This window comes from Acinetobacter legionensis (assembly GCF_048552295.1).
Lineage (GTDB): Bacteria > Pseudomonadota > Gammaproteobacteria > Pseudomonadales > Moraxellaceae > Acinetobacter.
Window position 1 is genome coordinate 57,672 of record NZ_JBIMCW010000005.1, and the last position, 57,671, is coordinate 115,342.

Annotated in this window: 44 protein-coding genes, 1 tRNA gene, 2 pseudogenes and 1 CRISPR repeat array (2 of these 48 cut by a window edge); of the genes and pseudogenes, 14 read left to right on the forward strand and 33 right to left on the reverse strand. The window is 36.3% G+C overall.

From position 1 onward, the window contains the following. Positions 1–572, forward strand: the end of a protein-coding gene (locus ACG916_RS05645) for an aspartate kinase (protein ID WP_336953142.1). Its footprint begins 709 nt before the window's first position; only the last 572 of its 1,281 coding nucleotides appear in the window; the start codon falls outside the window, past its left edge; it ends in the stop codon at positions 570–572. Positions 573–814: 242 nt separating this feature from the next. Further along, the gene (gene csrA / locus ACG916_RS05650; protein ID WP_004721174.1) at positions 815–1,066 is read left to right on the forward strand and encodes a carbon storage regulator CsrA; all 252 of its coding nucleotides are present in this window, start codon (positions 815–817) and stop codon (positions 1,064–1,066) included. A 79-nt stretch (positions 1,067–1,145) separates the two neighbouring features. On the opposite strand, the gene rnhB is transcribed toward csrA, so the two are convergent. Both rnhB and ACG916_RS05660 read right to left on the reverse strand, forming a co-directional pair. Then, positions 1,146–1,715: a ribonuclease HII gene (rnhB, locus tag ACG916_RS05655; protein ID WP_419327381.1), complete on the reverse strand. Its 570-nt coding sequence runs from the start codon at positions 1,713–1,715 to the stop codon at positions 1,146–1,148. A 247-nt stretch (positions 1,716–1,962) separates the two neighbouring features. After that, entirely contained in the window at positions 1,963–2,340 is a 378-nt protein-coding gene (locus ACG916_RS05660; protein ID WP_419327380.1) for a hypothetical protein, read from the reverse strand. Between the two features lie 224 nt (positions 2,341–2,564). Between ACG916_RS05660 and ACG916_RS05665 the strand changes: the two genes are divergently transcribed. Further along, on the forward strand, positions 2,565–3,116 hold the full coding sequence (locus ACG916_RS05665; protein WP_419330206.1) for a cytochrome b: 552 nt from the start codon (positions 2,565–2,567) through the stop codon (positions 3,114–3,116). 72 nt (positions 3,117–3,188) lie between these two features. Here the strand turns inward: ACG916_RS05665 and ACG916_RS05670 are convergent, their stop codons facing one another. The 7 genes and pseudogenes from ACG916_RS05670 to ACG916_RS05700 form a co-directional block, all read right to left on the reverse strand. Further along, positions 3,189–3,545, reverse strand: a complete 357-nt coding sequence (locus ACG916_RS05670; RefSeq protein ID WP_419327378.1) for a hypothetical protein — start codon at positions 3,543–3,545, stop codon at positions 3,189–3,191. 69 nt (positions 3,546–3,614) lie between these two features. Continuing rightward, a complete protein-coding gene (locus tag ACG916_RS05675) occupies positions 3,615–4,616 on the reverse strand; it encodes an adenosine deaminase (protein ID WP_336953147.1) in 1,002 nt (333 codons plus the stop codon). Positions 4,617–4,737: 121 nt separating this feature from the next. After that, on the reverse strand, positions 4,738–6,057 hold the full coding sequence (locus tag ACG916_RS05680) for an NCS2 family permease (RefSeq protein ID WP_004721188.1): 1,320 nt from the start codon (positions 6,055–6,057) through the stop codon (positions 4,738–4,740). A gap of 980 nt (positions 6,058–7,037) precedes the next feature. Beyond that, on the reverse strand, positions 7,038–8,435 hold the full coding sequence (locus tag ACG916_RS05685) for an efflux transporter outer membrane subunit (RefSeq protein WP_419327376.1): 1,398 nt from the start codon (positions 8,433–8,435) through the stop codon (positions 7,038–7,040). Positions 8,436–8,453: 18 nt separating this feature from the next. After that, positions 8,454–11,549, reverse strand: a pseudogene (locus ACG916_RS05690) (efflux RND transporter permease subunit). Then, entirely contained in the window at positions 11,546–14,659 is a 3,114-nt protein-coding gene (locus tag ACG916_RS05695; RefSeq protein WP_419327374.1) for a multidrug efflux RND transporter permease subunit, read from the reverse strand. Before ACG916_RS05695 ends, ACG916_RS05690 begins: the two are co-directional and overlap by 4 nt. 3 nt (positions 14,660–14,662) lie before the next feature. Then, positions 14,663–15,871: an efflux RND transporter periplasmic adaptor subunit gene (locus ACG916_RS05700; RefSeq protein WP_419327373.1), complete on the reverse strand. Its 1,209-nt coding sequence runs from the start codon at positions 15,869–15,871 to the stop codon at positions 14,663–14,665. Positions 15,872–16,128: 257 nt separating this feature from the next. Here ACG916_RS05700 and ACG916_RS05705 point away from each other — a divergent pair, with 257 nt between their 5' ends. Beyond that, on the forward strand, positions 16,129–16,647 hold the full coding sequence (locus ACG916_RS05705) for an RNA polymerase sigma factor (protein WP_419327372.1): 519 nt from the start codon (positions 16,129–16,131) through the stop codon (positions 16,645–16,647). A 278-nt stretch (positions 16,648–16,925) separates the two neighbouring features. Then, positions 16,926–19,163: a TonB-dependent siderophore receptor gene (locus ACG916_RS05710; RefSeq protein ID WP_419327371.1), complete on the forward strand. Its 2,238-nt coding sequence runs from the start codon at positions 16,926–16,928 to the stop codon at positions 19,161–19,163. A gap of 182 nt (positions 19,164–19,345) precedes the next feature. Continuing rightward, positions 19,346–21,294: direct repeats of the CRISPR family, unit length 28 nt; unit sequence TTTCTAAGCTGCCTATATGGCAGTGAAC. Positions 21,295–21,534: 240 nt separating this feature from the next. Here ACG916_RS05710 and ACG916_RS05715 read toward each other — a convergent pair. The 3 genes from ACG916_RS05715 to ACG916_RS05725 form a co-directional block, all read right to left on the reverse strand. Continuing rightward, a complete protein-coding gene (locus tag ACG916_RS05715; protein WP_419327370.1) occupies positions 21,535–23,592 on the reverse strand; it encodes a TonB-dependent receptor domain-containing protein in 2,058 nt (685 codons plus the stop codon). A gap of 510 nt (positions 23,593–24,102) precedes the next feature. Next, positions 24,103–24,282 (reverse strand): ribbon-helix-helix protein, encoded by a 180-nt coding sequence (locus tag ACG916_RS05720; protein ID WP_336953158.1) that lies wholly within the window; start codon positions 24,280–24,282, stop codon positions 24,103–24,105. 261 nt (positions 24,283–24,543) lie between these two features. Beyond that, positions 24,544–24,900: a roadblock/LC7 domain-containing protein gene (locus ACG916_RS05725; RefSeq protein WP_336953159.1), complete on the reverse strand. Its 357-nt coding sequence runs from the start codon at positions 24,898–24,900 to the stop codon at positions 24,544–24,546. A gap of 1,144 nt (positions 24,901–26,044) precedes the next feature. On the opposite strand from ACG916_RS05725, the gene ACG916_RS05730 reads away from it, so the two are divergent. Next, positions 26,045–26,596: a DUF2799 domain-containing protein gene (locus tag ACG916_RS05730; protein WP_419327369.1), complete on the forward strand. Its 552-nt coding sequence runs from the start codon at positions 26,045–26,047 to the stop codon at positions 26,594–26,596. A 233-nt stretch (positions 26,597–26,829) separates the two neighbouring features. On the opposite strand, the gene ACG916_RS05735 is transcribed toward ACG916_RS05730, so the two are convergent. The 5 genes and pseudogenes from ACG916_RS05735 to ACG916_RS05755 all read right to left on the reverse strand — a co-directional run bounded on the left by ACG916_RS05735 (position 26,830) and on the right by ACG916_RS05755 (position 31,187). Next, entirely contained in the window at positions 26,830–27,237 is a 408-nt protein-coding gene (locus ACG916_RS05735) for a hypothetical protein (RefSeq protein WP_336953162.1), read from the reverse strand. 81 nt (positions 27,238–27,318) lie between these two features. After that, positions 27,319–27,522 carry a hypothetical protein gene (locus ACG916_RS05740; protein ID WP_419327368.1) on the reverse strand — a complete coding sequence of 68 codons (204 nt, stop codon included), beginning with the start codon at positions 27,520–27,522 and terminating at the stop codon, positions 27,319–27,321. A 341-nt stretch (positions 27,523–27,863) separates the two neighbouring features. Next, positions 27,864–28,124, reverse strand: coding sequence for a hypothetical protein (locus ACG916_RS05745; RefSeq protein WP_336953166.1), 261 nt, complete (start codon positions 28,122–28,124; stop codon positions 27,864–27,866). 552 nt (positions 28,125–28,676) lie between these two features. Continuing rightward, positions 28,677–29,624, reverse strand: a pseudogene (locus ACG916_RS05750) (IS5 family transposase). A gap of 1,305 nt (positions 29,625–30,929) precedes the next feature. Beyond that, on the reverse strand, positions 30,930–31,187 hold the full coding sequence (locus ACG916_RS05755; RefSeq protein ID WP_336953168.1) for a hypothetical protein: 258 nt from the start codon (positions 31,185–31,187) through the stop codon (positions 30,930–30,932). Between the two features lie 551 nt (positions 31,188–31,738). On the opposite strand from ACG916_RS05755, the gene ACG916_RS05760 reads away from it, so the two are divergent. Together ACG916_RS05760 and ACG916_RS05765 are read left to right on the forward strand one after the other, a co-directional pair. Further along, positions 31,739–31,963, forward strand: coding sequence for a hypothetical protein (locus tag ACG916_RS05760; protein WP_419327367.1), 225 nt, complete (start codon positions 31,739–31,741; stop codon positions 31,961–31,963). Further along, positions 31,957–32,262 carry a glucosaminidase domain-containing protein gene (locus ACG916_RS05765; protein ID WP_419327542.1) on the forward strand — a complete coding sequence of 102 codons (306 nt, stop codon included), beginning with the start codon at positions 31,957–31,959 and terminating at the stop codon, positions 32,260–32,262. Before ACG916_RS05760 ends, ACG916_RS05765 begins: the two co-directional genes overlap by 7 nt. Positions 32,263–32,590: 328 nt before the next feature. Here the strand turns inward: ACG916_RS05765 and ACG916_RS05770 are convergent, their stop codons facing one another. Genes ACG916_RS05770 through ACG916_RS05780 form a run of 3 tightly spaced genes read right to left on the reverse strand, consistent with a single transcriptional unit; the run spans position 32,591 to position 33,854 of the window. After that, entirely contained in the window at positions 32,591–33,076 is a 486-nt protein-coding gene (locus ACG916_RS05770; protein WP_419327366.1) for a hypothetical protein, read from the reverse strand. Positions 33,077–33,108: 32 nt separating this feature from the next. Continuing rightward, positions 33,109–33,465, reverse strand: a complete 357-nt coding sequence (locus ACG916_RS05775) for a hypothetical protein (RefSeq protein ID WP_336953174.1) — start codon at positions 33,463–33,465, stop codon at positions 33,109–33,111. Between the two features lie 32 nt (positions 33,466–33,497). Next, entirely contained in the window at positions 33,498–33,854 is a 357-nt protein-coding gene (locus ACG916_RS05780; protein ID WP_336953176.1) for a hypothetical protein, read from the reverse strand. A gap of 260 nt (positions 33,855–34,114) precedes the next feature. On the opposite strand from ACG916_RS05780, the gene ACG916_RS05785 reads away from it, so the two are divergent. Then, positions 34,115–34,207 (forward strand): lysozyme inhibitor LprI family protein, encoded by a 93-nt coding sequence (locus ACG916_RS05785; protein WP_419327541.1) that lies wholly within the window; start codon positions 34,115–34,117, stop codon positions 34,205–34,207. 161 nt (positions 34,208–34,368) lie between these two features. Here the strand turns inward: ACG916_RS05785 and ACG916_RS05790 are convergent. The 8 genes from ACG916_RS05790 to efp all read right to left on the reverse strand — a co-directional run bounded on the left by ACG916_RS05790 (position 34,369) and on the right by efp (position 43,157). Beyond that, a tRNA-Val gene (locus ACG916_RS05790) sits at positions 34,369–34,445 on the reverse strand. A gap of 44 nt (positions 34,446–34,489) precedes the next feature. Further along, positions 34,490–36,505: a transglutaminase TgpA family protein gene (locus ACG916_RS05795; RefSeq protein WP_419328300.1), complete on the reverse strand. Its 2,016-nt coding sequence runs from the start codon at positions 36,503–36,505 to the stop codon at positions 34,490–34,492. Positions 36,506–36,514: 9 nt separating this feature from the next. Next, a complete protein-coding gene (locus ACG916_RS05800; protein ID WP_419330207.1) occupies positions 36,515–37,423 on the reverse strand; it encodes a DUF58 domain-containing protein in 909 nt (302 codons plus the stop codon). 12 nt (positions 37,424–37,435) lie between these two features. Next, positions 37,436–38,395, reverse strand: a complete 960-nt coding sequence (locus ACG916_RS05805; RefSeq protein WP_419328298.1) for an AAA family ATPase — start codon at positions 38,393–38,395, stop codon at positions 37,436–37,438. A 137-nt stretch (positions 38,396–38,532) separates the two neighbouring features. Continuing rightward, positions 38,533–39,558 (reverse strand): 2-dehydropantoate 2-reductase, encoded by a 1,026-nt coding sequence (locus ACG916_RS05810; RefSeq protein WP_419330209.1) that lies wholly within the window; start codon positions 39,556–39,558, stop codon positions 38,533–38,535. Between the two features lie 197 nt (positions 39,559–39,755). Continuing rightward, positions 39,756–40,058 carry a YbdD/YjiX family protein gene (locus tag ACG916_RS05815; RefSeq protein ID WP_004721243.1) on the reverse strand — a complete coding sequence of 101 codons (303 nt, stop codon included), beginning with the start codon at positions 40,056–40,058 and terminating at the stop codon, positions 39,756–39,758. A 32-nt stretch (positions 40,059–40,090) separates the two neighbouring features. After that, entirely contained in the window at positions 40,091–42,190 is a 2,100-nt protein-coding gene (locus ACG916_RS05820; RefSeq protein ID WP_336953186.1) for a carbon starvation CstA family protein, read from the reverse strand. Between the two features lie 397 nt (positions 42,191–42,587). Further along, entirely contained in the window at positions 42,588–43,157 is a 570-nt protein-coding gene (efp, locus tag ACG916_RS05825; protein ID WP_004721246.1) for an elongation factor P, read from the reverse strand. 339 nt (positions 43,158–43,496) lie between these two features. Here efp and epmB point away from each other — a divergent pair, with 339 nt between their 5' ends. The 3 genes from epmB to ACG916_RS05840 are packed head-to-tail and all read left to right on the forward strand — an operon-like array spanning position 43,497 to position 48,495. Next, on the forward strand, positions 43,497–44,513 hold the full coding sequence (epmB, locus tag ACG916_RS05830; RefSeq protein ID WP_419328295.1) for an EF-P beta-lysylation protein EpmB: 1,017 nt from the start codon (positions 43,497–43,499) through the stop codon (positions 44,511–44,513). 14 nt (positions 44,514–44,527) lie between these two features. Next, on the forward strand, positions 44,528–46,279 hold the full coding sequence (locus ACG916_RS05835) for a cyclic-di-GMP receptor FimW-related protein (protein WP_336953190.1): 1,752 nt from the start codon (positions 44,528–44,530) through the stop codon (positions 46,277–46,279). After that, positions 46,261–48,495: an EAL domain-containing protein gene (locus ACG916_RS05840; protein ID WP_419328294.1), complete on the forward strand. Its 2,235-nt coding sequence runs from the start codon at positions 46,261–46,263 to the stop codon at positions 48,493–48,495. Before ACG916_RS05835 ends, ACG916_RS05840 begins: the two co-directional genes overlap by 19 nt. A 131-nt stretch (positions 48,496–48,626) precedes the next feature. Here ACG916_RS05840 and rpmE read toward each other — a convergent pair whose 3' ends face one another. The 4 genes from rpmE to ACG916_RS05860 form a co-directional block, all read right to left on the reverse strand. Next, the gene (gene rpmE, locus ACG916_RS05845; protein WP_004721254.1) at positions 48,627–48,851 is read right to left on the reverse strand and encodes a 50S ribosomal protein L31; all 225 of its coding nucleotides are present in this window, start codon (positions 48,849–48,851) and stop codon (positions 48,627–48,629) included. Positions 48,852–49,088: 237 nt separating this feature from the next. Continuing rightward, positions 49,089–50,069, reverse strand: coding sequence for a bile acid:sodium symporter family protein (locus ACG916_RS05850; RefSeq protein ID WP_419328293.1), 981 nt, complete (start codon positions 50,067–50,069; stop codon positions 49,089–49,091). Between the two features lie 539 nt (positions 50,070–50,608). Next, positions 50,609–51,010, reverse strand: coding sequence for a lactoylglutathione lyase (gene gloA / locus ACG916_RS05855; RefSeq protein ID WP_419328292.1), 402 nt, complete (start codon positions 51,008–51,010; stop codon positions 50,609–50,611). 290 nt (positions 51,011–51,300) lie between these two features. Further along, entirely contained in the window at positions 51,301–53,496 is a 2,196-nt protein-coding gene (locus ACG916_RS05860; protein WP_419328291.1) for an AmpG family muropeptide MFS transporter, read from the reverse strand. A 181-nt stretch (positions 53,497–53,677) separates the two neighbouring features. On the opposite strand from ACG916_RS05860, the gene ACG916_RS05865 reads away from it, so the two are divergent. After that, positions 53,678–56,317, forward strand: coding sequence for a Lon protease family protein (locus tag ACG916_RS05865; protein ID WP_419330211.1), 2,640 nt, complete (start codon positions 53,678–53,680; stop codon positions 56,315–56,317). A gap of 243 nt (positions 56,318–56,560) precedes the next feature. On the opposite strand, the gene grxD is transcribed toward ACG916_RS05865, so the two are convergent. Continuing rightward, positions 56,561–56,902 carry a Grx4 family monothiol glutaredoxin gene (gene grxD / locus ACG916_RS05870; protein WP_336953200.1) on the reverse strand — a complete coding sequence of 114 codons (342 nt, stop codon included), beginning with the start codon at positions 56,900–56,902 and terminating at the stop codon, positions 56,561–56,563. A 165-nt stretch (positions 56,903–57,067) separates the two neighbouring features. Between grxD and ACG916_RS05875 the strand changes: the two genes are divergently transcribed. Then, positions 57,068–57,671 carry the 5' portion of an aspartate aminotransferase family protein gene (locus ACG916_RS05875; RefSeq protein WP_419328289.1) on the forward strand. Its footprint extends 608 nt past the window's final position, so 604 of the gene's 1,212 nt are visible here — the first part of the coding sequence; it begins with the start codon at positions 57,068–57,070; its stop codon lies beyond the right edge, outside the window.

Sequence of the window (57,671 nt, forward strand, 5' to 3'; positions counted from 1 at the left end):
ATGGCGCATTCGACGAAGATTTCAAAAACAATGTCGGAACACTAATCACTACTGAAGCGGAAGACAATATGGAACAGCCAATTATTTCTGGTATCGCATTTAACCGTGACGAAGCTAAATTAACAATTTTAGGTGTACCTGATGAACCAGGTATTGCGTCTAAAATCTTATCACCTATTGGTTCTGCAAACGTTGAAGTGGATATGATCATCCAAAACGTTGAAGAAGATGGTACTACTGACTTTACCTTTACAGTAAATCGTAGTGAGCTTAAAAAAGCCAAAGCAATCTTAGAAGAAACTGCTACAGCGATTGGTGCACGTGAAGTTGCTACACGTGATGATATTGTCAAAGTTTCGATTGTCGGTGTAGGTATGCGTTCTCATGCAGGTGTTGCAAGTAAAATGTTTACTGCACTTGCAGATGAAGGTATCAATATCTTAATGATCTCAACTTCGGAAATTAAAATTTCTGTGATTATTGAAGAAAATTACTTAGAACTTGCTGTTCGTTCACTACACACAGCTTTCGGTTTAGATCGTGAACATGGCGAATCGAGTGCGCGTGCGTAATTTTTGATCAAATATAGCAAGTTATTCGCTGTTTTGACCAAGAAAAAATCAGAGCCACTATAGTGTTTTCTATAGTGGCTCTGTTATATTAGTTTTGAGGTTTTAGAGAAATTTCAATAGAGCTATGTGAAAATGAAAAACTTGTCACATTATTCTGTTAAAATTATCGGTGCTATTTAAAGTTGTGTTTTCTATTTTTTAGAAATTCATCGCAGGTTTAGCGTTTAAGCAAGGAGATAAACATGCTGATTCTGACCCGCCGTGTCGGAGAAACTTTGATGATTGGGGATCAAGTCAGTGTTACTGTGCTTGGTGTTAAAGGCAACCAAGTTCGTATTGGTGTAAATGCCCCAAAAGAAGTTTCTGTACATCGCGAAGAAATTTATCAACGTATTCAACATGAGCGTGCTATGCACGAGCATTTGCAACATATTGATCAAGATTATCAACCTTCTTTTGAAGATGATAATTCGCAAAACACCTATAATCGTTAAGATTATAGTGGTTTTGGAAACTAAAGCGGCTTTTAAGCCGCTTTAAATTTTTATTGATCAGTAAAAAACATCATCCGTTTTATTCAAGACCCAGTGCTTTTTTGACTGGCGAATAGCTACGGCGATGCTGATCAATCACCCCATGCTCAGCAATGGCTTCAAAGTGTGCTTTGGTTGGATAGCCTTTATGTTTTGCAAAACCAAATTGTGGATATTGCTTGTCTAACTCAACCATTTCATGATCACGTGTTACTTTGGCTAAAATACTTGCCGCACTGATCTCAGCATGTAGAGCATCCCCTCCTACGACCGCATCACAGCTCATGCTTAAGCCTTTAGGAACTTTATTTCCATCCACAAGCACATGTTCAGGTATGGTTTTAAGGGTCTCTACTGCACGTCTCATTGCCAATAATGAAGCTTGCAAGATATTCAGCTCATCAATTTCTTGATGTGTTGCTTCAGCAATTGCCCAAGCAATCGCTTTTTCTTGAATTTCAACAAACAACTTTTCACGTTTTTTTTCAGTTAATTTTTTAGAGTCATTTAACCCTTGAATTGGATTGTTTGGATCTAAAATAACAGCAGCTGCAACCACAGAGCCAACCAAAGGACCTCGTCCTGCTTCATCTACACCAGCAACTAACATTTTCTTTCCTATCATAAAAGAAGCTCAATAGATTTTATCTGAGTTCTTACATCATCACCTTGAGATGATGACAGATTTTAGACCTTTTTCTTTCTACATAAATTCAATGGACTGAGCAAAATTTAAAATACTTTGCTTAGAGTGAATGACTTAATTTTAAGAAAAGAGCATCAACCCTAAGACCATGAATTTATTAAAATACAAAAATCTATATCAATAAATTCATATATCTTTGGTTTTAATGCAATTATTTCATTGCTTCAGCAATACATGCATTGATTGTTTTTGTCACAACGTTTGAAACAATCGTTGCACGTGCTTGAGGGTCTAAAGCAGCCGTTGCCAAATCTACAGTACTGACACTTTGTGGTGCTTTTTCACTGACACAACCACAAATTTCACTTTGTACATTGTTTTTCTGATCTGTAGTCATGACTTTTGTTGCAGTCTTCCAAGCAGGTAAATTATTCAGTTCAGTTGTACATTTCGCATTTATCGCGATTTTAAGCGCAACACCCCCTAACTGCTGAGTTGTTGACGCTGCTACAGCACCTGTTGGGTCATTGGTCGCGCAAGCCGTTAGACCTAAAGCGATTAAAGCAAGCAAGACAACACGATTTTTCACAATTTTTTCCTTTTTATGAGATAAAGCTAGGGTATTTTGCCTAAACTTATACTTGTATTAAACTAATTATTTCAATAATCAACTCATTAGATGCTAAATGGATAAATATTTCACAATTATTGCTTTAAGCGTTGCAAATTTAAAACAATACGTTGAGTTTTTAGAAATGATTTCTTTAAATAAAATCCATATCATAAGCACTAAATTAAACTGGAATCTGTGTCATGCAACAAAAATCACAATACTATACAAGGACAGCACAATGGTTGCATTGGATTATGGCAATCATCTTTATTACCGCTTGGGTCATTGGTTTTTATAGTGGCAATTTTTTAAGCTATGATGTCGATGGGCCGTTTAAAGGTGATGTCATCACCTTACATAAAAATATTGCATCGGTAATTATCTTTTTAGTCATTATCCGTATCTTTTGGCGATATACCCACCCTGTGCCTGAACTACCTGAAACAATGTCACCATTAATGAAAACTTTGGCTCATTTAGGACATTTAGGTTTATATTTCATGTTATTGGCATTGCCAATCACTGGATGTTTATTTAGCTGGAGTGCTGGTCATCCCGTGCCTGTACTGTACTTATTTGAGATTCCAAGACTTGTACAAGATAATCCCGATTTAACAGCGATTGTGAAACCTTTACATATTTATATTTCATGGGCTGCTGGTCTACTTCTTGTCGGACATGTTCTCGCTGCGCTCAAACATCACTTTATTGATAAAGACAATGTGTTGAAAAGTATGACACGACAAGGCTAGTCAAATACAAATTAAAAGCACATCAAACGGTGTGCTTTTTTATATTTTTATTATGTTTTAAATTCTAGATCTTTACTTTAATGCTTCTTTTGCACAACCTTTTAAACTATTTATCACCGCCTGTTGAATCAACTTATTTTTTGTAGCTTCATTAAAAGTTGCCATAACCAGCTGTTTAGCAGGGATATCATTCAAAGCATTCTCACTGACACAGCCACAAACTTTTTGCTGTGCATGTTGCTGCTGTGTAGCAGTCCATAAAAATGAAGATGCTTGCCAAATTTTTGAAGCTTTCAATTCACTGGCGCACTGCTGTTCGATTAATGGTTTTAACATTTTATGCGTAATCGTTTCTGTACTTGAGTCTGCACATGCAACAGTCACAGGTAAAATAATGAATAAGGTTAAACTTGTTGTTAAAAATTTCATTCAATTTTCCTTATGAAAAAAAGCAGTGTTCACACACTGCTTTTATAGGCTTAAAGAATATAGCTTGATTTAAGCCAATTGATCAATTTGATTGTTCCATTTTTGCTTTTCTTCATTTGAAATAAATGACGCTTCAAATGAATTTTTTGCCAATTGCTTTAACTCTGTATTGGAAAGATCTAGTGCTTCAGCAATCGAAATAAAATTATCATTCATATAGCCACCGAAATAAGATGGGTCATCTGAATTAACAGTCACATGCACTCCTTTTTGCAATAAACGATGAATATTATGTTGTGCCATATTATCCACCACACACAATTTTAAATTGCTCAGTGGGCAAACAGTCAAAGGCATCTTTTCTGCAATTAAACGTTGCATCAGGGCTGGGTCTTCTTCTGAACGTACCCCGTGATCAATACGGTTTACTTTTAATAAATCTAAAGCTTCCCATACATATTCAGCAGGACCTTCTTCTCCCGCATGCGCAACCACCAAGAAACCCTCTTTACGTGCTTGAGCAAAAACTCGTTCAAACTTAGCTGGTGGATGTCCAACTTCGCTTGAATCTAAGCCTACAGCAATAATTTGATCTTTATAAGGCAAGGCTTGCTTTAATGTTTCAAATGCTGCTTCTTCACTTAAGTGACGTAGGAAACACATGATTAAATGAGAGCTTATACCCAACTTTGTTTGGGCATCATCACACGCGCGCTGTAAACCATTGATTACCGTTTCAAATGCTACACCACGGTCGGTATGTGTTTGCGGATCAAAGAACATTTCAGTATGTACAACTTTATCTTCAGCACATTTTTCAAAATATGCCCAAGCTAAATCATAAAAGTCTTGTTCATTGATCAGTACATTTGCACCTGCATAATAAATATCAAGGAAAGACTGTAGGTTATGAAAGTTATATGCTTGTTTGACTTCTTCTACAGATTTATATGGGATATCAATTTGATTACGTTGAGCTATCGCAAACATCAGCTCAGGCTCAAACGTGCCTTCGATATGTACATGGAGTTCTGCCTTAGGTAAGGCACGAATAAGTTCTAATCTATTCACGTTTTTCCTCAAACTTATTAAATTAAATTTCAATCATCCAAATCGCTTGGATTCATTTCAATCTGATTAAAACAAAAAAGGGTGCAAACTTGAGTTTACACCCTTTCCTTATTTAAATTTATTAACCACCAAATGCAACGAATTTAATCACCCAGAGCACAGCAATGATCCAAACCATATATGGAACAGTTTTGGCTTTACCTGTAAATAATTTAACCAATGCATAACTGATAAAGCCCATTGCAATACCGTCTGCAATTGAATAAGCAAATGGCATAAATACAATGGTTAAAAATGCTGGAACTGCTTCGGTAATATCATCCCATTCAATATTGATGATGCCTTGAATCATCAGCACTCCAACAAATAATAATGCTGGAGCGGTCGCAAATCCAGGAACAGATTGAGCCAGTGGCGCTAAAAATAAACACGCTAAAAATAAAATACCAACAACAACTGCAGTTAAACCTGTACGACCGCCTGCAGCAACACCCGCAGATGACTCAATATAAGGTGTTGTTGATGATGTACCCAAAGCAGCACCAGCAACAATTGCAGTTGAATCAGCAAACAGCGCTTTTTTCAAACGTGGTAATTTACCATCTTTCAATAAACCCGCACGATGTGAAACCCCGACCAATGTTCCGGTTGAGTCAAATAAATCAACCAAGAAGAATACGAAAATCACGCCTACCAAACTTACTGTAAATAAGTTTTCAAAATTCATTTGCATGAAAGTAGGTGCAATAGAAGGAATCGAACCAACAACTCCTTTAAATTCGTTCAAACCTAAAGCTGTTGCAATACCAGTGATCGCTAAAATACTGATAATAATTGCGCCACGAATTTTATAGTGGTGCATAATCACAATCAGGAAAAAACCCAATAAAGTCAGTAAAACTGTAGGTTGCTTTAAATCACCCAAACCCACCAAAGTTGCTTGATTTGCAACAATAATGCCTGAATTTTTCAATGCAACCAGTGCAAGGAATAATCCAATACCACCACCGATTGCAAATTTCAATGACATTGGAATTGCATTGACAATGGCTTCACGGATTTTAAACATGCTAATTGCGATGAAAACGAGTCCGGAAACAAATACAGCAGCCAAAGCGGTTTGCCATTCAACGCCCATACCTAAACAAACGGAATAAGTAAAATAAGCATTCAGCCCCATACCCGGTGCAAGTGCAATCGGATAGTTTGCAACCACCCCCATGACCAAACAACCAATCGCAGCGGCCAAACACGTTGCCACAAATACGGCGCCATGATCCATACCTGTTTCTGAAAGAATCAATGGGTTAACAATAATGATGTAACACATCGTTAAAAATGTCGTTAAACCTGCCAGTATTTCGGTTCTAAACGTTGTTTTATTTTCGCTCAGTTTAAATAAGCGTTCGAGCAAACCCGCTGAAGGATTTGGATTCGTCATTGTTGAGCCCCTGTTAAGTTTGAGCTATTCGTTGATAAAATCGAGTTCATTTAAAAAAATGCTAAATGCCTTCAATTTAGGCCATAATTCAGCATTCAATAAACATACCAAAATGACATTTCCGATAAAAAACTTGAATTAAAAAAGCTGCAGATTAGCAGCTTTCATTTTCTAGAAGGTTTAACGGTCGTTATCGATTACATATTACAAATTATAACATACAGTTTAAATAATTTTATCAATCTGACTCTTTTAGTCATCCAATTCATGTGAACTCAGAAGTTTAGTGCTTTAAGGATATACAGCACTTAAATCAAATCACGGTATTACTTACTTTTAGATGATTGTGATTATTAGGATTAGACTCAATTTTCCGAATGGTTAAATTCGCATCTTTAATAATATTTTGCATTTCTTCATATTTTCTTTGTTGAGAATCCACATAAGAGAAATAGCCTAGAAATATCACACTACTTAACACGAAAAAAGTTACAAGCTTTACCATTTCAAAATCAGATCGAGGTATAAATTCCCACAATTATACACACAAATGTGACATAAATAACATTTTAACAATAAAATTGTTTAATTAATCACTAATCTAAACTTGCACTTTCATAGTGCATACAAAACGTTGAATTGAGTCATACATATAAAGTACTGCTAATTATCAAAATTGTGATTTAAAACATCGAATTAAATAACAATATGAAAAAACACAATAGCCCTATTCGGTGCACTCGCTAGCTAAAATATTGTTTTAGCAAAATACGCATTGTTCTCACATGAAGCACAACAACCTTTTTATAAAATGATCATTCTCATTGCTTAAATCGAATTCAATAATAATCTTTGAAAGCATAAAATAGTCACCAATAAGGGTTTTCACACTTTAGATTACACACCTTAAAAATAACACAAGATATTGAATTAATTAAATTTAAGTTATAAATCCAGTGGTTTAATTGCTTTTTAGAACCTTAACTTATATTACCACCTAAGGCGGCAATCAGTTGAGCTGTGTTTTTTAACTGTAATTGCTTAAGTTGTAAAGTTGCCTGTTCTGCCTGTAATCTTAAATTCTGTGCAGTGATGACTTCTAAATAGCTGACTAAGCCTGCATTATAACGTCGAGTCACGACTTGTTCATTTTCCAAAGCAATCTTAAACAATTCAAATTGTTCAGATTGTTGTTGTTTAAAACTGGATGACTGAATAAGTGCGTCCTCTACCTCTTTCCAACCCGTTAAAACAGCCTGTCTATAAGCCGCTGCTTTTTCAGTATAACTCGCTTGTGCTTGTGCAATCTCAGCCTTACGTTTTCCACCATCAAATATCAATGCCGTTGTTTGTAATCCAGTCGACCACAAGTACTGTGGTGCTTGAAACAGTTGACTCAATACGAGACTATTTAATTCACCCGTTAGGCCAATACTGAGATCGGGTAACCATGCTGTTTGAGCCAAGCCCAATTGGGCATGTGTTGCAGCCAATTCACGTTCAGCACGTATCACATCAGGACGCTGGATAAGCATCCGACTTGGTAGCTGACTTGGTAATATTGGAACTTGAAAGTACTGTTTTTGTTTGGGCAATTGAAATTGAGCAACCGTTTTACCTTGTACCACAGCTAAAATATTTTCTTGTAAATCACGTTCTCGTTGGGTTTCTATCTGCTGGATTTGCACTTGCTTGAGTTGTGTTTCAGCCTGTATCACATCCGCTCGCGCGCTCATCCCGGCAACATATTGGTTATTTAAAATTTTGACGGAACGTTGATAGCTGTGTTGAGTTTGTTGTAAAACATCCAACTGCGCATCCAGTACTCGGATATTCCAATAGGTTTCTGTGCCCAATAATTGCTGATTAAGTTTAACTGCGGCTAAGTCAGCCTGTGAAGCATCTAAATTTGCTTGTTGCCCTTCAATCGCTTTGGCGACTCTGCCCCATAAATCAGGAATCCAACTGACTTGAACACCCGCCGTAAATCGGTTGTTTGGTGTACTACTTTTTTTTCCACTACGTTGCGCAGAATCATTTAACTTTAAACTTGGCAAACGGTTTGCGTGTTGCTGCTCAAGTAAGGCATTGGCTTGTTGATATCGTGCTTCTGCCTGTTTCAGACTCAAATTTTCTTGATTCAATTGTTGCATCAATTGACTGAGAATAGGATCTTGAAAGATTTCCCACCAAGTGTTGGCATTGACTTCTATGTTTGAGGTTTTTTTCCAATTTAAAACAGCATATTTATAATGATCATCCGTTTGAAGGATAGGCACTTTATATTCAGGCGGATGCAACACAACAGTAGAATTGCATGCAGTTAACATCAATAGAACACTAAGGCACATGACATTTTTAACGATTAAACTCTGCATTATATTTTCCTATTTACCTTAATAAAGTGCGTATTTACTTTTAAATTTCAAACAAGATTCAGCACATTTTTCCAACACCAAATACAAGACTGGCGTTGTATACAACGTCAATAATTGACCCAAAGCTAAACCACCCACAATGACAACACCTAGAGGCTGACGTAGCTCTGCCCCTTCTCCCCAGCTAAGTGCCAGTGGAATTGCACCCAGCAACGCTGCGGTATTAGTCATCAGAATTGGACGAAAACGAAGTGCTGCGGCAGACAAAATAGCCTGATATGCAGTCTTGCCTGCTCTTCTTTCCAATAAAGTAAAATCAATTAAAAGAATGGCATTTTTTACAACAATTCCAATCAATAAAAACATGCCCAAGAGTGCAATTAAGGTAAATTGGAAATTAAATAACCATAAGGTTAGCAAAGCCCCCAAAGCCACAGCGGGTACTGTCGATAAAATCGTCAATGGATGAACCAGACTTTCATAGGTAACCCCGAGAACAATATAAATAAGTAAGATCACCACACAGACAAGTAAAGGGGTCGATAAACCAGTCTGCAAACTTTCTGCCTCTACATCTTTATCTGTCATGATAAAAATTTCATTGGGTAACATGACTTCGGGTAAAACACTCCGAATAGCTACATCCGCTTGTTCATAGCTATAGCCTTGTTTAACCACATAACCAATCCCCATTGCGGCATATTGGTTGCGTCGATAAACCCGATCATTGGTGATGCCATAAGACCATGTGGCAAAATTACTCAGAGGCACTGCAATACCTTGTTGATTTGGAATACGTACATTTGCCAGCGCTTCTGGGTGTTCAGTAAAGTGTTTATCAACTTCCATCACCACATAAAACTGTTGGGTTTGATCATAAATAGTCGAAATTTGGCGCTGCGAAAATGAGTTATTGAGTACGCTTGAAATATTGTCTATATCCACCCCCAAACGACGTGCAGCTTCACGGTCAATGTCTAAAGTCACATGCTGAGCACCTTCATCGCCCATGGTTTCAACTTCTTCTAACTCTGGAAGTTTCTGCATTGCCTGAGCGACTTTAGGCACCCACTGACGTAATAACGCAACATTATCAGATTGCAGTAACAACAAATAATCTTGCCCACTTCCACTTGAAAATGGATCATCTAATTCTAGTTCCTGTTTGACTTGTGCAGAGAAAATCGCACCTGCCAACCATGGGGCATTTTTTTTAATTCTGTCTACAATTTCATGTGAAGATTTGCCATCTCGCTCTGCTTTAGATTTTAAACTCACCATTAAAAATGAATTGGTGATTCCGCCAGCACCACCAGACGTACCAATCACATCTTTGACTGCGGGATCCTTTAATACACTTTCACTAAAGGTGGCGATTTTGGGTTGCATAATTTGAAAGGAGAAGCCATCATCCCCTCGAATAAAAGCTTCAACCCGTCCGGTATCTTGCTCAGGTAATACACGTTTGGGTAATGTTTGATACACATATACAGAGGCAGCAATTGCACCGCCCCATAGCAAAATGACCAAATAACCGTGTTTAATCATCCATTTTAGTGAATACAAATAGAGCCGACTCAAACCTTGCATACAGCGATGGCTATAGCGATACAAAGCCTGATGTTGATAACGCTCCAATGGTTTTAAACAGCGTGAGGATAAACTTGGCGTAAGGACCAGAGAGACAAATACAGATAGAATAATGATAAAAATCAAGGTTAAAGAAAATTCTCTAAACAGTCTCTCGATTACACCACCCATAAATAGCACGGAAATAAAGATCACTACCAAAGCTAAATTCATTGCTAACAAGGTCAAACCGACTTCTTGAATACCCTTTAAGGCAGCTTGTACAGGTTGTTCACCCTGTTCTATATGGCGTTCAATATTTTCCAAAACCACAATTGCATCATCAACTACAAGTCCAATCGCAACAATGACTGCCATAATTGACAAGTTATTCAGTGAAAATCCCGCGAGATAAACCAAACTGCATGCGCCAATCAAAGTCACAACCAAGGCAATACTTGGAACAAGAGCACTTTGCAGACGACCTAACATCAGAGCGACCACAATAATCACCAAAAGCATGGAAAATAATAAAGTATCTCTTGCCTCATTTAAGCCTGCCCGAATAATTTCCGATCCATCCATCACTGTGGTCAGTTGTGAATCTGCTGGAATTAATGTGCTTAACTCAGGTAGTTTTTCTTTGATCTTTTCGATTGTGGCAACGGTGTTTGCATTGGGCTGACGGCTGATTTTAATAATCACCGCTGGTTTGCCATTGTGGAAACCACTTACATATCGGTTTTCGACAGAATCCTGTACCTCAGCCACATCTTTTAAACGAACAACTGTCTGACCATTTTGATGCACGATCAAATTGGCAAAATCATCCGCTTTTTTTAAATGATTTGGAAGCTCAACTTGCCAACGTAACTGTTCAGTCTCAATTACCCCTAAGGCTTGTACTGTATTACTTTTTACAATCGCTTCACGAACTTGCTCCAAAGACACCCCTTGTGAAATCAAGGCATTTGGATTGAGTTGAATTCACACAGCTGGCATAGATGCCCCGTCAATGACAACTTCACCAACCCCATTAATTTGCGCAAGATTTGGCTGGAGCTGATTGCTGGCAATTTCATAGAGTTTGCCCGCAGAAAGATGTTCCGAACTCAATGCCAAATAAAAAATTGGACTCTGGCTTGGATTGATCTTGAAATATTCAGGGGGGCTTGGCATTCCAGAAGGCAACTGTGACATCGCAACATTGATTGCAGCTTGGACCTCTCTGGCGGCTTCATTGATGTCAGTCTTTAAATCAAAATGCAAAACCACTTGGGTTGCGCTTTGATTACTTGAAGAATTAATCGCTTTTACCCCTGAAACGCCCATCATGGCACGCTCTAACGGCGTCGCCACAGTGGCAGACATGCTTTCAGGACTTGCACCCGGTAAACTTGCTCGCACCACAATCGTTGGAATATCTGCCTGTGGTAAAGCGGCTACAGGTAAGCGAAAATAGGCCAATATACCCAATAATACAATTGCGATCCCAAGTAAAATACTGGCAACAGGTCGATGAATAAAGGTCGAGAGAAAGGTCAAAACTCTCTCCTTGTCGTATCATGATCTGGGGGGAAATCATCTACAGTTAAATCTGAATTGGTGTGTTGTAATGAATATTGCAGACGATCAAAAAACAAATAAACTACTGGTGTGGTAAATAACGTGAGGACTTGACTTAAAATCAGACCACCCACCATGACGACCCCGAGAGGCTGACGTAATTCTGCGCCTGAACCTGACGCAAGCATCAATGGGATTGCCCCAACCAGCGCCGCGAGTGTGGTCATTAAAATTGGGCGAAAACGCATCAATGCGGCTTGATAAATCGCTTGCTGTGGTGACAATCCTTCATGACGTTGTGCAGCCAAAGCAAAATCCACCATCATGATGCCATTTTTCTTGACCAGACCAATCAATAAAATGATCCCAATCAAGGCAATCATGTCCAATGGCCGATTGACCAAAAACAATGCCAACAAAGCACCAATTGCAGCAGAAGGCAAAGTAGAAAGAATAGTTATCGGATGAATAAAACTTTCGTACAGAATGCCTAACACAATGTACATGGTCACTATTGCTGCAATCACCAACCAGAAAGTATGTTGTTGTGAGTTCTCATAAGCAGCGGCTGCACCTTGTAGTTTCACCTTTACTTCTGTTGGTAGATTTAGACGCTGTTGTACGCGATCAATCGCTTTGATCGCATCCCCGAGCGCGACCCCTGATGCAAGATTAAAAGATACCCCACTGGCTGGAAATTGTGATTGCTGTTGCAGAATAATAGGCACGCGTTTTTGCACAATATTGGCAACAGAACTGAGTAATATCGGCTCTCCACTTTTATTATGAATATAGGTTTGCCCTAGAGCATCTATACCTTGAGTGAATGTTGGGTCAAGTTCCAAAACAATACGATATTGATTGGATTGCGTGTATAAAGTCGCAATCTGGCGCTGCGCAAATAAATTTTGTAAAGCTAAACTGATATCTTCAATGTTTAAACCTAAACGTGCTGCGGCATCTCGATTGACATCAATAAATGCCTGTAAGCCTTGCCCACCGTCTTCACTGGTCACCTCTGCAAATTCAGGTTGTTGCCGTAAAGCATCAACAAATACAGGAGTCCATTGTGCTAAATCTGTCGTTTTAGCAGCGCTTATACTGAGTTGATATTGAGTTCGACTGATTTTATCTTCAATGCTCAGCTCTTGTACGGGTTGCATCCAACCTTGAATCCCTTTAACTTGAGCGAACTGTTCTCGTAGACGTGCCATGATCTGATCTACACGGTCTCTTTCAGCATGCGGCTTCAAATTAATTAAAATACGCCCATTACTTAGTTTTGGGTTATTGGTATCTATACCGATAAATGAAGACAAACTTTCCACAGCAGGATCTTTTAGGATCTGACCTGCAAGTGCTTGTTGACGCTCACTCATAGCGTGGAATGAAATATCATCGGGTGCTTGAGTGACCACTTGTATGACACCGCTGTCCTGTACAGGGAAAAAACCTTTTGGAATCATCCAATACAACAGCCCAGCTAAAATGACGGTACTCAACATCACCGAAAGTGTCAGCACTTGATGTCGAAAAACCCACTGTAAAGCTTTACCATAATACTGAATAACGCGATCTAGACTCCAGCGACTGTGTGAACTTGAATGTTTGGTACTTTTTAATAAATATGCACACATCATCGGGGTCAATGTGAGTGACACCACCAATGAAATTGCGATTGCAGCTGCTAAAGTGACAGCAAATTCGTGGAACAGTCTTCCAACAACATCGCCCATAAACAGTAATGGGATTAATACAGCAATTAGAGAAATCGTCAGGGAAATCAAAGTAAAAGCTATTTCCTTAGACCCTTTGAGTGCTGCTTGTAATAAACTTTCTCCTGCCTCACGATGTCGTGCAATATTTTCCAACATCACAATTGCGTCATCGACTACAAATCCTGTCGCAATGGTGAGCGCCATTAAGGTCAAATTGTTGACCGAGAAGCCTAAAAAATACATCACAACAAAGGTACCAACAATCGACAGTGGCACTGCAATACTTGGAATTACGGTTGCAGATAAATTTCTTAAAAAGAGAAAAGTGACCATCACCACCAAACATACGGCAAAAACCAATTCTTTTTGCACATCATCAATGGAACTACGAATACTCTCTGTTCGATCTGTTAACACCCGAATTTCGACATTTTCAGGCAGATTCTTTTGTAGTTCAGGCAATATCTGTTTAATCTGATCTGCAACTTGAATCACATTGGCATTTGGTTGACGCTGCACATTGACTAAGATTGCAGATTGACTATCTGCCCATGCAGCCATATAGCGGTCTTCACTACCTTCGATGACTTTTGCCACATCTTTCAGACGTATCGGAGCACCATTGTTCCAGCGTAAGATTAAATTTTCATAATCTGCAATCGAACGAATCTGATCATTGGCATCCAACATTGTGGTGCGATATGGACCATCAAAGCTTCCTTTGGGTTGATTCGCATTGGCAGAATTAATTGCGGAGCGTACATCCTCAGCACTCATTTTATAAGCAGCAAGTGCCATAGCATTCATTTGCACGCGTATTGCTGGACGTTGCCCCCCTGCAAGGCTCACCATCCCGACACCTGAAAGCTGAGAAAGCTTTTGTGCAACTCGGGTATCCACCATGTCGTAGACAGTGGTTAAAGGTAAAGTTTCTGAGCTGATGGCAAGGGTAATCACAGGAACATCAGCAGGATTTACTTTACGGTAAACCGGTGGTGCTGGTAGATCATTGGGTAATTTACTGCTGGCGGTACTGAGTGCTGACTGTACTTCTTGTTCAACGACACCAAGCTCTGCGCTCAGTTCAAACTGCAAGGTAATGACGGATGCCCCCACTGAACTACTGGAAGACATTTGTTTTAAACCCGCAATTTTGCCCATTTCTCGTTCGAGTGGTGCGGTGATTGTACGTTGTACTGTATCGGGATTGGCGCCAGGTTGAAAAGTATAGACTTGAATAATTGGATAATCGACCTGTGGCAAAGCAGAGACAGGTAACAATCGCCAAACCAAGAAGCCACTTAACAATAGTGCTAACATCAATAATGTGGTTGCGACTGGACGTAAAATAAAGAACCGTGAAATATTCATGATTTATCCAGCAGTTGGCTTGGCCGTAGAAATTGGCTGTTGATTCTCTACAACAATTTGAACTTCTTTGCCTTCCGAAAGACGATCAATTCCTTCAAGTACGACCTTTTCGCTACCCTTTAATCCGTCTAAAACTTCAATTTGACCATTCGAGGTCATGCCCAGTTTTAGCATCCGAATTTCGGCTTTGTTTTGCGGATTGATGATATAAACATAGCTGCCTTTTGCGCCATGTTGTACAGCATCATTAGGGATGCTGAGTGCATTTTGAATGGTTTGAGTATTTAAATGCACATTGACAAACTGATTTGGAAATAAAACATCATCATAATTATCAAAAATTGCTTTTATTTTTAAAGTCCCTGTACTGACATCAATCTGGTTATCTATTGCTTGTACATGGCCCAGCGCAAGTTGTTTTTGTTCTGTTTTATCCCAAGCACTTACCAGCACCTTGTCTCCCTTTTTTAAGGATTGACGCAGGTTTGCTAAGTAGTTTTCTGCCACGGCAAATTGCACAAAAATTGGATGAACTTGAGCAATACTAACTAAACCAGCACTTTCATTGGCTTGAATCAGGTTACCAGCATCTTTTTGTCTAAATCCAACCCGCCCATCAATAGGTGAATAAATTTTAGTATAAGACAACTGTAGTTTTGCGGCATCCACTTGCGCCTTGTTCGCTTGTATCTGTCCTTTGAGTTGATTGACCAGAGCGAGTTGTTGTTCTACTTGTTGTTTCGCAATTGAATCTTGTTTAAACAATAATTGATAACGTTTCAACTCTGTTTCAGCATTTTGCAATTGTGCTAAGTTCTGTTGTCGTGTTCCTTCTGCCTGTGCAAGCACGACTTGGAATGGTGCGGGATCAATTTGTGCAAGGAGCTGACCCTTTTTTACGGTTTGCCCTTCTTTAAAATAAATCTGCTGTAAAACCCCAGAAACCTGACTTTGTACATTCACAATATGTGTAGGAATGACTGTACCAATTGCTTTGATGTCAACCTGTAAATCTTGTCGTTGTACTGGCACAGTTCGCACGGGTACAGGTTTACTCCATTGGCTATATTCCTCTGCGGGTTTGGATGAGGTTTTTTTCCAATAGAAGCCTGCTAGTCCGAAAATAATCAGCAGCATAAATCCAATTAAATATTTAAATTTACGGCCAATAAAACTTTTTTTGAGGTTTACATTTACAGATGGCTTACTCATAAGAACTCTTATTCATACATTCGTAGAACGATCAAAATTTACAATTACGAACCAAATAAAGTGAAATCTCACATTTATTAATTATTCATCTCATTAATAATTAAGGTGAAAGAAGGTTCAAAACAACTCAATTATTCATGTTGCATTTTGTAAGTTTTATTATTGCATTTAATAATCATTATCACTATCATTATTTTCAACACTTTCCCCACCTTAGCATAACTGTGTGTTGTTCGCTTATTAAACAGGCAAATCTAATGAATTTGAACGTACAAAAGCAACAGTGGTTTGATCATATTTATCAAGACCATCAAAATACTTTACTTCTGTGGTTCAAACATAAACTTCACAACCATCACCACTCCGAAGATCTAAGTCAGGAAGTTTTTTATCGTGCATTAAAAAGTAACTACAGTTTTGAAAATATTAAAGAACCCAAAGCATGGTTATTGGGGATTGCCAAACACGTGATTATTGATCATTGGCGCCATCAGCAAATCGAGCGCTTATATTTAGATGCATTAATACATACACCTCAGGATAGTCACCTATCTGTAGAACATGAAATATGTATTCAGGAAAGTTTATACCAAGTTCATCAAACGCTAGAAAAGCTCCCCGACCGGGTTGCACAGGTTTTTTTATTATCAAAGATGGAAGATATGACTTACCGATCTATCGGCGAAAAACTTAATATTTCTGAAGCCACCGTTAAACGAGATATTAAACAAGCTTTTCACGCCTGCTCTAGTATCTATAACACAACATTTAATTAATCATCATTTTTACTTATAAAAAAATTTAGTAAATGAAAATTAAATCTATAAATTCAATAAAGTATATTGCAATACTTACCCCAAACTTTTGAAATCCCTCTATTGATAAAACAAATAGTTAAAAAATATTTGTTCTTTTAACACTCTCTATCTTATTCACTCCTGTTATCTACTGTTGTTGCAACTAAATACATATCCAGTATTTAAATAATAAAAAAATGAGCTTTTTTTAAGACAAAAACGACTAAGTACATGAATATTACTCATACGAGAATCTAATGAAGGAACATCAAACTAAAGATGCTTTAGCGATTGCAATTCGTACAGCACTCTGGGGCGGATCTATTTTTTTAGTAAATGGATCTGTATTCTCAGCAGCGAGTACATCTGATGGTCAAGAACAAAATTCTACTCAGCTCCCTACCATCACTGTATCGGTCAATAATACAAATAGCCTTACAACCGAAGACACAGGTTTATATACCGCAAAAGCCACCACAGCATCAACAGGCTTAGCACTCAGCCTAAAAGAAACACCTCAATTGGTCAGTGTAATCTCACGCCAGCAAATGGAGGATCAAAACTTAACACAATTAACAGATGTCGTAACGCAAGCTGCTGGATTAACAATCAATCAAGGTGGAAATATTGGCTCAGATAACTCACCAATTTATGCACGAGGTCAAACTGTAGACAACTATTTATTAGATGGTGTGAAATTACTGAATTCATATTCCAGCATTTTTCAAAGTCAAGATACTGCACTTTTTGACAGAATTGAGATTGTTCGGGGTGCTAATGGTTTGATGACTGGTGCTGGTTCAGCCAGTGCTAGTATTAATATGGTTCGAAAAAAACCATTACAAGACTTTAAAGCTTCTATAAGCTCTAGTGCTGGATCGTGGGATACCTATAGAACAGATATCGATGTTTCATCACCACTGAATCAGTCTGGGAATATCCGTGGTCGTGCCGTACTAGCTTATCAAGATGGCGACTCTTATATAGACCGTTATGCGGAAGAACGTAAAGTTGCATATGGCGTACTTGAAGCTGATTTAACAGATCGAACCAAAGCAAGTCTTGGAATTAGCTATCAAAAAATTGATATTTCAGGCATTGCTCGTGGAGGTTTACCTTCATATTATACGGATGGTTCACTGATTGAATGGGCACGCTCTGATTCAGCAGCTGCAGGTTGGACGTATTCAGACCGATCAACGACTGGTTATTTTGCAGATATTGAACATAAATTTAACGATAACTGGAAAATCAAAGGGACGTTATCTCGAACTGAGACGTCGTCTGACGAAGTGGTCGGTTATGCATATAATAGTTCAGGAATAGATAAACAAACTGGAAAAGGTGCTTTAATTTATGCGACACGCTGGGATTATGAACCAACACAAAACTTATTTAATTTAACGCTGAATGGTTCTTTTAATCTATTCAATCAAACCCATGAAGTTGTTTTAGGTACAACCTATACCAAAAGTGAAAATCAACGTCCTACCTACTCGGGTTGGAATAATGGAATGTCTTGGAATGGAAAATTAGACAATATTTTCACTTGGGATGGTCATACACCAAGTCGACCTGAAACGATAATTGACGGCTGGTATAGTGGAAATGATAGTAGTCGTTCTATATTTGGTGCAGTTCGTTTAAAGCCATCAGACAAGGCAGCGATTATTTTAGGTACGCGCGTTGAAGACTGGAAACGTGTTGCTGTAAATCATGATAATGCTAAAAATACAACAGATATCAAAACTCATAAAGAGACTGGTGAAGTCATCCCGTATGTAGGGCTTAGCTATGATTTAACTGACAATTGGACAACATATGCCAGTTATACCAATATTTTTTCTCCTCAGGATAAAAAGACAGTTAAGGGAGATTATTTAGACCCACTTGTCGGCAACAGTACAGAAGTAGGCATTAAAGGTGAATTTTTCGATAATCAATTGAATATAGGTGCTGCTGTTTATCAAACTAAAGAAGATAATTTTGCAGTCGCTGTCCCTGAACAAGCAGATAACTCTCACATAGCTCCTGATGGATCTCAAGCATATACAGCAGAATCGGGAACAAAGAGCCGCGGTCTTGAAGTAGAAGCCACAGGAAAACTCAATGAGTTATGGCAAGTTTCAGGAAGTTTTACTCGAAATTTGTCGAAAAACAGTCAAGGTAATAGTATAAACACCAACATTCCAAATAATACTGCTAAATTATTTACCACCTATACTCTGCCTTACTTTGATAAGGCTCTGACAATAGGTGGCGGTCTACGTTGGCAAAGTGATATTTATTCAGATATAACCCTCCCTGTAAAGACTCGTTTTACCCAGAACAGTTACACTTTAGTTGATTTAATGGCACGTTATAAAATCAATGAAAATTTATTGCTGAATCTGAATATCAACAACCTGTTTAATGAAAAATATCATTTAGCGACAACCAATAGCTATTATGGTGCACCGACTAATTTTAGAGTGGGCTTAAAATACGAGTGGTAATACTAAAACCTATTTATAATTGGCTAAATATTGATTTAAATTAAAATAAATTAATAGGTTTAATCAGAGAAAGTTATCGCTAAGGTGGCTTTCTCTACTGATAAAATTATTACTGCTTAAAATATACAAAATAAAATTCTCAATTAACTAGCAGTCAACATCATCTATTGCTCATCTATTGATTTTTAATCTACCTATATGGCAGTGAACACAAGAGTATCAGTTTAATGAGAATCGTAAATTTTCTAAGCTGCCTATATGGCAGTGAACCATCGGTTGGAGGTGTGACATTGTCAGGGTATTTTCTAAGCTGCCTATATGGCAGTGAACGTTCAAGTAATTCACCCTTTTCTCGCTTGTCATTTCTAAGCTGCCTATATGGCAGTGAACCAGTGCATGGGATTGAGATTTTAGAAGTTTAATTTCTAAGCAGCCTATATGGCAGTGAACGCTATGAAGTTACTGCAAAGCCTATTTTTTCATTTCTAAGCTGCCTATATGGCAGTGAACTGTTTATCAATTCCTGCGCCAATCTTACCTATTTCTAAGCTGCCTATATGGCAGTGAACGTTAAACGTTACTTAACAAAGGTGCTCAACATTTTCTAAGCTGCCTATATGGCAGTGAACTTGGCGCTGTTACTGGTCTATTGGGTTTGGCATTTCTAAGCTGCCTATATGGCAGTGAACTGTGAAGCACCGTTAAAAGCTGCGTTGCTATGTTTCTAAGCTGCCTATATGGCAGTGAACTACGTTGTGACTGGTGAGTATTACTACGGCATTTTCTAAGCTGCCTATATGGCAGTGAACCACATTTACGATACTCACCCTTTTTACCCAACTTTCTAAGCTGCCTATATGGCAGTGAACTATAACAATGTCTTTTATGAAGATGGCTGTAATTTCTAAGCTGCCTATATGGCAGTGAACATTGATGAGCCTGATAAGGGTAATGGATGTTCTTTCTAAGCTGCCTATATGGCAGTGAACATTACCCTTGGCTTATTCAAGTTTCGCCAAGTTTTCTAAGCTGCCTATATGGCAGTGAACCAGCACACACCATTAATACAAATGTGAGTGTATTTCTAAGCTGCCTATATGGCAGTGAACTATACTAAGCCACCGCAAATCCCTCCAGCAATTTTCTAAGCTGCCTATATGGCAGTGAACAATCGAGAGGATCAACAAGCTGTATTAGATATTTTCTAAGCTGCCTATATGGCAGTGAACTTGAGTATCTTGAAGTAGCGTTTGAGCCAATTTTTCTAAGCTGCCTATATGGCAGTGAACTGATATTTGCATTAGTGCCGCCATTGCTGGAGTTTCTAAGCTGCCTATATGGCAGTGAACAAGAAATACCTGTTATTGCTGAAACGTCTAACTTTCTAAGCTGCCTATATGGCAGTGAACCGCTGTTGTTGCAATGCATCACGTAATTCTGATTTCTAAGCTGCCTATATGGCAGTGAACAATAGCCTTGCTCAGAAGGATCTTCATTTTCATTTCTAAGCTGCCTATATGGCAGTGAACTTGAAATGTTCGGTTCTTGGAAGCGTCCTAATTTTCTAAGCTGCCTATATGGCAGTGAACGCCCCGTCATTAACTTTGCGGCAAGCTACTGTTTTCTAAGCTGCCTATATGGCAGTGAACGAAATTTATTTGCCAATCGAGCAATCGACTATTTTCTAAGCTGCCTATATGGCAGTGAACTCCAAGCGTTAGAGGAAGAATTTCATCAAAAATTTCTAAGCTGCCTATATGGCAGTGAACGTTCCACCTTTGACATTGGATGTTTTGTGTTTTTTCTAAGCTGCCTATATGGCAGTGAACTACCAGTATCAAGCCCAACTGATACTACACAATTTCTAAGCTGCCTATATGGCAGTGAACTTCATATATTTACCCTTCATTGTGTCTAAGATCTTTCTAAGCTGCCTATATGGCAGTGAACAAATAATTTAACGGTTAGCAATTCTTATTATATTTCTAAGCTGCCTATATGGCAGTGAACAAATACCGAATGTATGGATGCCTGCAGCAACATTTCTAAGCTGCCTATATGGCAGTGAACATCTTAGATATTGGACGTTCACTAACTTTACACTTTCTAAGCTGCCTATATGGCAGTGAACAATAATTTTAAATCAAAAAACACTCTGATAACAGCAAGTTAATTATAAAAATCATAAAATACCAAAGTTTTTTACAATATATATAACCACTTGATTTTATTAAACTATAAGAGTGTAAAAAAATATTAGGGTAAATTTTTGATATGAATAAAAAACATAGCAAAAAAACCATCCGCAGATGGTTTTTTAACACATGATCTATTATTGAAGTGAAGTCTGTCTTCACTTCAATATAATTGATTAAAATTTAAAGGTTGCACCTACAAATACTTTTTGACGTTCAACGAAGTATGCATCTCTACCATTTGACAACTTTTTATCAAGTAAATTAGTAAAACCGCCACGTACAATAAGCTTATCATTGACTTGATAATTACTTGCTAGATTTACGATCGTATGTGGTTTTTGCATCGTAGGGGTAGCGCCTTTATCGGTCAAATATTGTTTACCCAAATATTGTGCGGACAACTCTAAATTGAGTGGATCGGTTGGCTGCCAATTTAATGCGGAATTCACTGTTAATTTTGAAGTAGTCAGTAAAGTTGCACCAGTATCTTCATTTTTTGCTTTTAAGAAATAGGTAGCATTATTATTCCATTTTAGATTATCTAAAACTGGGAAATTTACAACCATTTCGATACCACGTGTTACCGCTTTTTGAATATTTTCATTACGGGTAAACCAAATACCACCTTCGTGACCTAATGGTGAATAAGCGATTTTATTTTTAAAATCTGTATGGAAAAGTGTCAAACCTAAGTCCGCACCAGAACCAGTATAATTCACACCAATTTCATAGTTTGTGCTTTCTTCAGGTTTTAAGTTGGGATTACCTGTCATATAGCAACCACCGCCTGTATAGGTATCTGGTTTTTGCTTACTGTCATACCAAGTTTTACCTTTTAAACCATTACAGCCATTCCCGCCAGACTGAGTAGCTCCACCAGGAGATGATTCTTTCACTGTTGGTGCTCTAAAGCCTTTTGCGACCCCACCTTTAATTACCAGATCATCTGTTAGACTATAAACTAAATAACCTCGTGGACTATGATGTGCACCGTATTTATCATCATGATCTAAACGATTCCCTACGGTTAATGTCAAATTATCCAACAATGAAATATTGTCTTCAAAAAATAATGCCCAATTCTTATTATTCACTGTAGGATCGGTATAACTTTTCCCATCCCAACTCCCTCCTGGTAGAGTGCCAATCGTGTCAGTATTGGTTAATTCTTGTTTTTTCCATTGACCGCCAACAGTTAAGACTTGCTTAAACATTGCCTCAAATGGCATGGTTAAACTACCTTCAACAATCATTTCATTTGATTTAGTTTTAGAACCAAGCACACTTGAATCATAGTCATTGTAATATGCACTTAATTTAGATTTACCAATTGCCCACTCGCCATCATGCGATATGCTATATGAGTTATGTTCTAATTTATTTGCGCCCCAACTGGTCTCCTGCTCAGCACCTGTTGTGGCGTTAATTTGAGAACCCTTTTCATTCTTTTGAATACTATGCCCCGCTTCAAAACTGAGTGAGTGTTTATCTGTTGGCTGATAATGCAACATCGCATTGTAGTTTTGATCTTGAGAACCTGTGGTCCCATTTCCTGCTTTATATTTTTTATCTGCCTCTCGCTCAGTCATCCCTACTGTCAAGCGCAGACCTAAGGTATCCGTTAATGGGCCAGCAGCCATGATGCCTGTTTGTAAAGATGTACCTAAATCAGAAGAGGTCGTTGGCTGAGTATAATTTAACGTAACATTACCACCCCAAACACTAGGAATTTTCTTGGTAATAATATTAATTACTCCCCCCATTGCATCTGAACCATACAAAGAAGACATTGGACCGCGGACAACTTCAATTCTTTCAATCATATCAGGAGTAATCCAATTTAAATCCTGTCGACCTAAATCTGGACGATAATTTGTATCTCTTGAAGACCCGATGCGTTTGCCATCAACTAAAATCAGCGTGTAATTATCTGGTAAACCACGTAATTTAATCTTAGAACCTTCGCCTGAGGGACTAATTCCACCCGTTACCCCCGGGACTTTACTTAATAATTCTCCAAGACTCCCCACTGGTTGTTTTTCGATATCTTCGCTTGTAATAACACTAATACTTGCTGGTGCTTCTTTAACATCTACAGCTTGACTACTCGCAGTCACCACAATTGTTTTTAATTTTGTCGCATCTTCAGAAGTATCTTTTGCATATGCGGAAATTGACATTGCGGTGAGTATTGAAATTGACAGTGTCTGGAATCTTAATTGTTTATTCATGTTAATACGCAACTTAAATACGGAGGAATTGTGAAAGAATTGTTGCGTATTGTATTTGAGCAAAACTTCAAATGCAATTACTAATAATAATAATTATCATTTATATATTTTTAACTTGAGGTAAATTTATGCAAATACTCTTAATCTAAAATACATGAAAAGTATTTTTTTAAAGACCAAATTCAAGAAGTAGTTTTGTAAAATTGAATTCAAAAATTTCTTTTTAAATGTCCTTTTTATAGCTTTCTTTTTCTACAAAAAAGAAAGCTTACAAGCCATAAAATGCTTGTAAGCTCTCTTTTACTTATTTGCTGAATATCATCAAGCTCAAATTGGTCAGATTTAAAGAATCAAATACATTAAAAATTTATAAATATCAGAATCTTCAATAATTAGTGCAACGTTTTTGATCAATTTTACTCAATTTCTTCTAATTCAATATTAATAAGACACACTTTTCCCCAAAAAAGCATAGTCCTATTTATTGATAAAATAGATAAACTAAAATTCTTACTTTTTGGGTAAATTAGGTTTCGTTGCGTAATCTACACCATGCTTTTCTAAATACTCACGAATTAGTTGGCGAACCACTTGTGAAGGCTTTAGATCTTGACGATTGCACAATTCTTCAAAAGCTTCCTTTTTGTTCGGGTCTATCAAAATAGTTAATCTTGCTGTTTTATTTTCCATATCCCCAATCTCTTAATTTATTTAGAAATAGAATTCTAATAACATTTATGAGATTTTCAATGATATTTTTTTATTTTATAGTATTCATATTTATAACTTTACATTCATAGACTTAAGTCGACTATTTCACTCAAGTTTCAACGTCTTTAGATAACCTATATTCGGGCTGTATTTATATGTTAAATATATTTTCTAATTTCTTAGTATTGATGACTTAAAATGGCTATTACATCGTATCAAATATAATAGCCAATCAATGTTTTAAGAAAAATCTAACTCTTTTTCAAAAATACGAAGCTCATGTCTTGCCATCGCTAAGTTCGATTTTTGGCGATCTAATACCAGATATAAAAATAAATCGCTATTCTTTTCAAGTGGTCGTAATAAATGGTATTGCTTCCCAAGTGTGATCAAAACATCATCAATCGTATCTTGCAAATTTAATGCTTTTGCTGTTTTAATTTTTGCTCTCAAAACTTCCGTATTTCCCGCAGCAGCAAGTTCTAAATCGATCCCCGTTCCTTGAGCGGCAAGTGATAATCCACTGGTATAGTCTACAAGTGCTGCTGCTGTGAATCCATCAATTTCCGCTAATGGATTTAAGTCAATTTTAGCCATTATTTTTAACCCCTTTATTTAATATAAGATGATTTATATAGATTTATAACGCTCTATAACAACATAAAAATATCATAAAATGATAATAAAATATTATATTATTATAATAATATGTATTTTTTTTACTGTTTTTCAGCACCTTGACATACAAAAACCCTCTTATGAGGGTTTTATCAAATTTTTAAATTTCGTTAGCTTAGCGCTTTATCAAAGCTTACACTCTATTTCAGATCACAATATTCCACTTGATCGAATCATATCTAAACCTTTAGCTAAGTTTATAATTTTATCTGTTCTCTTTTGATTGACAAATAGTAGAAGAGAAATCTGAAAAAGACTTCAATTCAAAAATTTACTTTGGATTTTTAACATTCACTCACCGCCCCCATACCATTGTGAAAATAAAATAGCCAGAAGCGCTATTGTTTAAACCACAAAATTAGTCGTCACTCTGCTTGAATGATATTTTCATTTGTTTAAAAACCAAGCCAGATGCTATAAAACCGAGGCATCCAATAACGATAAACTCAACAATAGCTTCGATTAAACCTAGAACAAAAAAAACTATGGATAAGACTACCGATACAGTAAAAACGATCTTCCCAAACATTAGAATTAAGCCACTTTAAAGATCAATGTAAATTTAACTATAAAATCATAGTATATAAGTTTTATGAAATTAAAAAAGTAACGATAAATTTCTGTGTAATCTTGACTGTACTTAGCTCAACGGCTGTCTATGTTCTCGAATTGTAGTCTTGCTTTAATCCCCGTAATTTTTAGATAAAAGGTCCTGTTTTTTAAAAGAAATCTGAACAAATTATCAACTAATTAAATTTAACTATCCATCAACTATTTTTAAATTAAGTTATGAATTTGGCAGATCTACTCTTTTGGAGATGGAATCCCTAAGTTTATATCGATCAACTGCGATACAAATATTATGCGCAAGCTGAAGATACGCCAAAGTTAGAATACGATATCGGCAATAACTGCAGAATCAAGATAAAAACTCTTTTGTATTTTTAAGAATTTAAATGCACTTTTCATGTAGTACCACATTAATGATCAGGAAATTATTGATCTTGTCATGATAAAATCATTTTTTAAAAAGTAATTCAAAAATCGTTTGGAAGAATTTTTCATGAAACTTATAGTAATTTTATCTACTTTTATGGTTTTACTTTCTGGTTGTGCTGCAATGAGTGTTGAACAATGTAAAACTGCGAATTGGTTTAACGTTGGTGAAAAAGATGGCGCTGCTGGAAATAAATCCCATATAGATAAATACTATTCTTCTTGTAAAAAAGCCAATATTATTCCTAGTCAAAATCTTTATGAAATGGGTTATCTAAAAGGTTTAGAGGCTTACTGCCAACCTGAAAATATCTTTTACGAAGCTTTAGAGGGGCGCGGTAATTTTCGAGTTTGCCCGGCAGAGAAACGCGAATCCTTACGTCATTATTTTCAAGTCGCCAGTAACTTTTACTATGCGAATACAGAATTTAATACTTCACAGAATAATATAGATTACTATCTTGGAAAATTAGACAGTAAAGATCTGTCTAACAAAGATCGTGATGACTATAAAAAGAAATTATCTGACCTCCGAAGCAATAGCAGTCAAGTACGCTCACGTTACCAAGATGCGCTTCGGAATCTAGAACGTTTTAAAGCAGAACATCATCTCTATTAGATTTAAACAAAATCACAGACATATACTCACTGATGATTGCAAACGCCGCTTGGAATAAATCATTCAAATAAAAAAGCCCCACATCACTGTGAGGCTTCCCCTTAATTTTTGCGCTGATTAAGGATTATTGTATGTTTATTCACTATAATGAATTAACAATCACAGTTTTACTAAATAACGTGAAATGTGTCAATTTAAAACATAAAATAAGCATGTTTTACAGCTATTCACCGTCATTCATTGATACAGACTTGTTTTCTTAATGGACTATCTTGAGGAAGATCGCCATTAGACGAACCAATACCATGCGTAATACCATTTTCATCATAAAATGACAAATATGTATAGGTTTTATTTTCATCACAGTCTAGATAAGTGATCATTTTCATATATTTAAAAGAATTACCCTGCCTATCCTTAGCAATTCTCAACATAACTGCTTTATATTTAAATTGGTCCAATTCTGGCTCTCTTTTTACAAGAAAAAGGGATTTTTTAATTTTAGATGTATGCTTATCATCTAGCTCTTTTTTAAACTTTTTAATATCTAATTTTTCTTCAAGAAAAGTTGGTTTTATTGGATCAGCAAAGCTAAACTTCGAATTCAATATAAGAAACGCCAAGACAAATTTTTTCATCATTGATTTAAATGTCATATGCAAAGAAGTTTAATCTCATAAATTAAAGCCTTAATTTTAGATGGGTGCACTCGCTCAGTAATTTTAAAGACTTATATCAATATCGATGTTATTGGCAATGTCAGAAACAATATCTTTACCCGTATTCACAATCAACCGACCTGCTTCCACAATCAGATCAACAGCATCCAATGGATTGATCGAATTCACGATATCATTCATTACGCTAGAATCTTTTTGCTCTTGTTGGGATTGCTGTTCTAAATTTTCATTTTCTAGATTACTCACTTTCTTCTCTCATAAAAATCATAAATCCTATCGGGTTATCTCATAGATTTCCAGCACGTGATTCAATACAGGTGAAATATGCCCAACTCACTCATAACACCAATCGCTAGCATTTATTAACTGTCTTTATCAAAGATATGTTAAGTTGAAGTTTGATCTTGTATATTTACTTTTGACTAGTATTTAAGCAATATAATAAAACTAAGCTAACTATTTAAATAATTTTCTAATTAAGCCTATCCTGTTTAAAAATCAAATCCTATCAAAAAATAAAATATAAATCGTCAAAATGTCGAAATAAAATTATTCTTATTTTTGGAAGTATAAAAACTCGCAGTTATTTAATTCCAAAAAACAGAAAATATTTTTTCTTCGCCTGTATTTCTAATCTTAACTTTATACCCTGCTTTCTTAAATTCCTCACCCAAATTAATTATTTCATGATGAGTGAAATCTTTAGTGATATATTCACTTATAAACAGCTCTCCTTGATCCGCTTTTAACCGAATTTGGGTCTTCAAAAAACTTTTAAGCTGATCAATTGAAAAATACAGCATGTGATTTGAATCTATTTTATTGTCACTCATTTTTGGTTTTGGCATTAAAAAAACTCATATTAAAGAATGTCAAAAATATTATGATCAACTTAACTTTGAATTGAGTATAAATATTGAAATATCATGTATTCAGTTGAAATCAATCTATACGATTATTTTTTAACAACTTTTAAGCAATGATGACAAACTTCCAACTCACCATCTTTACAATAATGTGTTTCAATTACGCGATGAAAGCCAAAAATACATTTTATGAATTGAATCAAAATCAACTCCTCCATAGGGTAAAAGCTCACCTCAAGATGAGCTTTCCCAGCCAGCAATTTTATTATGGAAGCCATATTCCAGTTGGAACATTTCCCAATAAGTGTACGAGTAATGTTAAAGCTACAAACATGAAAAAGAAAAATGCAATGCTTATTGATTTGTGTATCATGATTTCACCTCCACTTTATTGTTGTTTCTTTTTTATACAACAAATTATTTAAAATATCAAATAATTTAAATAACTTATAATTTATTTTTTACCATTTGTTAAAATTAACCTTTCGATTGCAAAAATATTGCAAAGCTAAAACTGGCCTAATCAACTCAAATTTAAGATACAACTGGGGTATAAGGTCTACCTATTTCAGTGAATTTATTCGAAACTGCAATTCTCGTATGCACTTCATTGACCTGACTTAAAAAGTACTTTGCTGATAATTTATCTCCTAATAAATTAATTCAGTGCATCTTGGTTTCAACCAAACTTCGAAGATGATAGCCTGACCAATTTTTTCACATTGTCCTCCCCAAATACTTAATCGTTCTTAGTTGTTGTTTTCTCTTTAATGTATGAGCTTTTGTATCTTTCCAAGGCTTTGCATTTTTTCTCGACAGAACGATAGAACGTGTATGTCTATCTGAAATCACCTATCAACAGTATTTTTTGTCATAAGCTCCATCCGTATAGTTGGAATCTATATGTTTATTTTTGGAATTTAATCAAGTAAATCCCTGAATACTTTTGAATCTCCCACGATATTTGTAGTGAGCTGAACAGCACGTATTTACAATGTTTTAGCATCAATACCAATGTGGAGTTTACACCATTGTCGACAATATTCAGGCTAAGGTTTCTTACGCTTCAATTCTCTTTCAACTAAAAATTTCATACCTGTAGAGTCAACTCATAGGTGAAGTCCATCTCTGCTTTGTTCTAAGCTAATTGCAATATCAGTATACTTTTTTTCTTCCAAAAAGGGTTGAATAATCTGGTACAGTCCAGTCTAATCTGCAAAGACGAACGAGACTTTGAACAAATCCTGTGGTTATTCGTAAAGTTAAACGAAAGAGAGATTTAATTATTAAACAGTACTGAATCGCTTTATCTGAGTAGGTTTGATTTCGTCCTTGTTTGTATATTGATTGTGCATAGCGCTGAGTAATTGGAATCAAACCAAATAGTGATATTGCCACAATTAATTTAAATCTTCGCAGTATACTGCTCATGTAAGGAGACCAATTCGTTATACGATATATTTTGGATGCAGACTCATTCATCTAAGAGTTATATTGCTGAATGAGCCTTTAGAGATAGCTTTGTGCAACTAAGCCAAAATTAACTACCAAATAATAAAAATAAGAGAATTCATAGATTATCCTAAATTATAGATATCTGACTTTAAACCAAATATTCCAAGGTAAAGTTGACTGATATAAAAAAGGCACATTTGCGCCTTTTTTATATCTAAAGTATATTTAGTTTTTTAGTAAATAAGTTTTAATAATTTCATTCTCATCTAATATCATCAACTCATCAGCTACCCAAAAAATATAAAACTCGTTTTTAAACTTAATCTTTCTTTTCGAATAGTTTGTTACTGAGTCTGACTGGTTAGCTTTTACTTTAAAAGACTTTTTATTATCATGTCCTAGCAGCTTACTTCCGTGCCAAGGTCCACCTATACAAATATTCATAATGTTTGAATTAAAAAATGTGGTCTTGAATGTACATTTAAATCGTGGAATAAACAATCTATACCTTGGTATAAATTTTAATCAAAAACTTACTCTCATAATTCGTCCCTATGGTGCATTATTTAATACTTTATCAGCTAAAGCTAAAAAACCAGCTCAACAATTTACGATAGCAATTCCTAATATTGACTCCCTCCAAAAATAACGTGATAAAAATCACATTAAACACACAATATTTTTGAAATAAATAGAACAATTCATCTTATTTCCTATTTTTAAGTAGAAGTCAGAAACCGATTGTTTATTGTCTAACATAAAATTAATCAACCCACCTAAAAAAGGTGGGTTGATTAAAGACTTAGATAGCAAGTCAAAGTGAAAAGCACAACCTTCTTCACTGATTAAATTTTACACAATTCATATTAACATTCAAATAAAATATTTTACCTTTTGGTAAATCTTCATATATGTATCGTCAACTTTATGTAACAGCCTCATTATTTAGACTAGAAAAATCAAAGATTTTGTGCGAAAAAAGCTAAATCATCAATCTTTATAGATTCACAACCCTCACATTTTCTATTCTAAATTTATCTCATATTATGCATATAAAAACTAAATAAAATACTGATATATATACTATTTTATTTAAAATAATAGAACTTGATTTTTTTTGGTTATTTTAAACACTATTAAAAAAAAGCGATTTTGAAATATTTAATACTCACTGATGACCATAATGCTCATTGGCATTTATTTTAAAGATAACACAAATAAATATTCATAAAGAGAGGGTCATGTGGGTTTGTAAATCATACAAAATGATAGAAAAATAGAATAGGTTCACTACAATAATAATAGGAAATCTTGCATGTAGCCAGTCAGACACTAAACAATGAACTTAAATTCAAATTTCCCTTTATAATCAATTTCATCCAAATAATCTTTAATGTCATGCGCTATATTTTTAAAAGTATTTAAAACATCACTTGGTGGATCAATCATAACTTCAATTTTATAATTTTCATCTTCTCTATTTATAGTATGTGTATATGCACCATCACAACTCATTCTTAATTCTAGATCATGCTCAATCTTTTTAGTTAAGTTATTTGTTATCAACACAATTTTTGAAAATCTATGCATATTCCTTCTTTCCATAATCAGATAAAGAATCTCGCAATTCCAACCAAAAATCCTTTTTAATTAAAAGTTTGATCAGTCAGAGAAGCAATGGCGCTTGAGCTACGATTCACTATATCGTATTTTATAGATATAATAATTCAGGTTTAGTAAAATAATCAACTGTTAAAATTTAAAAGATTCTACTATTATGAGATTTCTTTCTCAAAAAATTAAATTTTTTAGAACTTTTATAGATAAATTATTATCATTAATAATAGCACATTTAAATAAAAAATTTAATAATATCAAAAATATACATAGGATAATTTTATCAAAAATCATTGTAACATTTCAAATCATGTTCTTAAACTTCAATTCCCAATAAGACTCTATCGATCTGAGCTTGATTAATAAGATTGTGGCTTAGTAGGTTTCTTAAACAAGTTAAATGGATTAGATTGAATCAGGCGCACTGTCGCAAAGGGTCTAGCTTTATTGGTAATAAAGAAGCTCAAGCAACACTTGATGCTGAAAAATCCAGTACAGATAATACTAAATAACAAACAATCCAAATGCTTCAAAAAACGGCTTTAGCTGGAGTGAATGCAATTGTTGGAATGGCGAATGTTGTAGCTGGTGATGTTAATGCGAGAACTCAGTCGAATAACGAATATTCGGATAAAGCAGCGATTAAAGAAGAGGCTAAAGGTAAAAAGCAAATAGATTTTTTAAAAACTTACTGGGGCATGGTAGTTAGAATCGGAAAACATTTGATGTTAAACCAGAGTATATATTAGCTCAATTTTCAGGTGAAACTGGGTGGGGAGAACATATAAATCCACGGGCAAAATTTAATCTGGGAAATATTATGGCAGGTTCTTCTTGGAAAGTAAAAACGGTGAGAGTATGGGATAAAATAGAAAAGTCCTACGACCCTTACAGAGTTTATGACAGCCCTGAACAATTTGCAGATGACTATATAAAAACAATAGCAAAAGCAGGACGATATAAAACAGCTAAAGGTGCAAAAACTCCTGAAATGTTTTTTCAGTTCTTAAAAATTCAGTTTATGCTTCCTATAAAACTATGTATCTAAAAATTTTACCATGGTCAAAGATGTTAGTCAGCGCCTTAGTCTTAACAATTTATCTCAATCAGATAACCCATCAAAGCCTAAAACTCCGATTAACAAGGAGATACTTTCTAAATTTGCTCAAAATGCAGAAATTCCAGACAATATTAAACCTGTCTTTCCTAATTTCTATAATACTCAGTCATCTAATCGTAATGTGAATATCAATTAGAAAACAGATATTCACGTTAGCGGTAATTCTGATCCGATGTTGGCAACTCGAAATGTTCGTAATGAACAAGACGCTGTTAATCTGCAAATGACTAGAAATTCTAAGGGAGTGAAGGTTTAGTTAATTAATACTCACTGGTGTATCTGATCTTTTGAACTCTTTGCCATATTCAGAGTATTCATTATCTTGAATTGAATAACATGTTTTTACATTATCATAATCATCTCGATAAGCAAAAATACTTCCTTGAGTGCATAAGAGTGAATTATTAACTGAGTATTGGATTACGGGAGGTTTTCCTGTTAAATCTCCTTTTTTATCTTTAAAACCTAGAATTCCATCTCTTAAAGGTAAAGCTAAGCCATTTTTTGTATCTAAAGCAATAAATCTAAATATTTGAGGTGATGAGCTTAGGTTGAGAAGAATGTACTTTTGGTTAAAATTAGGTTTTTGTGTTTTTAGAGCATTTTTGTATTTAGCCACGTTTACTTTTGAGCAAAAGTTGAAATCATCATAATCAAATTGGCATTCGGTTGTAGCTTTGTATGGAGCATTAGCCCAAGCCCCACCACTAATTAAAAGAGTTGAAAGGAATAGTTTTTTCATTTGTTTGCTTCTCTAAAATTGTGTTTACTTGATTAATTGATAGGACTAAGGCGACCAAATAATTTAAAATCTTTAGCTTTAACCCAACCTGAAGTATCATTGCCGTTTTTATCTATATACATTACATAAAGCCAAGTTTGATTTTCGTTCTTAAATTCCTGATAAGCTATAACTGAATCATTCTGAATAATAAATACACCTTTCAACTTACATTCGCTTGATGGTGCTGAATGAAAATATGATCTAAATCCCTTTGTACCTTGAACTGTATAGGAATACTTTGTTCCGTAATGCATGCCATTATCATCTGCTATCTTCGATAGGTAATCACATGTCTTAGCCCAAGCCCCGCCGCTTAATAAAAGGGTAAGAATTATTAGTTTTTTCATTTATTTTCATCTCTAAAAGTGTGCTTACTTGATTAATTAATAGGACTGATACGATCAGATATTTTTAAGTCATTTTCTTTAATCCATCCTGAAGTATAAACTCTATCTTTAGAGCCATACATCACATAGATCCAATTGTGGTTATCATTAGTAAACTTTTGATAACCAACTACTGAATCATTAGGAATTAAGTAAGTCTTAGCATATTTACATTTATTCGCCGGTGCAGAATGAAAGTATGCTCTATGTCCCTTTGGTCCTTTAACAACAAAGCTGTATTCAGTTCCATAATGTATGCCTTTTTTATCAGCTATTCTGTTCAAATCTTCACAACTTGCCCATGCCCCAACACTAAACATACAACAAGCAATTAAAATTAGTTTTTTCATTTATGGATCCCTTTTTTATTCACTCTATGATAGATTTTTTACTGAAAAGAACAAGATGCAGTTAATTTATAGATGACTAGAAACTCGGGGGAATATTTTTCATGAAACATATTATCTTTTTTAGCTTAATAAGCCTTATAAGCTGTTCAGTAATTGCTAAAGATTGCCTTGAATTGGTATCCTCTACAAATATTAGAGATATGCTATTCTAAGAAATTAAACTCGGCAGCAAAGAAACTGCTTTTAATATATCAGAGTAAATAAAAACTCTTGAACCTGACTATAAGCAGCAACTAATAAAAGCTCAAAGGCTTTGGGTGCAATTTAAAGAAGCAGACTGTATCATGAGTTAAGTTATTCAACCATGATACACATACACACGATGATACAAGGATCGATCTGCTGTATGTGTTTATGTTAGTTTATATAAAGCAATAAAAATCCCTAAATCATTATAATTTAGGGATTTTTTAAATCATACAAAGCTATTTGAGTTTATATGACTTTAATATCTTGGTAGGTATATCCAGACTCGAACTGGAGACCTCTACGATGTCAACGTAGCGCTCTAACCAACTGAGCTATACACCTGAAGTGCTGAGAATATTATTCATTTTTTAATAAGATGACAAGCCTTATTTCTTCACTTTTAATGCATTCGCACACTCTTTAAGCAATTTCTTGATATTTTTAATATCCTGTTGATTTTCATTACCTAAATAGACAATTTTTTGAAAAATCTGATTCACTTGCTCAAACAGATGTTTTTGTTCAGCCCGCAAGGTTAAACGCTGCATCCATTGTTGAAACGTTTCTGCTTCTGCTTTTTGATCAACCACAGATAATTGATGATTAAATTGAGCAATGATTCGCTCAAGTCCTGACATTTGACGATTGCGCCAAAATTGCGTCACACCCCAATAGATCAACAGTAATCCGAGAATTCCAAAAATTAAAACTAAACCATAACTATAGGCCGATGTTAAGCCAAGTTTCTTCATCCAGCCGCTTTGCTTCTCTGCATCGTAACCGACAACCTTACTCTGCCATTGAAAACCAGCATAGTCACTCCAAACACGCAATGTTCTAAGCAGCGATGAATGCTGAAAACGCAAATTTGAATAACCCGCATCACCAAAAATCGAACGATCATCATTCATCACATTTTGCATACCACGATCAATACGTGTTGGTGCAATGATAGCTGTTGGATCAATGCGTTGCCATTGCCCATGTTGATAAACCTCAGCCCAAGCATGTGCATCTAACTGGCGTACTTCCCAACTCTGACCATCAGGAGACAACTCCCCCCCTTGGTAGCCTGTGACCACACGCGCTGGAATCCCAACATAACGCATCAGCAAGACAAAGCTTGAGGCATAATGTTCACAAAACCCCTGCCGTGATTGAAACAAGAACTCATCAACACGGTGATTCCCTAACTTTCCAGGGGCAAGTGTATAAACAAAATTTTCTTTCTTGTACCAGTTCAATACATTCTGAATATAAGCTTCAGGATTAGACTGACTCTGCTGATACAGATTTAAAGCAAACTTCTGAGCTTGTAGATCACTCTTTTTCGGATAACTGAGGTTATTTTTCAGCATCATCTGTTCAAAATGTGCATCTTGAATATCTCTAACCTGACTCCCCACCCACTGCAATTCAATTGGCTGGGTACGCTGTACCAGTCGTTTAGGTGTAATCGACCAATCTTGGTGTAACTCAAAACGTTGTTCTATTGGAATGGACTTTTCTAAACCGGTAATCCATTGCTGACTTGGATCACTGGCAAGATATTGATAATGAAATCCATCAAGATGCCCTGCGATCTTGGAATACGCTTTTACCTGTTTATTGGCAAACTCACTTGTCCACGTTGTACCATCATAACGATCAAGCACCATCGCTCGCCAATACAGCTCATTACGATTTGGCAATTGCTTCATATTGCCAATAATTCGAAATGCCAATGCACTAGACTGTGAAAGCTCAGCGATATCACCTGGTGACATGCGATCACTCAATCCCGTTACCGCTTTATTATTGGGAATGGGGATTTGCCAAAGTGGTGGCAAACGCGGGAAAAACATAAACAGTAAAACAAAGAATGGCAAAGCTAATGCAATAAATTTAAGAATATGTATTGAATCAGTTTTAAATGACTGAAAAATCGGTTGATCTATTTCAAAATTAACGATTTGTACACGATATAGCCCAACCAAGCAACTGATTAAACAGCACAAAACTAACAGTGCCATCCAAAAGGCTTGGCTGTGTAAAAACAAACTGGCACTGACGAATAAAGCGAAGTTAAACAGAATAATGAAGTCTCGTTTTGATTTGGTTTCAAGCGCTTTAGCAAATAAAAAAGTGGAGAGAACGGCTGTCCCTGCTTCTACGCCTAAAAATGTGCGTGAATCAAAATAAATGATGAGCAAAGCTAAAAGTGCAAAAACTAATTTTGGGATTTGTGTAAATAATCGAGGCAGATTATAGACTTGATGTTTATTAGTTTTGTCATAATACAGCGCCAAAGTCATTATATTAATGAGGAATAAAATAGACAATGCAATAGGCATATAAGCCAGTTGTGCCAACCAAATTAAACTCAGCACAACTAAAATTGAAATTTGTATCGATTTATTCATTGTTCATCCTCACGCTTGCGCCAATAAGGTTTTGATATGAATATAGTGCTGTTCTCCAATCCCATTTTCAGTTTGTGCATGCGGTAAAATGATGCTGTACGGCGTTTCAGTCTGATGACATCGATCGACCAACTCCATCATAAAACTCAGCTTCTCTTCATGGTCTGCACTTGGCATTTTGCTATATTCAATTTGCATCGCATGGGTATCGACCAAATCATCGAATTGTTTGACAAATAATCCTTGTCCACGCGCAGCCTGTTTCCAAGAAATGCTTTGCAATGAATCACCTGATTTAAAAGTCCTTAACTCTTTAAATTCATCTAAATCAGGTTCGCCCGTATTAGAATAATTCTGTGATTGATGCGTTAAAGGCTTCGCTTCAGGAGCAATCCAATAACTTTCAGTTAAATAAATATAGGTCCATGCCCGCACCAAACCGAGTGGATATGTGGAGTAAATTTGAATTGGGGGGACTGAAAATTCGCCACGTTGTTGTGGGATAAAATTCAATTCAAAACTTTGTTGTTTTTCTTCAAATAGAAAAGATTGTAATTGTTCATCAAATTTAAAGTTTAAAAATTTAGGCGTAGCACGGTCCTGTTGTAGGTTTACTTTCACTTTAAAAACTTCATTAACCTTACCCACCTCATTGACAATTACGTCTAATGTAATCGCATGTAATTGTTTAAAACTGAGATAGAAACTAATACATAAAATCGCATTCATTAAAAAACAAAAGCCAAGAATTAAATTATTGGCATAATTAATACCAGCAATAAAAGTAATCAGAATGAGGACTAGATATAAAAAACCCTGCTGGTATATAAAAACCAACACTTGGTTTTGTTTCAGTGTACGAGTTCCTGTATAGCGAAACCGAAGATGCAGCCATTTAACAAATCGTTGACCTAACATAAGCGTTTCCAATTAGCCCTTTACAGGAACTTTTTGCATAAGCGCTCGTGTCTCAGACTCACCTAATCCTATACGATGAGACACCACAGCAACAAATACGGCTTGTACATCATCTGCAATTACAAATTGTCTTTTTTCAATCAAAGCATAGGCTTGTGCTGATTTTTTTAACGCCAATAATCCACGTGGAGATAAGCCATGACGACCTTTACGTGTTTCTTCTGCTAAATCAAGCATATATTCAAAAACCACATCGCTCAATGCAATTTGATTTACCATACATTGTAATTGCAAAATTTCCTGATGTTGAAAAATTACTTGCAACTTTTCAATCAAATCATGTCGTGAGTTTTGTTGTAGTAATAGTTTTTCTGCTGCGCGTGATGGATACCCCAAAGACAGTCGCATTAAGAAACGATCAAGTTGTGACTCTGGTAAACTATAGGTTCCACTTTGAAAAAGTGGGTTCTGCGTTGCAATCACCCAAAATGGATGAGGTAAAGAGTAACGTGTACCATCTATAGTGACATTGCCCTCTTCCATTGCTTCAAGCAAAGCACTTTGGGTTTTAGGGCTACAGCGGTTAATTTCATCTGCAAGCAGAATTTGGGTAAAGATTGGACCGTGTTTAAACTCAAATCGATGCTCTTTTTGATTAAACATATTGATCCCAATCACATCACTTGCCAGCATATCATTGGTAAACTGAATCCGTTGAAAATCGAGACCTGCTAGACGTGACAAACTGCTGGCTAAGGTGGTTTTTCCAAGTCCGGGTAGATCTTCAAAAAGTAAATGTCCACCAGCTAATAGACTACATAACGCCAGTTTAGTCTGATGACTTTTATCTAAAATAATTTGGTTAATTTGACTTAAAAAGTCATCAATTTTGGGGTAAAAGTGAACGAGGTCTAAATTTGTTACAGGACTATGTTGTTCTGATGCCTTTACTTGTGTTGTTCCCCAAATCACCTTATATTTCCCCAATAAAATTATTGTAACTTCCTTAACATACACGGTTTTAAGGAATACTCAATCTTGACTGCTATAATTCCTTATTTTCATTTGCTGAATATTAGATATACTTCAAAATTTATAGCCCCCATCAACTAAAATTTTAACTTTGCAGCATGTTTTAACTTTATTTTTAAATCATCTGCACCAATTGAAAATTCACTTCCTGAAATTTCAGCCTGTTTAATCAATTCGATTAAGGTTTTATTGATAGGCGCTTGTTTACCTAACTGCTGGGCGAGCTGAACGACTTCGCCATTAATCCAGTCCACTTCTGTGGTTCGCCCTGCCATCAGATCATCTTGCATAGATGATCGCGCCAAGGGATCAATTGCCAACATTTTACGGCTTAATATTTTAAAAATGAAATCGGGCAAACTGATTATTTTAGGCAATAGATGTGCCGAAATTGCTGTGAGTTTGGCTGGCTTAATTTGTGCTAAATCTAAGAGATATAACGTTTCTTGTTGCGCCATAGCAAGGCATTGTCGATATTGATGATTAGACAATTGTTGTTTTAACGGTAACTTTGATAAAGCATTGATTGAATTATTTAAATTCAGCAAAATTTTTGCCCATTGCACTGCAAGCATATCCTGATCAAAAACAATTTCTAATTCAGCTTGTTTAAAAAGCTTGGCTAAATCCTGTTGCTGTGCATACGCTTTCACATGCAACGCACCAGATGTCCCTTGATGAAAATGCCCAACTGCTTGAACTGCAACATTAAAAGGCACCATACCTTCTAAAATCGAATGATGTTTTAAAATCCACTTTAAAATCGGAACATTACTCAACCCGTTTTGAAAACTCACAATATAGGGTCTGTGTGCGCCCAAGTTGTCATAAAGTTCCTTGGCAACTTGCTCAGTCGCAGCCGACTTTACACATACAAAAATAATATCAGCATCTGTGACTATTTTAGGATCAACACTGAGCTGTAAATCATTTGCCGCGATTTTTATCGTTTTACCAGTGTAATCTGTCAGTTTTAAACCAGACGTGCTTAATTCTTCATATACACGAGAACGTGTAATAAAGCTCACATCAGCACCTACCGTTGCTAATCGACCGCCAATATAACATCCAATACTACCAGCACCATAAATATAGATTTTCATAGCAGTCTCCTTTTCATTTATATGTATTACATGATTTTAGCGGAGTTAGAATTTGCCAACTGTCAGTTATACGACAAGTCTAATCATGAAGTGTGCTGTTATTGCGTTAAACCGATAAATCACTTCGCTCATCTTCAATAAAAAACGGCACCCAAGTGCCGTTTCTATTTAAGCTTTAAATCAACTTATACATTCCATCAACATGGGCATTTCTTCATTGTTCCACCAGCTGTTGGATAGCGGGCATCTACACAATAGCGATGAAAAGTCTTTTCATCCATTGCATCCATATCGGGATGATGCTTTTTCATATGTTCCAGATAATTTTGATAATCTGGAACACCCACCATCAAACGGAAACTTTGTTGTAAGCGTGTCCATAATGTTGCAATTCTAGACCAATTTTTAGGATTAAAAATTAGTTCCTTTTGCGACATGATGGTCATCTTGATGATTTTATAAATCACCGTTTTACCACCTTGAGCAAATTTAAGCTTCATCACTCACCTTTCACTCTATCTGCAATATCAACTTAGTGTGATTTAGAAACAGACACTTCTTCAGGATCTGCATATACCGCTGGAGCTTCATTTACTGTTGGTGTAGGACTCGCCAATGCACGACGAATTGCGCCAATAGCGGCAAACAGCATCACAATCGCAACAATCATAAAGAATGCACATAGTGCAGCATTGATTTGATTGGACAATACAATGGTTTGCATTTCTTCAAGTGTTTTGGCTGGTTTTAAAATTTCACCATTGGCAATTGCTGTTGAGAATTTATCCGCCTGAGCCAAGAATCCAATCTTAGGATTAGTATGGAAGATTTTTTGCCAACCCGCAGTCATACAGGTAATGAATAAGAAAATTGTTGGGATAATGGTAACCCATACATATTTCTCTTTCTTCATTTTAAATAAAATCACTGTACCTAAGATCAAAGCCATTGCCGCAAGCATTTGGTTACCAATACCAAACAAAGGCCATAAGCTGTTAATACCACCAAGTGGGTCGACTACACCTTGATAAACAAAGAAGCCCCATCCCGCAACAGCAACCGCTGTACCGATCATATTCCCCACGAAGTTGTGTGAGTTTTTAAGTGCTGGAACAACGATACCCACCGTATCCTGTACCATAAAACGACATGCGCGAGTTCCAGCATCGACTGCAGTTAAGATAAACAGCGCTTCAAATAAGATCGCAAAATGATACCAGAACGCCATCATTGAACGATTATTGAAAATATCCGTGATGATATGAGCCATACCAATTGCAAATGTTGGTGCACCACCAGTACGCGAAAGAATCGTACTTTCACCGACTTCTTTTGCCAGCAAGCTCAATGTTTCAGGTGTAACCACAAAACCAAGTGTACGTACTGCTTCTGCCGCGCTTTCTACTGTAGTACCCAATACTGCCGCTGGCGCATTAATCGCAAAATAAACACCCGGTTCAAGCACTGTTGCACAAATCATTGCCATGATTGCAACAAATGATTCCATTAACATACCGCCATAACCAATGACACGAATATTGACTTCGTTATCAATCAGTTTAGGTGTAGTTCCAGACGAAACTAAGGCATGGAAACCAGAAATCGCACCGCAAGCAATGGTAATAAATAAGAATGGGAACATGGATCCAGCAAAGACAGGACCTGTACCATCGATAAAATGCGTAACAGCCGGCATTTTTAACATTGGCATTGCAACCATAATACCCACTGCTAAACCTGCAATTACACCAATTTTTAAGAAAGTTGATAAATAATCACGCGGTGCTAATAACAGCCAAACAGGTAATACTGAAGCGACGAATCCATAAATGATCAAAGCCCAAGTGAGTTGTGTTCCTGTTAATGTGAAGAATGGTCCCCAATAAGGATCAGCGGCAACATTTCCACCATAAACAATTGCAGCCATCATCAGAACAAAACCAATGATAGATACTTCAGCAATCTTACCTGGGCGGATATAACGCATGTAAATGCCCATAAATAAGGCAATTGGTATCGTCGCTGCAATACTAAACACACCCCATGGGCTATGTGCAAGTGCTTTTACCACTACCAATGCCAATACAGCAAGGATGATAATCATCACGCCTAATGCACCAAGCATGACCACAACACCAGCAAATGAACCAAGCTCTTGCTTTGCCATTTCCCCAAGTGAGCGGCCATCTCGACGTGTAGAGATAAATAAAACCAAAAAATCCTGAACCGCACCTGCAAGAACAACCCCGACTAAAAGCCAAATTGTTCCGGGTAAATAACCCATTTGGGCAGCAAGAATAGGTCCAACCAATGGCCCCGCTCCTGCAATAGCAGCAAAGTGGTGGCCAAAAAGTACATATTTATTGGTCGGAACATAATCCAAGCCATCTGCTAAACGATGTGCTGGAGTTAATCGCCGAGAATTTAGTTCAAAAACTTTATTGGCAATAAATAAACTATAAAAACGATATGCAATGCTATAGACACATACCGCTGCAAGTACTAGCCAAACCGCATTGACATGCTCACCCTTGCTCACCGCAAGTATTCCAAAAGATACTGCACCAATTATGGCGACAATCACCCAGATCAATTTTGATAAGGGTGATGATTTTGTTTGAATATTTTCCATTAAAACCTCACATCTTGATTACAAAAAGCAGTTCCATTGTTTTTATAAAGCGTAATGCATTTCCGTGACTCATTCCTTGGTGACTCTACTCCTCATTTTTTTGTTTTCATCTAAGACTTTGGCATTAAAACTGATCTGAATATGTACTATTAGCATGACATCACAATGACTTAAATCGTGACTTTGTTATTTTTATCATTCATATAATAATTCGACTATCTGACTCTACTATTAATTATGGGCTATCATTCTACGACTTTAGTCGAAAATTTAGCCGTTATTCTCTATTTTATAAAAGCTTTTACCCTTAGAAAGGCTTATACAAACTCTAATCTAAATACAATAAAAAAGGGATGATTTTCATCATCCCTCAGCTTCTTCATTTTTCAAAAAATGCTTAAGCACGCTCTAAGTAATCACCAGTACGAGTGTCTACACGAACGCTTTCTTCTTGCTGTACAAATAATGGAACACGTACAACTGCACCTGTTTCAAGTTTAGCTGGTTTACCACCACCACCTGAAGTATCACCACGTACACCAGGATCAGTTTCAACGATTTTCAATACAACGAAATTTGGCGCACTTACGTTTAATGGAATACCATTAAATAGCATAATTGTGCATTTTTCGTTTGAATCGTCTTTCAACCATTTCGCAGCATCACCCATTGCAACTTTATCAGCAGCAATTTGTTCAAAAGATACGGGATCCATGAAGTTCCACAATTCGCCATCGTTGTAGAGATAATCCATTTCTACTTCTACAATATCAGCTGCTTCTAGAGATTCACCTGATTTAAAAGTTTTTTCTAATACTTTGCCAGATCTTAGGTTACGTAGTTTTACACGGTTAAACGCTTGACCTTTACCTGGTTTTACATATTCGTTTTCCATGATTGAACATGGGTTACCATCAAGCATAACCTTTAGGCCAGCTTTGAAATCATTTGTAGAATAATAGGCCATGAAAGGCACACTCCGAACTTACTAATTTAAATCTCTACTGCGATGCTATCAGCAAATCACCCGATTTGTGATAGTGATCATTCCAAACAGCAAAGAATGTATTTTACATTTTTCGTATTCTAAATGAGCAATACATCGTGAAGCAATGAAAAATTACCCATGTTCGGTCAGATTGAGGGTAAAATCTTCGATTCATTGGTGATTCACTGCTGTTCAATACAAATCAACTGTACTGAAAGCATTTTTCCATTGAAATATTTCAAATTGGACCTGACAAATTCAATCTGAACAAGCAATACAATCCGCTTTCCCTATCTCCAACTATTTATCGCACGTGGCATGTTAAATTACTTATATCAAGAGCAAAATTGGCAATCTCAACTCAGTGATTTAATTACTGACCCAATAGAGCTGTTAGAAACACTTGAACTTTCTAAAGCCCAGTTACTGTCTGGCGCTATCCTCGCGTCTGGACAATTTAAACTACGTATACCGCGCGCATTTGTAAAAAAGATGGAGGTTGGAAACCCCCTAGATCCGCTTTTACTACAAGTTTTACCACATCATCTTGAAATGGAAGAACATGAAGGCTTTATCATAGATCCTCTTGATGAAGAACAAGCCAATCAGATTCCTGGATTATTACACAAATATAAGTCACGTTTTTTACTTACCCTTACCGGTGCTTGTGCCGTACATTGCAGATATTGCTTTCGTCGTCATTTTCCTTATCAAGACAATTTACCTAAAAATGAAGATTGGTTGAACATTAAAGGCTATTTAGAAGATCATCCGGAAATTAATGAAGTGATTTTGAGTGGTGGCGATCCGTTGACGCTATCTAATCGAAAATTAGCCATCTGGATAGAACGTCTAGAATCTCTCAGTCAGATTAAAATCTTGCGAATTCATTCACGAGTTCCAATTGTAATTCCAGAAAGAATCGATGAAGAGCTAGTTTCTTTATTGAAAAACAGTAGGCTACGTGTAATTCTAGTGGTACACTCAAATCATCCAGCAGAATTAGATAATTTGACCTGTTCAAAGTTATCTCATTTAGCAAAACAAAATATTCTTGTGTTGAATCAAGCAGTCTTACTTAAAGGTGTGAATGATTCTGCACAAACTCTTGTTAATTTGAGTCAACGACTTTTTGAAGCACAAGTTTTACCCTACTATCTTCATGTTTTAGATAAGGTAAAAGGTGCACATCATTTCGATTTAGGGGCGGAAAAAATTGATCAGATCTATAAGGATGTATTGGCCAGTTTACCGGGTTATCTAGTTCCTAAACTGGTTCGAGAAGTCGCGGGAGAGAATAATAAAACACCGCTTTTTGGAGTCACAACCTTTTAAGAGTTGAAATACTCATGATAAATAAAGAAATTTCAGAAATTTTTCAAAATATCACGGTTCTACAACGAGAAAGTCTAAGTTTTGCAGAAAACTCTGTGGCGTCTGTCAATGCATGGGTGGCCACACTTTCTATTATGCAACTTGGTGACACCTCAGAGTCTGTCTTAAAAGCCATAAGTGAAATCAGTGAATTAGATTGTAGCGAAATGCTACGCTTTGACTTAATTCAAGTTTTACATCCAATTACAGAAAGTATTTTATCTAGCCTTGAAAAAAATATCTTAAATCAAGGTCTTTCTCAAAATGCGCGTATTGAACATATTATTGATCTTTCTTCTAGAATTCGCACCTATTTTGCCAACGTGTACATCAATATTGTGCGAAGAAGTCATCAAACACTAGTTTCAAATAAATTCTCATTTTTTAATTTCAAAGAAAAACGAAATTTACAGACAGCACGTACACTTGCAACCTTTTATGCTTTAGAACAGCTTGGTTTATTATTAGTTCAGCAACAAATGCTCTACAGTGGTCCATTGACCCATCAATGGTTAACCACCCACCTTCTTTATGAGCTCGCTGTTAAGAATCAAGAATTTAATATTAATATCAATCAATTACAAGGCACACATTTTACCATTCAAAATATCCAGCAAGCCTATGCACAAGTACTGCTTTTGGATATTTTTAATACGCATCAGATTCGTCCAACAGAAACACAAGCGCTTTATCAATGTACATTTGATTGGGTTAAACTTATTCAAATATTACCAAGAGAAACCAGTTTATCGCGTTATGTGATTGATGGCTCAAAAGACGTTCCGCCCATTTACAATCGCAAACAACATGCTAACTTTCGGACTTCTTTATATATTTCTACACAGAATCTGCTGGAACATATTAATTCAACGATTCATAAAGATGAATATCTGTCTAAAAATGAACAGATCTATTTATCCGCTGCATTAAAGTTTCATGTGCAAAATGTCTTGGGTACGACAACTGAACGTCAACATGAGCGCTATGAATACTCTGCACAACTTCAAATTTGCTTTAGCTTACAAACAGCGCATTTCTATTTATCCAAAGCTAAGAATTTCTATGAAACACTCAATTTAAATAACAATTATGCATTTCAGTCTGAATCCAATATCCATTCATCTATTTCAACAGGCTCAAGCACCGCATCAAACTTAGGACAAATTAAAAGTTTAGACCGTGAAGCAAAACAAATCTATCAAACTCAAGTACTAGACATTAGCGTCAGTGGTTATCGTATTCGATGGTCAGATGAAACCCCACGAAACTTAAGAACAGGGGAATTTATCTTGGTCAATGAAAGCCTCAATGACAAATGGAAAGGTGCAATCATTCGTTGGATCAAACAGTCTGTTAAAAAAACCTATGAAGTTGGTCTAGAGGTTTTAGCCCAAGATATTTACCCATGTGCAGTAAAAGTTCCAGCAGATCGCTCAACCATTAACTACCACCCTTGTCTTATGGTTCAAGTACAAAATTTGAATGAATCAAATATTTCTATTATTTTGCCAAATTTACCGTTCTTCAAAGAACAGCAAGCCATTTATTTACGTTTAGACACTGAAGAAATTAAAGTGTATTTAACAAAAACACTGTTAATTACCCAGAGCTTTATTCAGTTCGAATTTGAATTGATCAATGATGAAGAAAATAATCGTATAGATCAGTTCATTCAACACCAATCAGCCAATTTGAATAATCAAGATGTATGGGAAGCTTTAAAGTGAGAAATCTATTATTATCGAAAAAATTAAAACTGTCTGAAACTAGATTACTCATTATTGATGATAACCAAATTCGTTATAATCAAATTATTGATCTTTTTCAAAGTAAGAATCATCAAGTACAAGCGATATTACTTGATGATTTAAAAAGTTTTGAAAAGCAGCTCAATACTTCATGGGACTTGATTATTTTTGGTCGTGCTTATGACATCAAAATTGAGCAAGCTATTACATTGATTCAAGCCTCTGCTGATATTGATCTACCTGTTTTGTTCTTAAAACCTGAAGATTATCAAACCAACCAATATCAATCCTATATTCAAAAAGGCATCTATGATGTAGTTGACTTAAAATATACCGATCGTTTTTATATTAGCTTAATTCGTGCACTGTCTTACAGTCGCACCTTACAAGCGAAAAAACACCTTTTAAATGATCTTGAAAATGCCAAGAACCAAGCTCAAGCCTTGGTTGAAGAACAGCACAAAGCAATTGCCTTAATTCAGGAAGGTATTCATACCCAAGCCAATACTGAATATCTGAAATTGTTTGGTCTAAAAGATGAAGCAGAAATTATTGGATTGCCTTTATTAGATATTTTAAAGCCTAAGAATATCCATGATTTTAAACAACGTTTTAAAAAGATTTCTCAAGGTAATTTTGATTTAGCACGTTTTGAAATAGATACCCTGAATAGCGATGCTAAATCAGAAAATCCTTTGAAAATTGAGTTTCTTCCTTCAGATGAAGAAGACTGTATTCAAATCACCATTGAGAACAATTCTACAAGTCAAGCCTCTCAAGCTCACTCATTCGACTCTGCTAAAAAAGGAATGAGTAGTGTCGCTAGTAGTTACCAAAAAATTCAGTATGCTTTAATTAATCAACCCGCTAAATCTAATGCTTTAGTCCTTTTTAGCTTCGCCGCTTGTCCTGAGAATATTTTAACTTCGCCTTGGAAAACAGCTATTCAGTACTTAGAAGGCTTTAAAAATTTTATTCAAGAACAAACCAATAGCACAGTATATCAAATTGATATGTTATTGTATGCTGTTATTTTACAAGCAGAATCAGAGACGATTTTAGAGTCACGCATCCATGGACTTCATGCTTTAGAAAAGCCACAATTACTTGAGATTGATAGTCATACTTATCCACTGAATATTAAGATTGGATATTCAAATATACAGCAAAACAACTTTACAGAAGCAAATTTTGAGGATGTTTTAGAACAAGCCTATGATCATCGTTTAGCAAAAAAAGAGTCTGTATCAGACCAACAATTAACCGCAACTTTACAAGACACTAAAATTGAATTGTCATTGGTTGAACAAAAGTTAGATGCTGAACCATTGCAGCTTCAAAGTGACCCGATTGAACCTACAGCAAAATCTCAGCTTGAAAATACATTGGTAGAGAAACAAGAACAAATTAAAGAAACTCCAGCGGCTCATATCTTTAAAACCTCCGCTATTCTTGGTCAAATTGCACAATCTCTTGAAAAAAGTGAGATTCAGCTAAAATACCAACAACTTTATGACAAACAAGATAGTAATTTAAATACTTATGAGGTTAGTAGCGGTTTTATTTTTGAAAATCAGTGGAAAAAAGTAAGTAATTTAATTGATTTAGATGATGATATTGAACTTTCAATTAAATTAGATCGCTGGATATTAGTTGAAGCATGTAAGCAATTACATAACTTTATCACCCAGTATCCAGAAGCAAAATTAATCGTTAATTTAAATCGCCATGTCCTATTTCACGACAAGCAGTTCCCTGAGCTTATTTCTAAACTCTTAACGATTGTTGGAAGCCGTCAATCCCATCCTCTGATTTTACAATTTGATGAAGAGGATATAGCAAAAAATATCATTGAATCTCACAAGCAAATTGGTGTTTTACGTGATCATGGTGCCGAAATTTCAATTCGACGTTTTGGTTCTAGTATTTCAAGTGAAGCTATCTTAAAACAATTGGATGTAAGTTTGTTAACACTGGATGAGAAGTTTACGCAGCAGATGAATTGTGAGGCCAGCATGACTCAATTCCAACATACCCTGGAAAAATATCACACTATTAAACCAATTGAATTTTTGCTGAAAAATTTAAATGATATGAACTCTTTTGCAAATGCATGGAATGTAGATGTAAGATACTTACAGGGTGAATATTTCCAGAAAAAATTGGATCATTTAACTGACGTCCAAGATCAATAAAGTATAATATTAAAAAAGGTTGAGCGCCTAAAAAACTCAACCTTTTAAATTAATAGCATAAATAGATTAAAACTGGATAAAATTCAGCAACAAAAAAACGGGCTTTAGCCCGTTTTTTATGTTTTGTCGTATTAACGTTTAACAGAACGTGACATACCAGCAAAACGTTGTTTGAATTTATCGATACGGCCACCAGTATCAACATTCTTCTGTTTACCAGTATAGAATGGGTGGCAAGCTGAACATACGTCTAAATAAAGTGTCTCTTTACCTAAAGCTGAACGAGTTTCGATAACGTTACCACATGAACAAGTAGCAACTAATTTTTCATATTTTGGGTGAATATCGGCACGCATGGTCGATTCTCCTAAGTTAAGAAAGGTTTAGCTGTCATCGCAATTAACCACTCTCAAAATCTAATAAAACTTTGAGGAAAGCAGATTTAAATTCTAAATCAGCAGATTAACACCATAACAGACCATTTCTTTTGGCCCACCGAGACTATAAGCGTCAGAGCTAAGCACAACAAGTGGGCAAGATTATACTTGAAAAATTTATAAATTGCGAGCCACTTGATTAAAAATCAATATAATTTACTCGTCAGTATGTTTTTGCTTAGACCAATAGTTAGCAATCACTCCACAAACCATTAACTGGATTTGATGGAAAATCATTATCGGTAAAACTATCATGCCTAAGGGCTGTCCAATAAATAGAATCTGCGCCATAGGTACACCACTGGCAAGAGTTTTCTTCGAACCACAGAAGAATATCGAAATCTGATCTGCTTTACTAAAACCAAGCCATTTTGGAACATACAAAGCCAACAACATAATCACTGTGAGTAGAATTGAACATGCTAAGGTTAGATAGATCAATGTAGATAAGCTGACCTGATGCCATAAACCAGCAACTACTGCCCCACTAAATGCACCATAGACCACCATCAAAATAGAGCCTTGATCGAAAACCTTGACGATCTTTGGCATTTTTTGCATGAGTGGGAATACATAAGGGCGTAATACTTGTCCTAATACAAATGGAACCAACAGCAATAAGGTAATTTCTATAATAGAAGATGTTGGGTCATAATTATGTTTAGATTGACCAAAAATGAATAAGCTCACTAAAATCGGAGTAATAAACATACCAATCAGGTTGGAGAAGGAGGCACTACACACTGCCGCTGCCACATTGCCTTTTGCAACAGAGGTAAAGGCAATGGATGATTGTACTGTCGATGGCAAAAAGCACATGAACAGAAAACCCCAATACAATTGTTGTCCAAGCAAAGGTTCAAGCACAGGTTTTGCCATTAGGCCCAATAGTGGGAAAACTAAGAAGGTAAAAGCAAAAACCAGTGCGTGCAATTTCCAATGCAAAACCCCCTCAATCACGGCTTCACGTGATAATTTTGCGCCATGTAGGAAAAATAAAATCGCAATTGCAATTGTAGTGATTTTTCCAAAGATAAGCGCTGCCTGTCCTGAAATCGGAAAAATAGAAGCTAAAACCACCATTGCGATTAAAAGTATCGTAAAGCGATCTAATGCTAATAATTTCAACATTTTCATAAGCAACGTCCTGTATTCTAAACATGAAAAAGCCCAGTAGTTAAATTTTACTACCAGGTAAAATTCAATCTTACTGAGCGAAATAAATAAAGCTATTCATTTGGCTAAATATTCACTATTTATTTACGACACATCTCAAGTTAATTTAAGGCCTATTGATATTTCTTTGCTAAATAAGCAATAGACCCTCATCATTTTTTTAATGATGGGGGCTGTAGACATTTCATAAATGGCTTGCGTTGTAGGTTAAAATTGAGCATGAGACGTATACGTCGTAAAGCATGAATGAGAATAGCGAGACTATTTTCGAGTTCCATAACATAGGCTGAGATAATTTTAGCCACAACCCTGAGCAAGAACAAAGCACGGCTTTGTTTGCAACGCAAGGCACAGCGGGGACTAGCATGTTTTTACCGGTACATTGTTACCTTGCGAAACGATGTTTTTCATCATTTAGAATGGCTAAATTTCGTATCTCGCGCCTATTATCGCCTAAAAAACACACCTAGTCGCAAACGTAGACAAATTGTCAACGGCCCCTAATTATTTCGAGCATCTTGATCTTGTTGGATCAATTCAATTTTATAGCCATCTGGATCCTCAACAAAAGCAATGACTGTGACACCACCCTTCATAGGACCCGCTTCACGTACCACATTACCACCACGTGCTTTGATCTCTTCACAGGCTTTATAGGCATCATCGACACCAATAGCAATATGTCCATAGGCATTGCCTAATTGATAACTTGCAGTATCCCAGTTATGGGTAAGTTCTAATACAGTATGATGCTCTTCATCACCATAACCCACAAATGCTAAAGTAAACTGCCCTTCTTCATAATCACGTTTACGAAGTAATGTCATACCGAGAACTTCAGTATAGAACGCTAAAGATTGTTCTAAATTGCCTACTCGTAACATGGTATGCAACATGCGCATGATTTATTTTCCTGTTTAGTCAGATATTATCTGCCAATATAGGCAATACAATTCAATATTTCAAATTATCTATATTTTGTCAGATCAATGAGACAATCTTCTGGATTATTTTTAAGCAATAACAGCTTATTTTAGAAGAACACTACAACTTTATCTTTAGAATAAACTATTTGAATGTGTTAGCAATCCAATGGTTCAAACTCTCATCCTGTTAAAGAAGCCTATTTTATCTATAAGATAAAATAGGCTTCTTGTTATCCTCATAAATCTATCTTGAGTAATTCAGTCGCTTACTCGATGGATTGATTCATCTTTTGCGCTTGATGTTGTCGCAACAATTTTCCAACCCATAACACAAGCAATAGGATTGGAATACCAATTAAGGTGGTCATTAAAAAGAATTTAGGATAACCAATGTGGGTAACAATTGTTCCAGAATAGCCACCTAAAATCTTAGGTGTAAGCGTCATCAATGAACTAAAGATCGCATATTGAACTGCTGTAAATGACACACTGGTCAAACTAGACAAGAACGCTATAAATGCTGCACCCGCTAAACCCGAAGCTAAATTATCAACAACGATAGCAAAATACAGCCAACCAGAACTATATTTTTCAATCACTTTACCCTTAATCTCAACGGCTGCAGATGAATCTGCTTTGATCACTGGAAGTGGTTGAATATCCACATCGATATCACTTTTTATCGCTGTTAATTGATAGCTTTGTTGAGTACTCAATGCTGCTTTTGTTTGTTGATAGTTTACCACAGCTATCACGTTTTTTGTGCCAGAAGCATATAAAGCTTTACCATCAATCGCACCGCTAAATAAACCATATCTATCTAATTTTGCTGGGTATGTTTTGTCATCGAGTTTAAGTGTAATCGGCTGATCTGGATTAAGCTCAGATACAGGTATTCCCGCAATCTGCCCCTTAACCACAATACTTTGCTTCGCTTCTGTTGCAGATAATTGATTATCACTAGTGATAGGCAATAATTGAATTTGAGCCTTGGCTTCTTCTTTTAGATAGGGCACCGTATATTCATTTGCAACAGCCTGATTAACTAATGCTGCTTTAATATGAATGGTATTTTCCCCTATCAAGTCCTGACCAGGCACAGAAACCTTCCAATAACCTACTTCATCAGGTTGAGCTTGAAATTTCTTATCGCCAATCTGTACAAATACTGCTTGCATCGGTGCACCAGATTTCACCAATCCAATAAATATTAAATTAGTTGAGCTTGCTAAAACTGCACCCACAAACATCAATTTCATAATGTTCATACGTTGTGCAAGTAACCCCCCTAAAAAACCACCCAATAGACTAAAAATCACCCCGTAAATTTTAACAGCTTCTGCAATTTGTTCTTTGGTAAAGTTTAAATCTTGATAGAAAACATTCGAAATAACACCAGCAATAATGTCTGAAATTCGATAAAAACCAATCAATAACAGTAAAACCAATGCCAGTTTTACCCCATAACGCTTAAAAAAATCAGCAATCGGGTTAACCCAAGTCTCATAGGCCATCTTTTTATTAACGACACCAAAACGTATCAACGATGTAGCAACAAGAATTGCACCGAGACCTGAGCCTAAAAAGCGCACAGCTTCCATTAAAAACTTAAGCAAGTTGTCTTCGACTTTCCAAGTCGCTTGTAAATATTGAACCATGTCATCAGAGTAAATATATAAACAAACAAAACTCGCCACAGCCAAGATAAAGACCAAAACCAAACGATAGTAATCAATATTTTTATAGTGTTTATCAACTCGATTAACCAAGGGTTCTCGAATCACTAAGGTTGTGATAATGCCCACCAGCATCACCAGTGCCATCGTTAAATAAGTATATTTCCATGCTTCATAAATATAGTTCCCTTTTGCAGTTCCCAAAGAAGCAGCAAGGAATAAAGCGCCTGCACCAGCAAGAATCATCCCTAAACGGTAGCCTGCGTTATAGGTCGATGCCAACACCGTTTGCATCTCAGTTTCAGCCAGCTCAATTCGATAGGCATCAATCACAATATCCTGTGTTGCTGCGGAAAACCCCAGTAATACAGCCCCCACAGCCATTTGGTAAATATAACTTTGGCCCAAAGCGGGATCAGAAAACGCCATAATACAAATCGCACAGATAATTAGTACTTGTGCAATCAACAACCATGCGCGTCGCCGCCCCAGTCTTTTGGTGAGTATCGGGACGGGTAATTCATCAATCAGCGGCGCCCATACAAATTTAAAAGAATAGCCTAGCGCAGCCCAACTAAAAAAAGTTACTGCACTTTTTTCAATTCCGGCCTCACCTAGCCATAAAGATAAACTTGAGAAAATTAGCAGAATGGGAATACCTGCCGAAAACCCAAGAAAGAGCATAATTGCAGCACGCCGATCGATAAAAGCGGCAAAAGCAGATTTCCATCCTTTTTTTGCTGTGGAATTCTGCTCAGCTGATTGCTGAGATAATTGCGTTGTCATTGCGTTGTTATTTTCTGAAAAATGAAATAGTGCTATTCAACCGCTTAATGCTTAGAGTTTCAATCACTTTTATGCAACTGATGAGCGCTTTTACAGATATTTCCGCTTTTGGCGCTTGATCTTTACCCCCAATCCTGTATACCTTTAACTTTTCAACCCATATAAGTTTTGGATTTCACCTGTGACCCAAAGACACGATCAATTAAGCTCTACTACTGTTTCAATTACGACGACTGCAACCCCAATACAAAAAACTGAAACGATTTTTCCATCTGCTTTTGATCAAACGGAAATTCAAAACACGTTGACACAAACCGCACTAAAATCAGAACAACTGACGCATATCCCCAATCTGAGCAAGATTCCTACGTCAACCAAGAGAATCAAGCCTTTAAATAATTTCTTAGGGCAAGATCGTGCCAGAGCCTCTGTAGAAGCAGGGATTGCTTTACCTTATTCAGGTTACAACATTTTTGCTGTGGGCACGGCAGGTCTTGGAAAAAGGACCATGATCAAGCGCTTGTTGCAACAACATGCCAAAACTATGCAAACGCCTGATGATTGGGTCTATGTTTATAATTTTAAAAATGCGCGACAACCGATTGCCCTGCGTTTTCAAGCAGGTCAAGGCAGTAAGTTTCAAGCTTTAATCCACCAAGCTTGGCAAACCATTCTTAAACAACTTGAACGTCGCTTTAGTGCAGAAACGTATCACAATCGTATTGAACGCATTCGTCAGATTACGGGAAATGAGCAACAACTCGCTTTAGTTGAACTGACCAAAGAAGGCGAAGACCTAGACCTAAAACTAATTAATCGTAACGATGAACATATTTTTGTGCCGATCCATGTCAAAGATGACAAAATATTGGAAATGTCACAGGAAGATTTAAATGCGCTTGACAGTAAACAGCGTGCAGAAATTAATTCCAATATGCGTTATATGGATAAGAAACTTGAACGGCTTGGTCTTCAGTTAGGTGATTTAGAAGATGATGCACGTGATCAAGTTTCTGAACTGAATCGTGATATTGCCAAACAAGTGGTAATTCCTCGTATTGATTTAATTTTAAGTAAATTTAAAACCGTAAATGGACTAGATCAATATTTAAAACATTTTGCTGCTGATATCATTGAAAATGTTGAAACGATTCTAGATCAAGAAGGTGAAGAGTTCTCTCCTGCTTTATTTAATCGTGTTCCTTCACGTTACCAAGCCAATGTCGTAGTGAGCAATAAACCGAATTCTGGTGCACCGGTTATTTTTGAAGACTTCCCAACACATTACAATTTACTTGGACATGTTGAACAGTTGACACAAAATGGTACGATTACCACTGACTTTACTCTGATTCGTCCAGGCTCATTGCATCAAGCCAATGGTGGTTTTTTAATTTTAGAAGCGGAACAACTGTTAGAACAGCCTTATGCATGGCAAGGTCTAAAACGCGCATTAAAATCAGGACAATTAAAGTTATCTTCTCTTGAGCACATGCTGACTTTAACAGGCAGTATTTCAATTGAACCGGCATCTGTGCCACTTAACTTAAAAGTGGTTTTATTGGCAGAACCTGAAATTTATTATGAAATTTTAGAATTAGAGCCAGAATTAGGCAGTGTTTTTAAAATTCGTGCTGATTTTACCGACACTCTGCAACGTAATGATGATAATGAGCAAGCCTATATGCAACTGATTGCAGACTATGTTCAACAAGATAAATTACTGCCATTTGATCGCTCTGCATTGGCAGCGTTATTAACAGATTCAAGTCGCCAAGCTGAAGACCAAAGCTCATTGTCTTTACATGCTTTAACGCTTGGTGATTTAATTCGTGAGTCACATCATCATGCAGCGCAGTCGGACGAAAAGTTAGTTACGTCTCATCATATCAATACAGCCCTGAAACATCGTCAATACCGCTTAGGCTATTTAAGAGAGCTCTATTGGCAAGACTTGTCACGTGGCACTCAGTTAATCGAAACTCGTGGCCATCGCTTAGGTCAAATTAATGCTTTATCTGTGATCCAATATGCCGACGTTGAGTTTGGTTTACCTTCACGCTTAACCGCTTCTGTATACCAAGGTGGTGGTGACATTCTAGATATTGAACGTAGTGTGGAACTGGGTGGTTCATTACACGCCAAAGGTGTCTTGCTCATGTCAAGCTTCTTAAAAGCACATTTTGGTCGTGAACAGATTTTGCATTTTTCTGCTGCCCTCGCCTTTGAACAAAGTTATGGTCAAGTAGATGGTGACAGTGCCACAGTTGCAGAACTCTCTGCGTTAATTTCTGCGATCTGCCAATTGCCTATCGATCAATCTTGGGCAATCACAGGCTCAATGAACCAATTGGGTCAAGTTCAGCCTATTGGTGGAGTTAATGCAAAAATTGAAGGATTCTTCGACGCATGTAAGCTACAAGGATTAACCAGCAAACAAGGTGTGATTATTCCTCGTCAGAATATGCAGCATTTGATGCTTCGTCATGATGTAATTGAGGCTGTCAATGAAGGTCAATTTCACATCCACGCAATTGACACTATTGACCAAGCTTTAGAAATCCTAATGGCGCGCCCTGTTGGTACCTTAGACAAGAAAGACCGCTATACCAAGGGTTCAATCTATGCAGCAGTGATGGCACAGCTTGAATATTGGCAGGCATTGGAAGATGGTGTTGAAATAGAACAGAAACCAAAGAAAAAGAAAAAAAAGAAGAAGGAAAAAAAACTGAAAAAGGCTGAAGCTGAAGCACCAACTGTCTTCACTGAAGAAAACCAGCTTGAAGTTGTGGCAAAGCAGAATAAACGAAATTCATCTTAAGTTGATTGTTAATTTACAGCCTCACATAGACAAAGCTTTGAATATTCAAGGCTTTGTCTTATTTTTCATGATCATTAATGAGTTAAACTTCCTGTTTTTTTAAAATATCTAAACACTTAAACTCTTTACCAGTTATCGCAAAGTCTTGTCTAGGCTGTTGATCAATTTTCCCATCCTAGAACAAAATAAATCTTAGCCAAATAAAAAAGCACCTTCCGGTGCTTTTTCTACATCATCTACTCATTAAGCATCTGGCGCTGGGCTATACTGCTCAATCAATGGTTTTAATTCACCATTTTGGAACATTTCTAGAATAATGTCGCTACCGCCGATCAATTCACCATTAATCCACAATTGAGGGAATGTAGGCCAATTTGCAATTTGTGGCAAAGTTGCACGAATATCAGGATTTTCTAAGATATTTACATAAGCAAATGGACGACCAATTTGGCTAAGTGCTTCAACTGCACGCGCAGAGAAACCACATTGTGGAAATTGCGGAGTACCTTTCATATAAAGAAGTACTGCATGTTTAGCTATTTGATCGCGAATTAACGCTTCTGTATCACGCGCTTGTTCAGTCATTGATTAAATCCTCAACTCATCTGCCTGCATTATACCTAAATCCACAATAAAGAATATGTCTAGACGATTATTTCCAATTTTATTTATATTAAAGCTTTAAATCTTCCGCATATTTTGGTTAGATAATCTTTCACCTTTTCCACTCCTAACAGATAAGAGTTAGTTATGAATAACATCACCCTCGCTCCGGTACAAACTGATCAACCTTCACATTTGATGCCTGTATTCAGCCGTCAACCGATCAGCTTTATACGAGGACGAGGTTCTTATCTTTATACAGAAAATGGCACTGAGTATTTAGATGCATTGACGGGTATAGCCGTTTGTGGCTTAGGGCATGCTCATCCTGTGTTGGCTGAAGCCATTGCAGAACAAGCAGCTACGTTAATTCATACGAGTAATATTTACGAAGTCGCTTGGCAAACTGCAGCAGCACAAAAGCTGGCTGAAGTTTCAGGAATGGAAGAAATCTTTTTCTCAAACAGTGGTGCAGAATCGAATGAAGGTGCAATTAAAATTGCACGTAAATTTGGTCATTTACAAGGTGTTTCCACCCCTAAAATCATTGTTGCAGACCAATCATTCCATGGTCGTACCCTTGCAACACTTTCTGCTACTGGCAATAAAAAAGTTCAGGAAGGCTTTGCACCTTTGGTTGATGGCTTTATTCGTGTACCTTTTGGCGATATAGAAGCCATTGAAGAAGCCGCTATTCAGCATCCTGACATTGTGGCAATTTTGGTTGAACCAATCCAAGGTGAAGGTGGTG

What these genes read in the sequence shown, in the direction of transcription:
- csrA (WP_004721174.1), top strand. Translation starts at nt 815, where the DNA reads ATGCTGATTCTGACCCGCCGTGTCGGAGAAACTTTGATGATTGGGGAT.
- rnhB (WP_419327381.1), bottom strand. Translation starts at nt 1,715, where the DNA reads ATGTTAGTTGCTGGTGTAGATGAAGCAGGACGAGGTCCTTTGGTTGGC.
- ACG916_RS05665 (WP_419330206.1), top strand. Translation starts at nt 2,565, where the DNA reads ATGCAACAAAAATCACAATACTATACAAGGACAGCACAATGGTTGCAT.
- ACG916_RS05670 (WP_419327378.1), bottom strand. Translation starts at nt 3,545, where the DNA reads ATGAAATTTTTAACAACAAGTTTAACCTTATTCATTATTTTACCTGTG.
- ACG916_RS05680 (WP_004721188.1), bottom strand. Translation starts at nt 6,057, where the DNA reads ATGACGAATCCAAATCCTTCAGCGGGTTTGCTCGAACGCTTATTTAAA.
- ACG916_RS05685 (WP_419327376.1), bottom strand. Translation starts at nt 8,435, where the DNA reads ATGCAGAGTTTAATCGTTAAAAATGTCATGTGCCTTAGTGTTCTATTG.
- ACG916_RS05695 (WP_419327374.1), bottom strand. Translation starts at nt 14,659, where the DNA reads ATGAATATTTCACGGTTCTTTATTTTACGTCCAGTCGCAACCACATTA.
- ACG916_RS05700 (WP_419327373.1), bottom strand. Translation starts at nt 15,871, where the DNA reads ATGAGTAAGCCATCTGTAAATGTAAACCTCAAAAAAAGTTTTATTGGC.
- ACG916_RS05705 (WP_419327372.1), top strand. Translation starts at nt 16,129, where the DNA reads ATGAATTTGAACGTACAAAAGCAACAGTGGTTTGATCATATTTATCAA.
- ACG916_RS05710 (WP_419327371.1), top strand. Translation starts at nt 16,926, where the DNA reads ATGAAGGAACATCAAACTAAAGATGCTTTAGCGATTGCAATTCGTACA.
- ACG916_RS05715 (WP_419327370.1), bottom strand. Translation starts at nt 23,592, where the DNA reads ATGAATAAACAATTAAGATTCCAGACACTGTCAATTTCAATACTCACC.
- ACG916_RS05720 (WP_336953158.1), bottom strand. Translation starts at nt 24,282, where the DNA reads ATGGAAAATAAAACAGCAAGATTAACTATTTTGATAGACCCGAACAAA.
- ACG916_RS05725 (WP_336953159.1), bottom strand. Translation starts at nt 24,900, where the DNA reads ATGGCTAAAATTGACTTAAATCCATTAGCGGAAATTGATGGATTCACA.
- ACG916_RS05730 (WP_419327369.1), top strand. Translation starts at nt 26,045, where the DNA reads ATGAAACTTATAGTAATTTTATCTACTTTTATGGTTTTACTTTCTGGT.
- ACG916_RS05735 (WP_336953162.1), bottom strand. Translation starts at nt 27,237, where the DNA reads ATGATGAAAAAATTTGTCTTGGCGTTTCTTATATTGAATTCGAAGTTT.
- ACG916_RS05745 (WP_336953166.1), bottom strand. Translation starts at nt 28,124, where the DNA reads ATGCCAAAACCAAAAATGAGTGACAATAAAATAGATTCAAATCACATG.
- ACG916_RS05755 (WP_336953168.1), bottom strand. Translation starts at nt 31,187, where the DNA reads ATGCATAGATTTTCAAAAATTGTGTTGATAACAAATAACTTAACTAAA.
- ACG916_RS05760 (WP_419327367.1), top strand. Translation starts at nt 31,739, where the DNA reads ATGCTTCAAAAAACGGCTTTAGCTGGAGTGAATGCAATTGTTGGAATG.
- ACG916_RS05770 (WP_419327366.1), bottom strand. Translation starts at nt 33,076, where the DNA reads ATGAAAAAACTATTCCTTTCAACTCTTTTAATTAGTGGTGGGGCTTGG.
- ACG916_RS05775 (WP_336953174.1), bottom strand. Translation starts at nt 33,465, where the DNA reads ATGAAAAAACTAATAATTCTTACCCTTTTATTAAGCGGCGGGGCTTGG.
- ACG916_RS05780 (WP_336953176.1), bottom strand. Translation starts at nt 33,854, where the DNA reads ATGAAAAAACTAATTTTAATTGCTTGTTGTATGTTTAGTGTTGGGGCA.
- ACG916_RS05795 (WP_419328300.1), bottom strand. Translation starts at nt 36,505, where the DNA reads ATGAATAAATCGATACAAATTTCAATTTTAGTTGTGCTGAGTTTAATT.
- ACG916_RS05800 (WP_419330207.1), bottom strand. Translation starts at nt 37,423, where the DNA reads ATGTTAGGTCAACGATTTGTTAAATGGCTGCATCTTCGGTTTCGCTAT.
- ACG916_RS05810 (WP_419330209.1), bottom strand. Translation starts at nt 39,558, where the DNA reads ATGAAAATCTATATTTATGGTGCTGGTAGTATTGGATGTTATATTGGC.
- ACG916_RS05815 (WP_004721243.1), bottom strand. Translation starts at nt 40,058, where the DNA reads ATGAAGCTTAAATTTGCTCAAGGTGGTAAAACGGTGATTTATAAAATC.
- ACG916_RS05820 (WP_336953186.1), bottom strand. Translation starts at nt 42,190, where the DNA reads ATGGAAAATATTCAAACAAAATCATCACCCTTATCAAAATTGATCTGG.
- efp (WP_004721246.1), bottom strand. Translation starts at nt 43,157, where the DNA reads ATGGCCTATTATTCTACAAATGATTTCAAAGCTGGCCTAAAGGTTATG.
- epmB (WP_419328295.1), top strand. Translation starts at nt 43,497, where the DNA reads ATGTTAAATTACTTATATCAAGAGCAAAATTGGCAATCTCAACTCAGT.
- ACG916_RS05835 (WP_336953190.1), top strand. Translation starts at nt 44,528, where the DNA reads ATGATAAATAAAGAAATTTCAGAAATTTTTCAAAATATCACGGTTCTA.
- ACG916_RS05840 (WP_419328294.1), top strand. Translation starts at nt 46,261, where the DNA reads ATGGGAAGCTTTAAAGTGAGAAATCTATTATTATCGAAAAAATTAAAA.
- rpmE (WP_004721254.1), bottom strand. Translation starts at nt 48,851, where the DNA reads ATGCGTGCCGATATTCACCCAAAATATGAAAAATTAGTTGCTACTTGT.
- ACG916_RS05850 (WP_419328293.1), bottom strand. Translation starts at nt 50,069, where the DNA reads ATGAAAATGTTGAAATTATTAGCATTAGATCGCTTTACGATACTTTTA.
- gloA (WP_419328292.1), bottom strand. Translation starts at nt 51,010, where the DNA reads ATGCGCATGTTGCATACCATGTTACGAGTAGGCAATTTAGAACAATCT.
- ACG916_RS05860 (WP_419328291.1), bottom strand. Translation starts at nt 53,496, where the DNA reads ATGACAACGCAATTATCTCAGCAATCAGCTGAGCAGAATTCCACAGCA.
- grxD (WP_336953200.1), bottom strand. Translation starts at nt 56,902, where the DNA reads ATGACTGAACAAGCGCGTGATACAGAAGCGTTAATTCGCGATCAAATA.